The 56509-nt window shown below is 66.4% G+C and carries 51 protein-coding genes and 1 pseudogene (1 of these 52 running past the window's edge); 34 read left to right on the forward strand and 18 right to left on the reverse strand.

The window, feature by feature from the left end; translation table 11 throughout:
- A pseudogene (locus tag ACT53T_RS11540) lies at positions 1-411 on the forward strand (hypothetical protein); the annotation flags it as partial.
- A 3-nt stretch (positions 412-414) separates the two neighbouring features.
- The gene (gene rsmD / locus ACT53T_RS11545; RefSeq protein ID WP_400766186.1) at positions 415-996 is read left to right on the forward strand and encodes a 16S rRNA (guanine(966)-N(2))-methyltransferase RsmD; all 582 of its coding nucleotides are present in this window, start codon (positions 415-417) and stop codon (positions 994-996) included.
- Here rsmD and ACT53T_RS11550 read toward each other — a convergent pair.
- From ACT53T_RS11550 to ACT53T_RS11570, 5 genes are all read right to left on the reverse strand, one after another.
- Positions 965-1531 (reverse strand): DUF1134 domain-containing protein, encoded by a 567-nt coding sequence (locus tag ACT53T_RS11550; protein WP_400766183.1) that lies wholly within the window; start codon positions 1529-1531, stop codon positions 965-967. The genes rsmD and ACT53T_RS11550 overlap by 32 nt on opposite strands.
- Before the next feature lie 193 nt (positions 1532-1724).
- Positions 1725-2549, reverse strand: coding sequence for a 3'(2'),5'-bisphosphate nucleotidase CysQ (gene cysQ, locus ACT53T_RS11555; RefSeq protein ID WP_476161302.1), 825 nt, complete (start codon positions 2547-2549; stop codon positions 1725-1727).
- Between the two features lie 5 nt (positions 2550-2554).
- The gene (locus tag ACT53T_RS11560) at positions 2555-2842 is read right to left on the reverse strand and encodes an acylphosphatase (protein ID WP_018264250.1); all 288 of its coding nucleotides are present in this window, start codon (positions 2840-2842) and stop codon (positions 2555-2557) included.
- Complete coding sequence (gene panC, locus ACT53T_RS11565; protein ID WP_476161303.1) at positions 2839-3705, reverse strand: pantoate--beta-alanine ligase; 867 nt, start codon at positions 3703-3705, stop codon at positions 2839-2841. Before panC ends, ACT53T_RS11560 begins: the two co-directional genes overlap by 4 nt.
- Positions 3702-4151, reverse strand: coding sequence for a gamma-glutamylcyclotransferase family protein (locus tag ACT53T_RS11570; protein WP_018264248.1), 450 nt, complete (start codon positions 4149-4151; stop codon positions 3702-3704). Before ACT53T_RS11570 ends, panC begins: the two co-directional genes overlap by 4 nt.
- 733 nt (positions 4152-4884) lie before the next feature.
- On the opposite strand from ACT53T_RS11570, the gene ACT53T_RS11575 reads away from it, so the two are divergent.
- The 3 genes from ACT53T_RS11575 to ACT53T_RS11585 are packed head-to-tail and all read left to right on the forward strand — an operon-like array spanning position 4885 to position 8596.
- Positions 4885-7242 (forward strand): Orn/Lys/Arg family decarboxylase, encoded by a 2358-nt coding sequence (locus ACT53T_RS11575; RefSeq protein ID WP_476161304.1) that lies wholly within the window; start codon positions 4885-4887, stop codon positions 7240-7242.
- Positions 7239-7808: an N-acetyltransferase family protein gene (locus tag ACT53T_RS11580; RefSeq protein WP_476161305.1), complete on the forward strand. Its 570-nt coding sequence runs from the start codon at positions 7239-7241 to the stop codon at positions 7806-7808. The genes ACT53T_RS11575 and ACT53T_RS11580 overlap by 4 nt, the downstream gene beginning before the upstream one ends.
- Positions 7809-7846: 38 nt before the next feature.
- Entirely contained in the window at positions 7847-8596 is a 750-nt protein-coding gene (locus tag ACT53T_RS11585) for a phosphodiester glycosidase family protein (RefSeq protein ID WP_476161306.1), read from the forward strand.
- Here the strand turns inward: ACT53T_RS11585 and ACT53T_RS11590 are convergent, their stop codons facing one another.
- The 4 genes from ACT53T_RS11590 to ACT53T_RS11605 all read right to left on the reverse strand — a co-directional run bounded on the left by ACT53T_RS11590 (position 8597) and on the right by ACT53T_RS11605 (position 11787).
- A complete protein-coding gene (locus ACT53T_RS11590) occupies positions 8597-8908 on the reverse strand; it encodes a hypothetical protein (protein WP_018264242.1) in 312 nt (103 codons plus the stop codon).
- Positions 8909-9016: 108 nt separating this feature from the next.
- A complete protein-coding gene (locus tag ACT53T_RS11595; RefSeq protein WP_476161307.1) occupies positions 9017-9988 on the reverse strand; it encodes a histone deacetylase family protein in 972 nt (323 codons plus the stop codon).
- A gap of 69 nt (positions 9989-10057) precedes the next feature.
- A complete protein-coding gene (aroC, locus tag ACT53T_RS11600) occupies positions 10058-11146 on the reverse strand; it encodes a chorismate synthase (protein ID WP_476161308.1) in 1089 nt (362 codons plus the stop codon).
- Between the two features lie 95 nt (positions 11147-11241).
- Positions 11242-11787: a hypothetical protein gene (locus ACT53T_RS11605; protein WP_476161309.1), complete on the reverse strand. Its 546-nt coding sequence runs from the start codon at positions 11785-11787 to the stop codon at positions 11242-11244.
- Positions 11788-12146: 359 nt separating this feature from the next.
- Here ACT53T_RS11605 and ACT53T_RS11610 point away from each other — a divergent pair, with 359 nt between their 5' ends.
- A complete protein-coding gene (locus ACT53T_RS11610; protein ID WP_476161310.1) occupies positions 12147-12641 on the forward strand; it encodes a DinB family protein in 495 nt (164 codons plus the stop codon).
- A gap of 338 nt (positions 12642-12979) precedes the next feature.
- On the opposite strand, the gene ACT53T_RS11615 is transcribed toward ACT53T_RS11610, so the two are convergent.
- Together ACT53T_RS11615 and ACT53T_RS11620 are read right to left on the reverse strand one after the other, a co-directional pair.
- Positions 12980-17077 carry a Pls/PosA family non-ribosomal peptide synthetase gene (locus ACT53T_RS11615; protein ID WP_476161311.1) on the reverse strand — a complete coding sequence of 1366 codons (4098 nt, stop codon included), beginning with the start codon at positions 17075-17077 and terminating at the stop codon, positions 12980-12982.
- A gap of 454 nt (positions 17078-17531) precedes the next feature.
- A complete protein-coding gene (locus ACT53T_RS11620; RefSeq protein WP_043331955.1) occupies positions 17532-17981 on the reverse strand; it encodes a copper chaperone PCu(A)C in 450 nt (149 codons plus the stop codon).
- A 388-nt stretch (positions 17982-18369) separates the two neighbouring features.
- Between ACT53T_RS11620 and ACT53T_RS11625 the strand changes: the two genes are divergently transcribed.
- From ACT53T_RS11625 to ribB, 13 genes are all read left to right on the forward strand, one after another.
- On the forward strand, positions 18370-19602 hold the full coding sequence (locus ACT53T_RS11625; protein WP_476161312.1) for an SCO family protein: 1233 nt from the start codon (positions 18370-18372) through the stop codon (positions 19600-19602).
- A 117-nt stretch (positions 19603-19719) separates the two neighbouring features.
- Positions 19720-20112, forward strand: coding sequence for a hypothetical protein (locus tag ACT53T_RS11630; RefSeq protein ID WP_476161313.1), 393 nt, complete (start codon positions 19720-19722; stop codon positions 20110-20112).
- Positions 20113-20215: 103 nt separating this feature from the next.
- A complete protein-coding gene (locus ACT53T_RS11635) occupies positions 20216-20758 on the forward strand; it encodes a DUF1097 family protein (protein ID WP_476161314.1) in 543 nt (180 codons plus the stop codon).
- A gap of 140 nt (positions 20759-20898) precedes the next feature.
- A complete protein-coding gene (locus tag ACT53T_RS11640) occupies positions 20899-22974 on the forward strand; it encodes a sigma-54-dependent Fis family transcriptional regulator (RefSeq protein WP_476161315.1) in 2076 nt (691 codons plus the stop codon).
- Between the two features lie 4 nt (positions 22975-22978).
- On the forward strand, positions 22979-23314 hold the full coding sequence (locus ACT53T_RS11645) for a hypothetical protein (RefSeq protein WP_036296727.1): 336 nt from the start codon (positions 22979-22981) through the stop codon (positions 23312-23314).
- A 55-nt stretch (positions 23315-23369) separates the two neighbouring features.
- Positions 23370-25052 carry an Hsp60 family chaperonin gene (locus ACT53T_RS11650; protein WP_476161316.1) on the forward strand — a complete coding sequence of 561 codons (1683 nt, stop codon included), beginning with the start codon at positions 23370-23372 and terminating at the stop codon, positions 25050-25052.
- 362 nt (positions 25053-25414) lie between these two features.
- Complete coding sequence (gene mmoX / locus ACT53T_RS11655) at positions 25415-26995, forward strand: aromatic/alkene monooxygenase hydroxylase subunit alpha (RefSeq protein WP_476161317.1); 1581 nt, start codon at positions 25415-25417, stop codon at positions 26993-26995.
- Between the two features lie 132 nt (positions 26996-27127).
- Positions 27128-28315 (forward strand): aromatic/alkene monooxygenase hydroxylase subunit beta, encoded by a 1188-nt coding sequence (mmoY, locus tag ACT53T_RS11660; RefSeq protein ID WP_476161318.1) that lies wholly within the window; start codon positions 27128-27130, stop codon positions 28313-28315.
- Positions 28316-28330: 15 nt separating this feature from the next.
- Complete coding sequence (gene mmoB / locus ACT53T_RS11665; protein WP_018264223.1) at positions 28331-28747, forward strand: methane monooxygenase regulator MmoB; 417 nt, start codon at positions 28331-28333, stop codon at positions 28745-28747.
- A gap of 25 nt (positions 28748-28772) precedes the next feature.
- Positions 28773-29282, forward strand: coding sequence for an aromatic/alkene monooxygenase hydroxylase subunit gamma (gene mmoZ, locus ACT53T_RS11670; RefSeq protein ID WP_476161319.1), 510 nt, complete (start codon positions 28773-28775; stop codon positions 29280-29282).
- Positions 29283-29362: 80 nt separating this feature from the next.
- Positions 29363-29698: a soluble methane monooxygenase-binding protein MmoD gene (gene mmoD / locus ACT53T_RS11675; protein WP_036296715.1), complete on the forward strand. Its 336-nt coding sequence runs from the start codon at positions 29363-29365 to the stop codon at positions 29696-29698.
- Positions 29699-29714: 16 nt separating this feature from the next.
- A complete protein-coding gene (gene mmoC / locus ACT53T_RS11680; RefSeq protein WP_400766143.1) occupies positions 29715-30746 on the forward strand; it encodes an aromatic/alkene monooxygenase hydroxylase FAD-binding subunit MmoC in 1032 nt (343 codons plus the stop codon).
- 276 nt (positions 30747-31022) lie between these two features.
- Entirely contained in the window at positions 31023-32102 is a 1080-nt protein-coding gene (gene ribB / locus ACT53T_RS11685) for a 3,4-dihydroxy-2-butanone-4-phosphate synthase (protein WP_400766141.1), read from the forward strand.
- A gap of 64 nt (positions 32103-32166) precedes the next feature.
- Here the strand turns inward: ribB and ACT53T_RS11690 are convergent, their stop codons facing one another.
- Together ACT53T_RS11690 and ACT53T_RS11695 are read right to left on the reverse strand one after the other, a co-directional pair.
- The gene (locus tag ACT53T_RS11690; protein WP_476161320.1) at positions 32167-32532 is read right to left on the reverse strand and encodes an endonuclease domain-containing protein; all 366 of its coding nucleotides are present in this window, start codon (positions 32530-32532) and stop codon (positions 32167-32169) included.
- 72 nt (positions 32533-32604) lie between these two features.
- Positions 32605-33219: a L,D-transpeptidase gene (locus ACT53T_RS11695; protein ID WP_018264217.1), complete on the reverse strand. Its 615-nt coding sequence runs from the start codon at positions 33217-33219 to the stop codon at positions 32605-32607.
- A gap of 241 nt (positions 33220-33460) precedes the next feature.
- Between ACT53T_RS11695 and ACT53T_RS11700 the strand changes: the two genes are divergently transcribed.
- Positions 33461-34393, forward strand: coding sequence for a histone deacetylase family protein (locus tag ACT53T_RS11700; protein ID WP_476161321.1), 933 nt, complete (start codon positions 33461-33463; stop codon positions 34391-34393).
- A 64-nt stretch (positions 34394-34457) separates the two neighbouring features.
- Here the strand turns inward: ACT53T_RS11700 and ykgO are convergent, their stop codons facing one another.
- The gene (gene ykgO, locus ACT53T_RS11705; RefSeq protein WP_018264215.1) at positions 34458-34583 is read right to left on the reverse strand and encodes a type B 50S ribosomal protein L36; all 126 of its coding nucleotides are present in this window, start codon (positions 34581-34583) and stop codon (positions 34458-34460) included.
- A gap of 202 nt (positions 34584-34785) precedes the next feature.
- Here ykgO and ACT53T_RS11710 point away from each other — a divergent pair, with 202 nt between their 5' ends.
- Entirely contained in the window at positions 34786-36969 is a 2184-nt protein-coding gene (locus tag ACT53T_RS11710) for a TonB-dependent receptor (RefSeq protein WP_476161322.1), read from the forward strand.
- On the opposite strand, the gene ACT53T_RS11715 is transcribed toward ACT53T_RS11710, so the two are convergent.
- Positions 36966-38411, reverse strand: coding sequence for a lipopolysaccharide biosynthesis protein (locus ACT53T_RS11715; RefSeq protein ID WP_476161323.1), 1446 nt, complete (start codon positions 38409-38411; stop codon positions 36966-36968). The genes ACT53T_RS11710 and ACT53T_RS11715 overlap by 4 nt on opposite strands.
- A 268-nt stretch (positions 38412-38679) precedes the next feature.
- Between ACT53T_RS11715 and ACT53T_RS11720 the strand changes: the two genes are divergently transcribed.
- From ACT53T_RS11720 to ACT53T_RS11735, 4 genes are all read left to right on the forward strand, one after another.
- A complete protein-coding gene (locus ACT53T_RS11720; RefSeq protein ID WP_476161324.1) occupies positions 38680-40479 on the forward strand; it encodes a hypothetical protein in 1800 nt (599 codons plus the stop codon).
- Entirely contained in the window at positions 40476-41444 is a 969-nt protein-coding gene (locus tag ACT53T_RS11725) for a glycosyltransferase family 2 protein (protein WP_476161325.1), read from the forward strand. Before ACT53T_RS11720 ends, ACT53T_RS11725 begins: the two co-directional genes overlap by 4 nt.
- On the forward strand, positions 41441-42730 hold the full coding sequence (locus tag ACT53T_RS11730; RefSeq protein WP_476161326.1) for an O-antigen ligase family protein: 1290 nt from the start codon (positions 41441-41443) through the stop codon (positions 42728-42730). Before ACT53T_RS11725 ends, ACT53T_RS11730 begins: the two co-directional genes overlap by 4 nt.
- A gap of 94 nt (positions 42731-42824) precedes the next feature.
- Complete coding sequence (locus ACT53T_RS11735; RefSeq protein ID WP_476161327.1) at positions 42825-43751, forward strand: DUF6492 family protein; 927 nt, start codon at positions 42825-42827, stop codon at positions 43749-43751.
- Positions 43752-43826: 75 nt separating this feature from the next.
- Here the strand turns inward: ACT53T_RS11735 and ACT53T_RS11740 are convergent, their stop codons facing one another.
- Entirely contained in the window at positions 43827-45152 is a 1326-nt protein-coding gene (locus tag ACT53T_RS11740) for an MFS transporter (RefSeq protein ID WP_476161328.1), read from the reverse strand.
- A 317-nt stretch (positions 45153-45469) separates the two neighbouring features.
- Between ACT53T_RS11740 and ACT53T_RS11745 the strand changes: the two genes are divergently transcribed.
- From ACT53T_RS11745 to ACT53T_RS11775, 7 genes are all read left to right on the forward strand, one after another.
- The gene (locus ACT53T_RS11745; RefSeq protein ID WP_018264192.1) at positions 45470-46189 is read left to right on the forward strand and encodes a response regulator; all 720 of its coding nucleotides are present in this window, start codon (positions 45470-45472) and stop codon (positions 46187-46189) included.
- Positions 46186-47658, forward strand: coding sequence for an ATP-binding protein (locus tag ACT53T_RS11750; RefSeq protein ID WP_476161329.1), 1473 nt, complete (start codon positions 46186-46188; stop codon positions 47656-47658). The genes ACT53T_RS11745 and ACT53T_RS11750 overlap by 4 nt, the downstream gene beginning before the upstream one ends.
- 139 nt (positions 47659-47797) lie before the next feature.
- Positions 47798-48163 (forward strand): c-type cytochrome, encoded by a 366-nt coding sequence (locus ACT53T_RS11755; protein WP_476161330.1) that lies wholly within the window; start codon positions 47798-47800, stop codon positions 48161-48163.
- Between the two features lie 73 nt (positions 48164-48236).
- Complete coding sequence (gene queE, locus ACT53T_RS11760) at positions 48237-48869, forward strand: 7-carboxy-7-deazaguanine synthase (RefSeq protein WP_476161331.1); 633 nt, start codon at positions 48237-48239, stop codon at positions 48867-48869.
- Complete coding sequence (locus tag ACT53T_RS11765; RefSeq protein ID WP_018264188.1) at positions 48866-49243, forward strand: 6-pyruvoyl trahydropterin synthase family protein; 378 nt, start codon at positions 48866-48868, stop codon at positions 49241-49243. The genes queE and ACT53T_RS11765 overlap by 4 nt, the downstream gene beginning before the upstream one ends.
- Before the next feature lie 34 nt (positions 49244-49277).
- The gene (locus tag ACT53T_RS11770) at positions 49278-50291 is read left to right on the forward strand and encodes a hypothetical protein (RefSeq protein WP_476161332.1); all 1014 of its coding nucleotides are present in this window, start codon (positions 49278-49280) and stop codon (positions 50289-50291) included.
- A 300-nt stretch (positions 50292-50591) separates the two neighbouring features.
- On the forward strand, positions 50592-51848 hold the full coding sequence (locus ACT53T_RS11775) for an Hsp70 family protein (protein ID WP_018264186.1): 1257 nt from the start codon (positions 50592-50594) through the stop codon (positions 51846-51848).
- A 7-nt stretch (positions 51849-51855) separates the two neighbouring features.
- Here the strand turns inward: ACT53T_RS11775 and ACT53T_RS11780 are convergent, their stop codons facing one another.
- Both ACT53T_RS11780 and ACT53T_RS11785 read right to left on the reverse strand, forming a co-directional pair.
- A complete protein-coding gene (locus ACT53T_RS11780) occupies positions 51856-53208 on the reverse strand; it encodes an ATP-binding protein (protein WP_476161333.1) in 1353 nt (450 codons plus the stop codon).
- Positions 53205-53867, reverse strand: a complete 663-nt coding sequence (locus tag ACT53T_RS11785; RefSeq protein ID WP_476161334.1) for a response regulator transcription factor — start codon at positions 53865-53867, stop codon at positions 53205-53207. The genes ACT53T_RS11780 and ACT53T_RS11785 overlap by 4 nt, the downstream gene beginning before the upstream one ends.
- Positions 53868-53998: 131 nt before the next feature.
- Here ACT53T_RS11785 and ACT53T_RS11790 point away from each other — a divergent pair, with 131 nt between their 5' ends.
- Positions 53999-55123: an efflux RND transporter periplasmic adaptor subunit gene (locus ACT53T_RS11790; RefSeq protein WP_476161335.1), complete on the forward strand. Its 1125-nt coding sequence runs from the start codon at positions 53999-54001 to the stop codon at positions 55121-55123.
- Between the two features lie 12 nt (positions 55124-55135).
- Positions 55136-56509, forward strand: the beginning of a protein-coding gene (locus ACT53T_RS11795) for an efflux RND transporter permease subunit (RefSeq protein WP_476161336.1). The gene runs 1767 nt beyond the window's last position; the window shows 1374 of its 3141 coding nt (coding positions 1-1374); it begins with the start codon at positions 55136-55138; the stop codon falls past the right edge of the window.

Consider the following 56509-nt stretch of genomic DNA (forward strand, 5'->3'; position numbering starts at 1 on the left):
GGGTCGAGCTTCAGCGCAGGAGACGGGCCGCGCCGCGAGCGTGCGCCGCGTCGTGAGGGCGAAGGTCGTCCGCCGCGTCGCGAAGGAGCGGCCGCCCATGCGCCTTCTGGCGAGCGCGCCGAGCGCAAGAGTTCCGGCGCGGGCAAGAGCTTCGCGGGCAAGGGCGCGGGCAAGGGCGCCGGCAAGCGTTTCGACTCCGGCGATGCGCCGCGGGGCGAGCGCGCGCCGCGCAAGGCGGGCGAAGGTCGCCCGCCGCGTCGTGACGGGGACGCGCGTCCGCCGTCGGGCGAGCGTCGTGGTCCGCCGCGGAGCGGCGCGGGCAAAGGGCCGGGTAGAGGCGGACCGGGCGGCAAAGGGCCGGCGGGCAAAGGGCCGCGCAAGCCCGGCGGCGCGCCGCGCAAGCCGCGCTAGCCCATGCGCATCGTCGCCGGCAGCTTTCGCGGCCGCGTGCTGAAGACGCCGCAATCGCAGGCGATCCGTCCGACTTCGGATCGCCTGCGCGAATCCGTCTTCGACATTCTCGCCCATGCCTATGACGATCCGGTTCCAGGCGCGCGCGTCGTCGATCTTTTCGCGGGCACGGGCGCGCTCGGCCTCGAGGCCCTGTCGCGCGGCGCAGCGAAAATCCTCTTCATCGACGATGGAGCCGAGGCGCGCGCGCTGCTGCGCGCCAATGTCGAGGCGTTGGGCGCGGGCGGCGTGACGCGCGTCTTTCGGCGGGACGCGACCAAGCTCGGCCTCGCGCCGCCGGGCGAATTGTTCACGCTCGCGTTTCTCGATCCGCCCTATGGGCGCGACCTCGCCACGCGCGCCCTGCGCTCGCTCGTCGAAGGCGGCTGGCTCGCGGAGCGCGCGCTGATCGTCATCGAGGAGGCGGCGGACGCCCCTCTCTCGCTGCCCGAGGAAATCGTCGAGGAAGAGCGCCGCCGCTACGGCGACACGCAGATCGTCATCGCGCGATGCGTCAGAACGGATTCCACGTCGCTTCCGGCGTGAATTTCAAATAACCGAGATTGAGGCCGAGGCGCGCGCCGAGCCCGGCGCGGATCGGCGCGACGACGACGCCATCGGCCGAGAGCTCGGTGAAGCCCAGTCCGCCGACCAGATAGGCCGAGCCGGCGACGCCGCCGAAGCGCGTGTAGATGGCGTCCACCGAGGGCAGATTATAGATCAGCATCATGGTGCGGTCGCCATCGGCGCCGGCGTCGAAGCCGAGCGAAGGCCCCTGCCAAAAGACGCGGCGCTGGCCGGCGTTGCGCGTGTACATCGTCCCCTCGCCATAGCGCAGGCCGCCGACGAAGGCGCCCGAGCCCTCCTGGCCGAGCACATAGGCGTTGGGCCGTCCCCAGCGCCGCGCCAATTGCTCGACGCCCTGGGCGAGGTCGCGCGCTATGGCGCCGAAGAAGCGATGGCCACTCTGCACCACCTCGTCGCCGGACATGGGCTCGGGTCTCGGCTCCGCCCGCACGCCATAGGCGGCATGCGCCGGCGCCAGCGGAGACAGCGCGGCGCCAGCGGCGAGGGCCAGCATTTCTCTGCGCGTCGCGCGCGTCGCTTCTCTGCGCGTTGTGCGCGTCTCTCGGCGAGTTGAATCTGCGGCGCGCATGACGAGGCTTCCCTATTGGGCTTTTGCGAATCGGTCTGCTGAAGTTTGGATGCGATCGTGTCGCGCCTGTGGCGCCGCGACGGATCTTCTTCGTGAAAGGAAGAATCTCGCCGCGTTCTTAATAAAGTCTTGCGGCGGCGGGATCGCCGAAAGCGATGAACGGTCCGTTGCGATAGGCTTCGCCCGCCTTGCCGTAGAGAAGCGGGCGGCCCGTGGGGTCGACGACGCCGCCGCCGGCCGCACGCAGCACCGCGTCGCCGGCCGCCGTGTCCCATTCCATCGTCGGGCCGAAGCGCGGATAGAGATCGGCCGCGCCCTCCGCCAGCAGGCAGAATTTGATCGAGGAGCCGACATCGCGCGTCGCGGCGATGCGATGCGTCTTCAGAAAGGCCGTGGTCGCCGCGTCGAGATGCGAGCGGCTGACCAGCGCCGTCGGCCCTTCCGCCGGCAAAGCGCGCACGCGCAACGGCCGCCAGGCCGCGGGCGGCGGCGCCGGCCGGCCGGGGATGGCCTCGGCGGCGAAGGCGCGCGCGCCGGCGAACCATAATTGCCCCAGCGCCGGGGCGAAGACCGCGCCGGCGCGCGGCGCGCCCGCGACGATGAGGCCGATATTGACGGTGAACTCGCCGCTGCGCGCCAGAAACTCCCGCGTGCCGTCGAGCGGATCGACGAGCAGGAAAGTCTCCGCGCGGGCGAAAGCGGCGCCCGCAGCGGCGGCTTCCTCCGCGACGATGGGAAGGCCGGGCAGCAGCTCGGCAAGACGCGGCGTCAGAAAGGCCTCGATCCTCTCATCCGCCTCGCAGACCGGGCTCGCGTCCTTCTTCGCCCGCGCGTCGATCGTCGGCGCGGCGAGCACATCCATGGCGATGACGCCCGCGCGCGTCGCCAGATCGGCGAAAGCGGCCGCCAGCGCGTCGAAATCCTCGTCGTTCTCGAGCCGCACGCTTTTTAGAACTCCAGATCGCCGCGCCGCTCGACGAGAGCAGCCTCGTTCGTCTCTTCCGCGCGCAGATCGTCGACGCGCCCCGCGGGTGGTCCGCGCCGCGCCGCATCCACCAGCGCTTGCAGCGCGCCCTGCGGCCCGGCGGCGACGATCTCCACCGCGCCATCGTCGCAATTGCGCGCCCAGCCGGCGAGCGCGAGCCGCCCCGCCTCCCGCGCGACAAAGGCGCGAAAGCCGACGCCCTGCACGCGCCCGCGCACGATGATGCGGAAAACGCGGCGCGTCTCGCTCATTGCGCCGCCTCCACGGCGACATTGTCGATGAGCCGCGTCGCGCCGAGCTTCGCCGCGACCAGCAGGCGAATCGGCCCCTCGTGACGCCGGGCGACGCGCGTCAGAGTCTGCGCGTGCCGCGCCTCGAGATAATCGATGAGGAAGCCCTCGGCGGCGATCTGCTCGCGCGCCTCCGCCATCACATGGCCGATCGGCTCGCCCGCGGCGATGCGCTGCGCCGCCTCGCTCAGCGCGCGATAGAGCGCCGGCGCGACGCGCCGCTCCTCGGCCGAGAGATAGATGTTGCGCGAGGACATTGCGAGGCCGTCCGCCTCCCGCAAAGTGGGCGCGCCGACGATCTCCGCGCGCAGATCGAGATCGCGCGCCAAGCGCTTTATCACCAGCAATTGCTGATAATCCTTCTCGCCGAAGACGGCGACGTCGCAATCGGCCTGATTGAGCAGCTTGGCGACGACGAGGGCGACGCCGGCGAAATGCGTCGGCCGGAAATGATCCTCGAGATCGGCCACCGCCGGCCCGCCCACCGCGACCGTGGTGGAAAAGCCCGGCGGATACATCTCCTCCACCGCCGGCGCATAGCAGAGATCGGCCGCAACGCTCGCGAGCTTCTCGACATCGGCGGCGAGCGTGCGCGGATAGCGGTCGAAATCCTCGCCTGCGCCGAATTGCGTCGGATTGACGAAGACCGAGACCATCACGCGATCGGCGCGCCGGCGCGCCTCCTCCACCAGAGCGAGATGGCCCTGGTGCAGCGCGCCCATTGTGGGGACGAAGCCGACGCGCTCGCCGCGCGCGCGCCATTGCGCGACGCGCTCGCGCAGCTCGGCCAGCGTATGGACGGTCGGAACGGGAACAGCGCTCATCTTCGGCTCATCCTCTGCTGCGCATTGGGCGCATGGCTCTCCAGAAAGGCGATATAGGCGCCGGGCAGGCCGAGCGCGCGCGCCGAGGCGACGATATTCTCGACATAGCCGGGCGCCGCCGGCCCCTCGCGCGTCGCGGTTCCGATATAGACGAGCGCCCGCGCCGAGCCCACCGGCGCGCGCAGCACCGGCTGCACGACCTTGCGGTAGAGGCGGCGGCCGATCTCCTCGTAGCGGTCGAGCGCCGGCACATCCGCCACGGCGAGGTCATAGAGCAGGCCATGGACCTGCGCCCGCGCGTCCGGCACGACCGTGGCGTAGCCGGTCTCCAGAATGGCGAAACGATAGCGCGCCAGCCGTCCGAGGCCGAGCGGCCGCGAATGCGGACAGCGGACCGCCATTGCGGCGACGTCCATATTGGCGCCATAGGCGAAATAGAGAGGCATGAGGTCCTTCCGAGCGGCGGGCGGACCTTAGCGCATGGCGCCGCCGCGAGCGAGGCGCCGCAGGCTCCCCCCACGCAAAGAAAAAGAGCCCGGCCTGCGCCGGGCTCCCAACCGAGAGCGGCCCCTGGGAATTAACCGCCCTCGAGGCTATTCTCAGCGTTGGATGCAGCTTTAGAAATGCGTCGAATCGACGCGACGGCGAGAAAGGAAGAGGGAATGGAGGAGTTCGAGGGCGGCTTTCTGCGCAATACGGCGATCGGCCTCGTCCTGGCTCTGGCGGCGGCGATCGTCTACGTCTGGTTCCGCTAGGCGCGCGGGGCTCCGAATTCGGGTCGATGAGCTTCGGCCCCCGAGGCGATAGCGGCGGCGTGGCTCAGATCGACGGCGAAACGCCCGACGACGGCCATGTTCCGCGCGCCGCGGATGCGCGACGCGCCAGGGCGCGCGCGGATCGTCGATATTCGAGAAATGGTCGAGAAACGTCCTCAGACGCGACGTCTCTTCGATAACGGCGAAGGCGAGGCTCGTCACGGCGGCTCCAGAATCGCTCCGCCGACAGGAAATCCCGCCCCGCGCAATTCCTTGACCGCCGTTGACCCGAATTCTCAGTCTCGGCCGCGAGCGGCGGGTGCGGGAGTTTCACAAGGGCGCGCGCTGTCACGATTGTGTCATGGAACAAGGCTGTGAGTGCGGGGCCCCTCCTCTTCCTCGTCAGCGCCACAGGCCGATTCGAATGGACTTCTCCCGCCGCTTCACATTCCTCTTCTCCGCGCCCAATTTCGAGGCCGACGACCTCGAGGGGCTGCGCGTCAATCAGATCATCGCCGCGATCGAGAGCATGGGCTTTCAAGTCGTGCGCGCGCGCCGCGTGGAGGACGCCGAGATCGTGGTGCAGACAGACGCCGCCATCGGCTGCCTCGTCGTCGATTGGGGCAAGAAGGGCCTCGAGGGCAAGACCGCCTCGCTCATCGATCTCATGCGCAAGCGCGGCCTCGAAATGCCGATCGTGCTGCTCATTCGCCGCAAGCGCTTCGAGGATATTCCGGTCGAGGTGCTGGACTTCATCGACGGCTATGTCTTCCTCGCCGAGGAGACGCCGGAATTCATCGCCAAAAATCTCGTCTCGCGCCTCAAGCAATATGCGGAGACGCTGAAGACGCCTTTCTTCGGCGCGCTGGTCGATTATGCGGAGGAAGGCAATCAGCTGTGGACCTGCCCCGGCCATAATGGCGGCATTTTCTACAGCCGCAGCCCGATCGGCCGCATCTTCATGGAGCATTTGGGCGAGGCCGTGTTCCGCGACGATCTCGACAATTCCGTCGTCGAGCTCGGCGATCTGTTGACGCATGAAGGGCCGGCGCTTGCCGCGCAAAAGGCGGCGGCCGAAATCTTCGGCGCGGAGAAGACCTACTTCGTGCTCAACGGCACATCCTCCTCCAATAAGGTCGTGCTCACCAATCTGGTCGCCGAAGGCGATCTCGTGCTGTTCGACCGCAATAATCACAAGGCCGCGCATCATGGCGCGCTGCTGCTCGGCGGCGGCGTGCCGATCTTTCTGCCGACGACGCGCAACGCCCATGGCCTCATCGGCCCGATCGAGCACGAAGCCTTCGACGAAGAAAAATTGCGCGAGCGCATTCGCGCCAATCCGCTGGTGAAGGACAAGGACGCCTGGCGCAAGGAGCGGCCGTTCCGCGCCGCCGTCATCGAGCAATGCACTTATGACGGCACGATTCACAACGCCGAATGGATCGCCCAAAAGATCGGACATCTCTGCGACTATATTCTCTTCGACGAAGCCTGGGCCGGCTTCATGAAATTCCATCCGCTCTATGAGCGGCGCTATGCGATGGGGCTGAAGAATCTCACCGAGGCGTCGCCCGGCATCGTCGCGACGCAATCGACGCATAAGCAGCTCGCCAGCTTCTCGCAGGCCTCGCAAATTCATGTGCGCGATCGCCACATCAAAGGCCAGCGGCGGCGCGTGGAGCATCGCCGCTTCAACGAAGGCTTCATGCAGCACGCCTCCACCTCGCCCTTCTATCCGCTGTTCGCCTCGCTGGATGTCGGCGCGCAGATGATGAAAGGCCGCTCCGGCGAGCTCTTGTGGGACGACACGATCCGGCTCGGCATAGAGCTGCGCAAGAAGCTGCGCGCCGTGCGGCGCGAGTTCGAGGCCAAGGAGCAGGATCCGGCGCGGCGCTGGTTCTTCGATCCTTTCGCGCCCGATTGGGTCTCCATACCCGACGCGGCGCGCGAATCCGGCGCGCATCGCGTTCCCTGGGAGAGCGTCTCCACCGATCAGCTCGCGCGCAATCCCGACTTCTGGGCGCTGGCGCCGGATGCGCGCTGGCATGGATTCTCCAATATGGCGCCGGGCTTCGCCATCACCGATCCGGCCAAGCTCACTCTGCTGACGCCCGGCTTCGATCGCGAGAGCGGCGCCTACGCCGATCATGGAATCCCGGCGCCGATCGTCGCGCAATATTTGCGTGAGAACCGGATCGTGCCGGAGAAGAACGACCTCAATTCTCTGCTCTTCCTGCTGACGCCCGGCGTCGAGTCCAGCAAGGCGGGAACGCTGGTCTCCTCGCTCGTCGCCTTCAAGCGCCTGCATGACGACAATGCGCTGCTGCAGGACGTCATTCCTGAATTCGTCGCGCGCCGCGCCGCGCGCTATAGGGGCGTGCGGCTGCGCGATCTCTGCGCCGACATGCATCGCTTCTTCAAGGAGGCGAACGCCAGCGCTCTGCAGCAGGCGCAGTTCCGGCAGGAGCATCTCCCCGAAATGGCGATGACGCCGCGCGAGGCTTACCTCCGCCTCGTGCGCAATGATGTGGATTTCCTGCCGATCGACGAGATCGAAGGTCGCATAGCGACGACGCTCTTCGTCATCTATCCGCCGGGCATTGCGACGATCGTTCCGGGCGAGCGGCTCGACGCGAAGGCGCGGCCCATGCTGGAATATTTGCGCATGTTCGAACGCAGCGCCAATCTCTTCCCCGGCTTCGATTATGAGATACAGGGCCTCTACAAGCAGTGGAACGGCGAGGCGAAGATGCGGCTCTACACTTATGTGGTGCAGGAATGACCATGATCGAAGCCGGCGCCGAACGCGCGACGATCCTCGTGCGCCCCTCGCGCGACGAGGACGTCGACGCCATGCTGGCGATCTATCTCCAGCATGTGCGCAAGGGGCTCGATCCCGCCGATGCGCCGCTCTACGAGCCGCCGCAGAAAGAAGATTTGAAGCGGCGACGCAAGAATATGGGCAATCATCGGCTGCCGCATCTCGTCGCCGAGCATGAGCGCGCCGTGCTCGGCTACGCCTATGTCGTGCCGTTTCGCAAGCGTCCGGCCTATCGCTATGTGGTCAAGCATTCGATCTATGTCGATCCGCGCCATCTGCATCGCGGCGTCGGCCGGCTGCTGCTGCAAGCGCTCGTGGACGCCTGCGCGGCGGCGGGCTTTCGGCAGATGATCGGCTATGTCGACGCCGCCAATGAAGCGTCGCTGAAGCTGCATGAGGCGATCGGCTTTCGGCAGGCCGGCTATCTCTCCGGCGTCGGATATAAATTCGGCAGCTGGACGGATTCGGTGATCTTGCAGCGCTCGCTCGGCCCCGGCGCAGCGACGCCGCCCGATGCGCGCGGCTGACGCTGCGGACGGCGCCGCGGGCATGCTATGATCGGCGCATGATTCCGCTTCGTCGCCTCCTCTGCCTCGCTCTCCTCCTCTTCGCCTCGCCCGCCGCCGCGGCGGCGCGCAATCCTTGCCAGGACATGGAGGATGCTGGCGCGAGCTACACTGTCTGCGTCTTCGACACACGCAGCGATTCCATTCGCCTCTTCCTCGCCGATGCGAAAGACGAGGTCTATGGCTCCTTCTCGGCGCTCGACGCAGCGCTCGCGCAAAGAAACGAGAAGCTTCTCTTCGCGATGAACGCCGGAATGTATGACGAGCGCCGCCGTCCTGTCGGACTCTATGTCGAAGGCGGCCATATGGAGAAGAGCGCCAACACCAATTCCGGCGCCGGCAATTTCCATATGAAGCCCAATGGAATCTTCTGGGTGGAGGGCGCGCGCGCCGGCGTCGCCGAGACGCAGCGCTTTCTGAGAGAGCGGCTGCATCCCGCCTATGCGACGCAATCCGGGCCGATGCTCGTCATCGGCGGACGCATCAATCCGCGCATTCACGACACCGGCACGTCGATGAAGATTCGCAATGGCGTCGGCGTGCGCGACGGCCATGTCGTCGCCTTCGCCATCGCCAATCAGCCGGTGACATTCCATGCTTTCGCTCAGCTTTTTCGTGAGCGTTTGAAATGTCCAGACGCGCTCTTCCTCGACGGCTCGATCTCCGCGCTCTATGCGCCGACGCTCGCGCGCCATGATCGCTTCCGCCCCATGGGGCCGATTGTCGGCGTCGTCGAGCGCGCGCGATGATTACGCCGCTTCGTTGACCGTGAAGGCGCCGACGAAATCCGGGTCCGCGAGAATCTCGCCCGTCTCCCACAGAAGATAATCGCCGGGGCCGGCGACGCGGAAGCGGCCGAGGTCCGGCGGCAGGCGAACCTTGCGGCCGGCGTCCTTGCCCTCGAGCTCTATGTGGACGCCGGTTCCGTCGATCGCGGCGATCGTGCCGAACATTTGGCGCAGCACCTTGCCGTGCGGCGTCACGCGGGTGAGACCGATGAGCGCGCGCTTGCCGATCATATGCGCGCGCGCCTCGCTCCATTCGCTCCTGCCGAAGTCCATTGTCCTCTCCCATCGCAATTGTTGCACGGCGTCTCTATGCGCAGAGATGCCATGATCTCGCTTCTTTCGGATGTGCGCCCACGCACGCGCCGGGCGAGGACGGAATTCTCACGCCCCCATCAGCGCGCCGATGTGAGCGGCGACGCAGGCGGCGAGATCGTCCGGCCGATAGCCGCCCTCGAGCATCGAGACGATGCGCCCGCTACAGCGGCGCGCGGCGATCTCTGCGAGGCGCAGCGTAAGCTCGGCGAAGTCCTGTCTTTGCAGGCGCAAGCCGCCGAGAGGATCGTGCAAATGCCCGTCGAAACCGGCGCAAATGAGGAGGATGTCCGGCGCAAAATCGTCGAGGCGCGGGAGAATCGCCTGCGTCCAAGCTTGCGCGAATTGCTCGCCGCCGGAGCCTTTGGCGAGCGGCGCGTTGACGATGTTGTCATAGGCGCCGCGCTCGCTCGCGGCGCCGGTGAAGGGATAATACGGCGACTGATGCGAGGAGCAATAGAGGACGTTTTTCTGCGCCCAGAAAATCTCCTGCAATCCATTGCCGTGATGCACGTCGAAATCGACGATGGCGACGCGCTCGGCCCCATGGGCGGCGATGGCGTGGCGCGCGGCGATGGCGGCGTTGTTGAAAAAGCAGAAGCCCATGGCGCTCTCGCGCGTCGCATGATGGCCGGGCGGCCGCATGGCGACGAAAGCGTTGCGGGCGGCGCCGCGCATCACCGCATCGACGGCGAAGGTCGCGGCGCCGGCGGCGCGCAGCGCCGCCTCGAGCGAGCCCGCGCTCATGACGATATCAGAGCCGAGCGCCACGAGCCCGCTTTGCGGCGCGGCTTTCTCGAAACGCTCCCGCAGAGAGGGCGCATGAACGGCGAGGATCGCCTCGCGGGCGGCGGCCGGGGCTTCCGCGCGGCGCAGCGCGGCGAAGGCGTCGCCCTCGAGAACCGCGGCGATGGCGCGAAGACGCTCGGGCTGGTCGGGACGGCCTGCGCCGACCTCATGCGCGAGGCCGGAAGGATGGGTGACGAGGAGGGTCGTGGGCTGGAGGCCGCTCGCCGCGACGACCTCGGGCGACAGCGTCAAGCCCGCCGCTAGAGCGAGCGCCTGCCGACGTGTGAAAGAGGATGACGCCGGCGCTCGTCCGACCATCGGCTACCCGCCCACCTGCCCCCTGTGCCGCAGGAAATGGTCGGCCAGCACAATGGCCATCATCGCCTCGCCCACCGGCACGGCGCGAATGCCGACGCAGGGGTCGTGGCGGCCCTTGGTGACGATCTCGGTCTCCTGGCCGTTGCGGTCGATGGTGCGGCGCGGCGTCAGTATCGAGGAGGTGGGCTTGACCGCGAAACGCGCGACGATCGGCTGGCCGGTCGATATGCCGCCCAGCACGCCGCCGGCCTGGTTGGAGAGAAACTCGGGCGCGCCGTCCGGCCCGGCGCGCATCTCGTCGGCGTTGGCCTCGCCGGAGAGCTCGGCTGCGGCGAAGCCGACGCCGATCTCCACCCCCTTCACGGCGTTGATCGACATGAAGGCGCTCGCGAGATCGGAATCGAGCTTGCCATAGATGGGCGCGCCCCAGCCGGCGGGAACGCCCTCCGCCACCACTTCGATCACCGCGCCGATGGAGGAGCCCGATTTGCGCACGCCGTCGAGATAATCGGCCCAGAGCTTCGCGGTCTCCGCATCCGGGCAGAACAGCTGGTTCTTCTCCACCTCCGCCCAGTCGAAACGGGCGCGGTCGATTTTATGCGGACCGATCTGCACCAGAGCGCCGCGTATGGCGACGCCGGCGAGCACTTTGCGCGCGACCGCGCCGGCGGCGACGCGCGCCGCCGTCTCGCGCGCCGAGGAGCGCCCGCCGCCGCGATAGTCGCGAATTCCATATTTCGCGTCATAGGCGTAATCGGCGTGACCGGGGCGGTATTTCTCGGCGATATCGCCATAATCCTTGGAGCGCTGGTCGGTGTTCTCGATCAGCAGCGCGATCGGCGTTCCGGTCGTCACTTGGCGGCCGGCGGAATCGGCGAAGACGCCGGAGAGAATCTTCACCGCATCCGGCTCCTGCCGCTGCGTGGTGAAGCGCGACTGGCCGGGGCGGCGCTTGTCGAGAAAGAGCTGAATCTCGGCCTCGGTCAGCTCCAGCCCCGGCGGGCAGCCGTCGACGACGACGCCGAGCGCCGGCCCATGGCTCTCGCCGAAAGTGGTGATGCGGAAGAGATGGCCGAAGCTGTTGTGGGACATGGAGGGAGCCGGTCACATATGCGTTCCGCCCGTTGTAGGCGCCGTTGGTTGCCGGGTCAAACGGCGGGCGCCACGTCGGGCTCGTCCCTGTCCCATCAGGGCAATGTCGCGAATCCGCTGAACTTGCGGCTGGCTCCCCCAAGCAGATCGAGGACCGTATTGCCTGCCGGAGGCGGAGCCGTGAAAAGCGTCTTGGTGAGACCGTCGAGCCGCGCATAGGCCTCGAAAGCCGGGAAGGCGTCGATTGTCGCGTCGAGGCTCACCGTCACACGCGGCGGCGAAAAAGAAGCCACCGAAATTCGGAATGCCCCTTCATAGTCGATGTCCGCGGCGGCGGAGACCAGAGGGTCGCCCGCCTGCCCGGCAACGCTGATTTCCCATTCGTTGGTCGGCGCCGCCCCGACGCCGGCGTAGACCGGCGCCATCCCCCCGAATGGCACGAGCACGCGGGCCGCTCGAAACGGCCGAACCGGCGTCGTTAGTCGCGACCATCCGCAACGCGACATGTCCGCTTTCGCGAAATCCTTCTGCACGCCAGAGCCAATGTCGACTTCCGTCGTGCCGGATGTCTCATGCTCGGCCCGTAGGAGCCGCGCCGACTCAGATTTCGTATCGAAGTAGATCTCCGCGAGCGACCGCATGCGCACGCTCGCTGTCGGAGAATTGCTGAATGTCCGCTGGTCGGTCAGATAGCCGGCATTCCACGCTTTGAACAAATTCATCGGATTGAGACGGGCGGGCCCCGGTAACGGCACGGCTGTTTTGCCCGCATGCGCGCCGACGGCGATCGTCTCGGTGTAACCGGGAACGTCACGCGGAATAAACGCGTTGATCCATATCAATAATCTCAATTTCATGCCCTCAATTTATCGGTAATGCAATGAACCAGACTACAACCGCGATGAATTTCCGTCGAGCGGCGTCTCGCCTTTTTACGCATCGAGGATAAGGTGGAAACGTTTCCGGTTCACCGGTCGCTCGGCTTCAAGGACCCGACCGAATGATCACTCCCGCCTTCGCGCAGAAAATGGCGCGCTACAACGCCTGGCAGAACGAGAGCCTCTTTGCGGCGGCCGATACGCTCTCGGATGCGGCGCGGCGCGCCGATCGCGGGGCGTTCTTCAAATCGATCCACGGCACGCTCAATCATCTGCTCTGGGCGGACGCCATGTGGATGAGCCGCCTCGCCGGCGATCCGAACCCGAATGTAGCGATCGCCGACTCCGCCTCCTTCCGCGCCGATTGGGAGGTCATGAAATCGGAGCGCGCGTCGATGGACGCGCGGCTGATCGCCTTTGCGGACGCCTTCGACGAGGCGGCGCTCGAGGGCGATTTCTCCTGGTATTCGGGCGCCAAGCAGATGGATATCGTCAAGCCGCGCAAGCTCGTCATCGTCCATCTCTTCAACCATCAGACCCATCATCGCGGGCAGGCCCATGCGATGCTGACCGCCGCCGGCGCGCGGCCGCAGGATACGGATCTGATCTTCATGTGAGGAAATGATACGGCTTCCGGCTGATTGCTTCGGCGCGGCAAATACAATCCCCTCGTCCTGAGGCGCTTTTTGCGGCACGCAAAAAGCCTCGAAGGACGTTCCAGCGACACGCAGCGGCTAGACCCTTCGAGACGCCCGCACCCAAGTCGGGCAAGCCCGACTTGGGCATTATCATGCCGATCTCGGGTAAACCCGAGATCGATGCGGGCTCCTCAGGGCGAGGGACGGATGTTTCATCCGAATGTATCGATCGGAAGTCGTATGAATGCGAGCCTGAAGGCTCGCGGTCCAGAGAGCGCCTCGGACCGCGAGCCTTCAGGCTCGCTCCATAACCAGCGTCACGCCGCCTTGCTGGTCTCGCGTCGCGCCTCCGCCAAAGCGGGCGGCGTCGCGGGCGGCGCGGCCGGCTCGGCCGGCGCGCCGATCCACTCGGAATGCGCCGGGATCTTCTCGCCCTTCATCACCACGGTGAGCGGGCCGAGCCGGGCGAAATCGCCGACATGCGTGTCGTAGAGCACGGTGGAGCCGGCGCCGACAGTCACGCCGCGGCCGATCTCGACGCGGCCGACCTTCATCACCCGGTCCTCATAAAGATGCGTCTGCAGCGCCGCCACCTGATTGAGCGCCGCATAATCGCCGACGCTCACGCAATCGAATTCGGTGATGTCGGTCATGTCCATGAACACGCCCTTGCCGAATTTCGAGCCGAACAGGCGGAGCGTCCAGGGCAGGAAGGGCGTGCCGCGCAAATGCTCGAGCAGGATTTTGCCGGCGAGGCCCCAATAGAGCACGGCGCAAGCCTCGGTGCGCATGGCCCAGAAGGACCACATGGGCTTCACCTGCGGCTCATAGCGCCCCATGGTCAGCCATTTCACCGCCACCACGACCAGCGTCATGCCGACCGAGATCAGCGTCGACGACAGCACGAAGAGCCAGAACACCGCCCAATAATCGCCGTCGATGAGCTTTTGGCCAAAGCTCTCCACCGCCCAAGTGCCGAAAGTGATGAACAGCATGGTCGGCAGCGAGACGTTGATCGCCTCATAGGCCGCGCGCGCGGCTTTTTTCCAGAAGGGCGGCTGATAGGTCCAGGCGGCGCCGCCGCCGTCGAAGGTCTGGCGAACGGGCAGCTTCATCGGCGGCGAGCCGAACCAGGTGTCGCCCTCGGAGAGCTCGCTATTGGCCGGCGGCTTGGATTTGATGCCGATCAGCGCGCCACTGGGGATTTCCGAGCCCGGCGGCACAACGGCGTCATTGCCGACGAAGACGCGCGCGCCGGTCTTCACCTTTTTCAGATACATCCAGCCGCGGCGCATATCCTCGTCGCCGAGCACCACCTCGTCGGCGATGAAGCATTTCTCGCCGATCTCGACGAGATCATAGCGGCCGGACAGATTGGTCGAAATCTCCGAATCCTTGCCGATCTTCGCGCCCATCAGCCGGTACCATGTGCGCATGTAGAGAGTGGCGAACAGCGAGGAGAGCGTCTCCAGCGTCACCTCGGTGGCGAGCGCCACCGCCCATTTGCGCAGATAGAAGCCGGACCACACCGAATAGGTCCCCTCCGAGACGCGCGGCAGCACGATCCAGCGGAAGGCCACGATGAAGGCCACGGTGACGAGCACCAGCACGAAAGCCGTCGGCCAGGCGAACAAGGGAATGGCGGCGAGATAATAGACGTGGTCGACATCCGTTATGCCGAGCCAATTGTCGAAACGGTCGAACACCCAAAAGGCCGGGAAGATCGGCAGCAGGCCGAGCGGCGGCAGCGCCAGCGCCAGAACCGTGAACATGAAGCCCATGGCGAGCCGCTGCGGCGCGGAGGCCGTCGATTGCGGATCGAGCGCGCGGGGATCGACATCGCCCTTGTAGCGCGCCGGCGAGCCGTCCCAAATCTCATAGGCGCCGATCTGCGAGCCCGCAGGAACCGAGGTCAGATCCTCGAGCGCCGCGCCCTCGCCGAGGACGACATTCTCCTCGATCACGCAGGAGGTGCCGACATAGGCGTCCGCGCCGATCTCGATCGTCCCGATGATGAGCTCATTGCCGACGACGCGGGCGTTGGCGAGCTTCAGCTTGGAGCCGAGGCTCGCGCCGTCGCCGATGCTGACGAGATCGATCGCGCCGACGTCCAGCTCGCCGATGATGGCGTCCTCGCCGATCTTCGCGCCGAGGGCGGAAAGATAGAGGCGCATCAAGGGCGAGCACTGGAACCATTTGGCGTGGGTGAGGCCCATCAGGCGCTGCGCCAGCCACCAGCGGTAGTAATAGACGCCCCACAGCGGGTAGCGCCCCGGCCTGGTGCGGCCGATGACCAGCCATTTGCCGAGGATCGACACCGCCACAGTGGCGATGTTGACGCACATATAGACGCCGAGCAGCGCCGCCGCCTCGTCGATGAGGTTGGCGTCCGGCGAGGTGAGCAGCTGATAGGACACGAAGACGCCGAGCCACTGCGAGGTGACGAAGGCGAGGATGAAGGGCAGCGCCGCCGCCTGGGCGAGGCCGCAGAGGAAGCGTCGCAGCAGCGGCGGCGGCGCGAAGGAGAGATCGCGCGGCGGCCCGGCCATCGCCGCCTTGCCATCGAGATGTGTGGCGAGCGCGCGCAGATTGCGCTCCGAATAGAGGTCCTGCAGCGTGATCGAGGAAAGATGCGCCGTCTCGCGCACCACCGAGACGAAACGCGCGGCCAGCAGCGAATGGCCGCCGAGATCGGTGAAGAAATCCGCGTCGAAGGGAATGGCGCCCGGCGGCAGCACGCGCTTGGCGGCGTCGAGCAGCGCGGCCTCCGTCTTGGTGCGCGGCTCCTCCTGCGCCTCCGTGTCGATGAGAGGGGCGGTGAGCGGCGCCCGCTTCAGCGCCTTGCGGTCCACCTTGCCGGAGGAGAGGCGGGGCAGCGAGGTCACGACCTCGAACCGGCCCGGAACCATATAGGAGGGCAGAAACTCGCGCAGCTTGGCGCGCAGATCGCGTGGGTCCGGCGACACGGCCGTCGCGCCGACGAGAAAGGCGACGAGCTCGTCCAGCCCATTCTCATTGCGCAGAACGACGGCCGCCTGACGTATATGGTCGAGGCGCGAGAGCGCGGATTCGATCTCGCCCAGCTCGACGCGGAAACCCCTGATCTTCACCTGATCGTCGATGCGGCCGCGAAAATGCAGATCGCCGTTCTCGTCCAGAATCACCGCGTCGCCGGAGCGATAGAGGATCGGATCGGAGCCGTCCGAGGGGAAAGGATTGGCGATGAACTTCTCGGCGGTCAGCTCGTCGCGGCGCAGATAGCCTCTCGCCACGCCAGGGCCGCCGATGAGCAGCTCGCCCTCCGCGCCCGGCGGCAGCAGCGTCAGATTTTCGTCGACGACATAGCAGCTGTAATTGGGGATCGGCTTGCCGATCGTCACCGTCTCATTGGGCCAGACCTCCGAAACGGTGGCGACGACGGTCGCCTCGGTGGGGCCGTAGCTGTTGAAGATGGTGCGGCCGATGCGGGTCCAGCGCTCCGCCACCGAGGGCGGGCAGGCCTCGCCGCCGAGCACGATGGTCTTCAGCGTCGCGACATCGCGCGGCATGGCGGCGAGCAGCGTCGGCACAGTGTCGAGCACGGTGACGCCGGCTTCCTCCAGAATATCGGGCAGCGCCTCCGTCTCGCCGATGATCTGCGGCGTGGCGACGAAGAGCGACGCGCCGGCGAGATAGGGAATCCAGATCTCCTCCATGGAGAGGTCGAAGGCGACGGAAGCGCCCTGGAACACCACATCAGAGGCGGAAATCCGGTAGATCTCATTGGCCGAGCGCAGATAATGGCAGATGTTGCGCGCGGTGACGACAATGCCCTTGGGCGTTCCCGTCGAGCCGGAGGTGTAGATGAGATAGGCCGGATGGTCGCCCGTGGCGCCCAGCGCGCGCGGATCGGGGCAGACGCCGCCGAAAATCGCGATCTCGGCGTCGATCAGCGTCTCGACCGAGACCACGGGGGCGGCCTTGCCGGCAAAGCCGGCGGAGGTCAGCAGCGCCTTGGCGCCGGCGTCGGCGAGGCAGACGGCGATACGGTCGACCGGCGCGTCGGCGTCGAAGGGCAGCCAGGCGGCGCCCGTCTTGGCGATGGCGATCTGCGCGATCAGCAGCTCCGGCCCACGCGCGCCCCACAGGCCGACCACATCGCCCGGGCCTATGTCGCGGGCGGCGAGGCCGCAGGCGATGGCCGCGGCTTCCGCATCGACCTCGCGATAGGTGAAGCGCCGCTCCAAGGTCGCCATGGCCAGGGCGTTGGGGCTGGCGGCGACGCGGGCGGCGAAAATCTCGCAGAGCAGCTCGTCGCGCAGCAGATGCGGCATGGCCGGACCGCGCAGCACGGCGCCGGTCCGGGCCGTCTCGTCGGCGAGCGGCGCGCCGTCGAGAGGCGCGCTTTTGGCGAAACTGGGGTTCAACTCATTCATCGCGTGACATATCCGCGGGAAATCCGCGCTCATCTAGCATGAGAGCGAAGGACGATCCTATCCCGCATCCAGGCTGAATGCAGGATGAACCCACTATGGGAGGGAATTTGTTGCCGAAAAGACCGGCTGGAAGAACGAGGGGCATTTCTGCGTCATATTCGTGACGAAGTGGTTACAATGAGCGATCGCCTCGACGATCAGCCATTTACGTCTCGGTGAGCGAAGGGCGGAGCCCCTCCTCCACGCGCCGGGGCGGCGAGGATTTCGATTTTCATAAATTTTCATGCAGACGGCTCTCGAGCAGACCGGCGGCCTCGTTCGGCGCGGGACCGGGGCGCGCCGAAGCGGGCGCTTCAACGCCGCCCGCGCCGGGGCGCCGCCCCGCGATCCTCACCATGAGTGGAAATAGAGGCGCCCGGCGATTCGACCATCCCGACCCGCCGCCGCGGCAAAATCAAGGGACGCCGGGCCGCTCGACATGGAAGAGCACGGGCTGCTCGCCGGCGCGCTCGAATCGCAGCGTGCCGCGCACGGTCTCGCCTTCCGCGAGCGGTCCGCGCAGATCGACCAGCATGAGGTGATAGCCCTTCTCACGAAAATCGACGACCGATTCGGCCGGCAGGGCGACGCCCTCGGCGAGCGGGCGCATGCGGCCGACGCCATCGGCGATCTTGGTCACATGCATCTCGACGCGAGCGGCGGCGTCCGCCTCCACGCCCAGCAGCCGGTCCTCCGTCTTGCCCTCGTTGCGCAAGGCCAGATAGCAGGCGCCGATCTTCACGCCTTTGGGCGGCGTCGCGCACCAGGCGCGCTCCACCTCTATCGCGGCGGCGGCCGGCGCCGCGAGCGTGGCCGTCGCGAAAAGGGCCAGCGGAAGCACGAGCGCGCCCGAGGCGCAAAACATCCGAAGCCTCCGCAATCCCTTGCAGGTCGAAAGATCGCGACGCCGCAATGAGCCTATGATCATGTCTCGAGCCGATCGTTGAACATGCCCCTCCGCGCCCGGTCCGCAACTTCTGCGCCAGCGCTGCGAGAGACGCCAGAGCCGATACACATAGCGCGAATCCCGCGCGCGCGGCGAATCTCCGATGTGACGGCTGCACAATCGTATCGATTTCGCGCGCATCGCGACGATCACGATCGAACGCATGTCCGTTCACTTTCTGCACGCGACGTCCGGTCGCATGCGCATCATTCGCCTTCGCGTTGACCTATATGCGCTATTGCTGTTTTCGATAAGACCGCGCGGCGCGAGCAGCCGCGACATGACGCCGCGAGATGGAGCGCCCTGCGTGACGAAGAACGCGCCGATGAAGCCGCGATCCGCTTCCCCTATCGACGCCGCGACGCCCAATGCCGCGCCGCGCCGGCTCGCTCGGCTGGCGATCGATGCGACGAATGGCCTCGCGGCTTTCTGCCGTCTCGTGCTCGGAGGCGCGCCCGCCGAGCGCGGCGAGATCGTCGAGCGCGTGACGGTCGAGAATGGCGTCGTCCGCGTCGCGCATTACTTTCGCGGCCGGCTCGTCGACCAGCGCCGCATCAAGGCGGAGGAGCTGGTCATAGAGCGGCGCCTCGATCGCGCACGGCGCTGCACGCATGTCGAGATCACAGCGGCGGGACGCCGGCTCGAGATCGGACGTCATTCGACGCCGGCGGAAAAGGAGAGCGCCGTCGAGAGCCTCGCCGCCGAGCTGCGCGACATGGCGGTGGAGCCGCGCATCCTCACCACATTCGCAAAGGCGCTGCGTCATGCGCCCGGCGTGCGTCTCGCGGCGCGCTTTCGCCGCTTCATTCGCCGACGCGGCCTGCGCCGCTCGAGCGGCGCCTCGGTCTCCATCCCGCCCGAGAGCTCCGCTCGCCCCAGCCGCCCGGCGAGCGTCCGCGCCGCGCCGGGCGGCGAAAGGCGCCTTCCCGCCGCCCTGCGCTCGCGCCGTTGGTGGATCGCGACGGCCGCCGTCGTCGTTCTCGCGAGCGCCGCGGCGCCGCGCGTCGCCCCGCACCGCAACGAGGCCGCCGCGCGCGCCTATGCGCCCTCCTTCCGCCTCACTGCGACGAATGGCGACATCGTCGATGAAAAGACGATGCGCGGACGTCCCTACGCCATCTTCTTCGGCTTCACGCATTGTCCAGAAGTATGCCCGACCACAATGCTGGAGGCGGCGCGCGCGGCCAATGAGGCGGACCCTTCCGGCGCCGGCTTCGACATTCTCTTCGCGACGCTCGATCCCGCGCGCGACACGCGCGAGAACCTCGCCGATTTCGTCTCCTCCTTTCCTCGGCGCATCACCGCTCTGCGCGGCGAGGCGGAGGCGACGGACCGCGCGGCGCAGGCGTTTCGCGTCTATCACCGCAAGACTCCGCTGGAGGGCGGCGATTACACGATCGATCACACGACGCTCGTCTATCTCGTCGATCGCGACGGCCTCATGTCCGGCGTCGCCTCCTTCGCCGACCGCAGCGACGAAGCCGCGAAGACGCTGAAGGATTTCATTCGCCGCCAGAGCGCTCCGCATCCTCCGGCGTGAACGAAAGCTTGCGCGCAGGCTCGCGACAACATGCCGCATGGGCGAGAGGGCGCGTCGCTTGACGCTCTCCTGCGCCGCTCGTACCTTCTCGTTCCGAACGCCTCAGAGCACAATGCCTTGAAAATCCCAGGCCGGACACATCTCAGCGTCGAGCGAGCGGCCCTCGGCATGGTCGCGGCGCTGCTGTTCCTGCTGCAGACCGTCGGCGTCGGCTTCGCGGCGGGAGCGACCGCCAATAGCGCGCAATTCTCCGGCGTCGTCTGCGCCTCCTTCAAGGCCGAGGCGGCCAAGAGCGATTCCGCTCCGATCGAAAATCATCACATCGGCCCGTGCTGCATTCTCCATTGCAGCTCGGCGATAGATGACGAGCGCGAGATCGTTCTCGTCATCATTCTTCCGCTCGAAATCTCCTCCGATACGCCGGCGCCGAACTATGTCGTCGACGCCGTCGCCGCCGCGCCCGAGCTGCGGCCTCTGTCGCCACGCGCGCCTCCAGCGCCTCTCGCCTGAAATCCCCGACTCTCTTTTTGCGAAGATCGACGGCAGCGCCGTCGAGGGATTCACGCGAACTGCGCCGATCATAGGATCGCGCGCGCAGCTGGAGGCTATTGTCATGAGCATCGCATATTTCAGGGCCGTGAGCGTCGGCGCTCTCGGCGGTCTCGCCGCTTTTCTGACGCTCGGTCCCGCCGCTCCCTATGGCGCGCAGCTCTTCGCCGTTCTCATCGGCTGGGCGGGCTATATTCATCTGGGCGGCAAGCTCGACGGGCTCAAAAAATCGGTACCGCATGATCTGCTCGGCGTCGCTCTTGCCGCAGTGGCGCTTCTCGCCGCCGCCCATTTTCCCTATGGCGAGGTCGTCAGCCCGGCGGCGTCGACGGGAATCGCCGTGGCGATCACGCTCGTCGCTCTCGTGCTCTCCGCCAAAGCGCCGGCGCTCGCCGAATGGCCCGTCTCGCTGGCCGCCTATGCGACGCTGCTGGCGACTTCCCACGCCGATGATCTCGCGGCGCTCTCGCCGAGCAATCCCGCTCTGCTGGCGGCGCTGTCGCTGATCGCCGGCGCGATCCTCGGCTATTTGGCGGACCAGCTCGCCGAAGCGCTGCTGAAGCTGCCCCTGCCCGGCCAGAAAGCGCCCTCCGCCGCGCGCGGCTGACACGCCGCAGACGCGCGACGTCGAATGCTCGCCCGCGCGCAGCGCGAGCGAGCGCCCTCGCATGAGCGAACCGTCGGACCCGACGCGCCATGCCCCGACACGTCAAAAATTCGGGAGGATCGCTTTTGAGCGATACGGCGATGAGATCCCCCATGCTCGGCCATGCGGCCGCCGCTGTCATGAACATGCGCAGCGCCGAGGAGACCGGCTTCTATGGAGTCGACCGTCCCGGCGTCGCCTGGGATTGGATGAAGCAGACGGGCCAGGCGCCCGCCGGCGCCGATTGGGTGCGCCCGCAGGTCGCCGAGGCCTGGGCGCGCTGCGTGGACGACCACGCTCTGCCGCCGGGCGCGGACTTCGCCCCGCGCCAGCGCCGCGACGATCGCAGCGCGACGGAGCTCGACGCGTGGCGTGACGCCGCCGGCGGCGTCGCCGGCCGGCTTTCGGCGCTCGTCTACGAGCTGCGCGCGCTGCTCGACGAGACCAATGTCGCGCTGCTGCTCGCCGATCCCGCCGGCGCGCTCGTGCAGCTGCTCGACTCGGGCTCGCGCATAACGGCCGGCGCCGCGCAAATGGCGCGCATCGGCGCCGATTGGAGCGAGGCCAGCCTCGGCAATAATGGCGTCGGCACGGCGAGCCTCTTGCGCGCGCCGATCGCCTTCGACGGCAAGGAGCATTTCAACGGCGCGCTGCATCGCTTCGCCACCGCCGGCTGCCCCATCATCGCGCCCGACGGAAGCCTCTGCGCGATCCTCGGAATGGTCTCCGACCGTCGCGACGCCGCCAAGCTCGCTCTCGGCTTTCTCGAGCTCGCCCGCCTTCTGCTGGAGACGAGCCTCTTCGACCACATCGCCGCCGACGGCTATCTGCTGCGTCTGCGCGCCGCCGGCGACTCCGAGCCGCGCTTGCCGAGCGAAGGCCGCATCTTCATCGGCGCCGACGGAATTATTCGCGGCGTCGATCGCGCCGGCGTCGAGACGCTTCGCTCCGAGCATTCTGCGCTCGTCGGCCAGCGCGCGGCGATTGCGCTCGGCGTCGATCTTCCGTCGCTCGTCGCGGCGCATGAGAGCGCGCGTCTCCTTCCACTCGTCGATCCGCGCAATCGATATTCCATCTTCGCCGAAGCGCATCGCTGTCCCAAGCGTGAGAGCGACGCCGCATCGCCGCGCCGCGCGCCAGACCGCGCCGACGCCGCGCCGCGCGCGCCAGAGGCCCGCGCCGATTGGAGCGACAATGTGCTGGAGGCGGCGCTGCGCAAAGCCTCCGGCTTGCAGGAGCGCAATATTCCGATCCTCATCACCGGCGAGTCCGGCGTCGGCAAGGATCATCTCGTGCGCCGCCTTCACGCGAGCGGTCCGCGCAAGGAGCGTCCGCTCGTCGCCATAAATTGCGCCGCCATTCCACGCGAGCTGATCGAGAGCGAATTGTTCGGCTATGAGGGCGGCAGCTTCACCGGCGCGCGCGCCAAGGGCAAGGCCGGCAAATTCGTCGAGGCGGACAAGGGCATATTGTTCCTCGACGAGATCGGCGACATGGCCGCCGATCTGCAAGCGACGCTGCTGCGCGTGCTCGATTCGAGCGAGGTGGTGCCGATCGGCTCCAGCAAGCCGATCCGCGTCGATGTGCGCGTCGTCGCCGCCACCAATCGCAGCCTGCAGGAGATGGTGCAGAAGGGGACGTTCCGCCGCGATCTCTATTATCGGCTGAACGGCGTGCAGCTGTGGCTGCCGCCGCTACGCGAGCGGCCCGATCGGCTCGGGCTATTGGCGCAGCTGTTCCACCTCGAGCGGGAGGCGCTGGCGGCGCCCGAGGAGCTGCGCTTCTCCGACGAGGTGTGGCGCATTTTCTTCAAGCATCCATGGCCCGGCAACATACGCGAGGCGCGCAATGTGCTGCGCTCCAGCATCGCCGTCGCCAAAGGGCCGCTCATAGAGATCGACGATCTTCCGATCGACTTCCTCCAGGAGCTCGACTTCGACAATCGCATCGGCGCCGATGCGACGCCGCCCGCCTCGATCATCGACGAAACGGTGGAAACCGAAACCGGCTTCGACCTCTCCGATTGGGAAGCGCGCGCCGTGCGGCACGCGCTCGCCTCCGCAAAGGGCAATATCGCCAAAGCCGCGCGCAGCCTCGGCATCACCAGAGCGACGCTCTATCACAAGATGGCGCGTTACGGCCTGCGCAGCGACAGGCGAATCGTCTGCAAGAGGTGACGCGATGGGCCCGGAAGATCGCGCATTTTTGGAAGAGACCGCGCGCGCGCTCGACGCGTCCATGCGCGAGCTCGAGCAGGAGGCCGAGCGCCTGACGGAAATCGTCGGCGAGGAGCGCGCGCAGGAGCTGCACGCTTTTCTGCGCCGCGAATTCGAGCCTGTCGACATAGAGGAAATACGGCGCACGCTCGATTTCGACGATCGCCGCCTGATCTCCGTGTGGATACGCCTCGAGCGCAATCGCGCGCGCCGCGTGGCGGCGGGACGCAGCGCCATGGCGCTCAACGCCGGGCGCGAGGACATAGACATAACGGCTTTCGACAAGCCGAAGAAAAAATAAGAGGAAACGCGCGCGGCGCCGCGGCGGCGCATCGCGCCAGTGGAGGATCAGAGTCGTGGCCAGAAATATTCGCTTCGGCGACCCCGTTCGCAAGCGCCTGCTCGATGGAGTCGACGTTCTCGCCGACGCTGTCGGCGTGACGCTCGGCCCCTGCGGCCGCAATGTCGTCATCGAGCATCGCGCCGCCGGCCTGCCGCCGGTCGCGACCAAGGACGGCGCCACTGTGGCGCAAGCGGTGGAAGCCGCCGGACGCACGGAGAGCGTCGGCATAAATCTCGTGCGTCAAATGGCGACGGCGGTGGCCAAAGAGGCCGGCGATGGAACGACGACCTCTGTCGTGCTGACGCGCCGCGTCGCCGCCGAAACGCGCAAGGCGCTCGCCGCCGGCATGAATCCGCGCGACATCGCCATCGGAATGGAGCGCGCGGCGCGCGCAGTCGAGGCCGATCTTCTGCGCCGCGCGCGGCGCTGCGACGACCCGCGCTCGCTCGCCCATGTCGCGACGCTCGCCGCGGGCGGCGATGAAGGCATAGGCGCGATCGTTGCGGAAGCGCTGGAGATCGCCGGCGAAGGCGGCGTCGTCGATGTCGAGCTCGGCCATGGCCTCGCCGACGATATCGAATCCGTCGAAGGCATGCGTTGGGAACAGGGCTATCGCTCGCCCTATTTCATGACCGACAGCGCGCGCAAAGTCGCCGAGCTCGAGAATCCTTACATTCTCGTCTATGATCGCGTCATCAACGAATTCTCCGAGCTGGTGCCGGCGCTGGAGCTGGTGCGGCGCCGCGGCGGCAGCCTGCTCGTCGTCGCCGAAAACATAATGGAGGAAGCGCTTCCCGGACTCTTGCTCAATCATATTCGCAAGAATCTCTGCTCCATCGCCGTGAAGGGGCCGGGCTATGGCGACAGCCGCTACGAGTATCTTCTCGATCTCGCCGCGATCACCGGCGGCCGCGCGATCATGGAGGCCTTCGGCGAAGACATCTCCAATGTCACGATAGAGCATCTCGGCCGCGCGCGACGCGTCGTCGTGCGCGAGGACGACACGCTCGTCATCGGCGGCGAAGGCGATCCGAAGATCATCGCCGATCGTCTCGCCTCGGCGAAGCGTCAAGCCGATTGGATCGTCGAAGGCGACGCCTCCAAAGGCTCGCCGAGCGGCAAGCGTCACGAGCTGGAAAATCTGCGGACGCGCATAAAAGCTCTGTCCGGCAGGATGGCGACGATACGCGCCGGCGGCTTGTCCGACATTGTCATCAAGGAGCGCATGCAGAGAATCGAGAATGCGCTCAATTCCGCGCGCGCCGCGCAGAGCGATGGCGTCGTCGCCGGCGGCGGCGTCGGACTCTATCGCGCGCGCGCCGCTCTCGCCGAGCTGCGCGGCGAAAATCTCGATCAGAGCCATGGCGTCGCCATCGTGCGCGCGGCGCTCGACGAGCCGATCCGGCGCATAGCGGCAAACGCCGGCGTCGACGCTGATGAATTCTTGTTCGAGCTGCGGCGCTCCAATGATGATTTCTGGGGAATGGACATGCGCAGCGGCGCCTGCGGCGATCTCTTCGCCGCAGGCGTCATCGATCCCGTGCGCGTCACGCGTCTCGCATTGCGCAACGCCGTTGCGACAGCGTCCTCGCTGATGACGGTGGAATGCGCTGTGACTCATGTTCCCGTGAGCGATCCGACATTCGGATTCGATGCGCAACGCGCGGCCGAAACGCGCGAAGATCCGCGCGCCTGAATGCGCGCATGATCGCCGCGATCTCCTCGACGATCGCGGCGATCCAAACAGTCGATGAAATTCGTGCGTATGCTAATTTGACAGCTGTATCGCGCATCGCCTTCGAATATCGCCGCGCTCACGTCACATCCCTTTCACGATCATTGCGAATCCCTTGCAAACTCTATGATTCCGCAAAATCACCATCAGTGGCACGGCGCTTGCCATAACAGTAGATGTCGTCGCTTTCGTAATAGATGAATTGCCGACGACATCGAATGTTTCCATTTCGAAAGTTTGGAAAGCGGCGCACACGTTCGGATTTGTCGACCGCAGACAAAGGCGCAAATCCGAGAAACAAAAAGTCTGTGAGGAGGAAAAGCATGGCGATCAGTCTCGCGACAAAAGCGGCGACCGATGCTCTGAAGGTCAATCGCGCTCCGGTCGGCGTCGAGCCGCAGGAGGTCCATAAGTGGCTGCAGAGCTTCAACTGGGACTTCAAGGAAAACCGCACCAAATACGCCACCAAATATCACATGGCGAACCAGACCAAGGAGCAGTTCAAGGTCATCGCCAAGGAATACGCCCGCATGGAGGCGGCCAAGGACGAGCGCCAGTTCGGCACTCTGCTCGATGGCCTGACGCGTCTCGGCGCCGGCAACAAGGTGCATCCCCGCTGGGGCGAGACCATGAAAGTGATCTCGAACTTCCTCGAGGTCGGCGAGTATAACGCCATCGCCGCCTCGGCCATGCTGTGGGACAGCGCCACCGCCGCCGAGCAGAAGAACGGCTATCTCGCTCAGGTGCTCGACGAAATTCGTCACACGCATCAATGCGCCTTCATCAATCACTATTACTCCAAGCATTATCACGATCCCGCCGGCCACAATGACGCCCGTCGCACCCGCGCGATCGGCCCGCTGTGGAAGGGCATGAAGCGCGTCTTCGCCGACGGCTTCATCTCCGGCGACGCCGTGGAATGCTCGATCAATCTGCAGCTGGTCGGCGAAGCCTGCTTCACCAATCCGCTGATCGTCGCCGTCACCGAATGGGCCTCGGCCAATGGCGACGAGATCACGCCGACGGTGTTTCTGTCGGTGGAGACGGACGAGCTGCGCCATATGGCGAACGGCTATCAGACGGTGGTGTCCATCGCCAATGATCCGGCGGCGGCGAAATATCTCAACACCGATCTCAACAACGCCTTCTGGACGCAGCAGAAATACTTCACGCCGGCGCTCGGCTATCTCTTCGAATACGGCTCCAAGTTCAAGGTCGAGCCGTGGGTGAAGACCTGGAACCGCTGGGTCTACGAGGATTGGGGTGGAATCTGGATCGGTCGCCTCGGCAAGTATGGCGTGGAGAGCCCCCGCTCGCTGCGCGACGCCAAGACGGACGCCTATTGGGCCCATCACGATCTCGCCCTCGCCGCTTATGCGCTGTGGCCGCTCGGCTTCGCGCGTCTGGCTCTGCCGGACGAGGAGGATCAGGAGTGGTTCGAGGCGAACTATCCGGGCTGGGCCGATCACTACGGCAAGATCTACAACGAGTGGAAGAAGCTCGGCTATGAGGATCCCAAGAGCGGGTTCATCCCCTACGCCTGGCTGCTTGCCAACGGTCATGACGTCTACATCGACCGCGTCTCGCAGGTGCCGTTCATCCCGTCTCTCGCCAAGGGCTCCGGCTCGCTGCGCGTGCACGAGCTCAACGGCAAGAAGCATTCGCTCACGGATGATTGGGGCGAGCGCATGTGGCTGTCGGAGCCAGAGCGCTACGAATGCCACAATATCTTCGAGCAGTATGAGGGACGCGAATTGTCCGATGTGATCGCCGAGGGCCATGGCGTTCGCTCCGACGGCAAGACGCTGATCGCCCAGCCCCATGTGCGCGGCGACAATCTCTGGACGCTCGAGGACATCAAGCGCGCGGGCTGCGTCTTCCCCGATCCGCTCGCCAAATTCTGATCTGCGCTCGGCGCCTCGCGTCGAATTGCAACGGGTTCCCGGCGCGCCTCGCGCGCGCCGGGTCTCGGCGGGCGACGCGCGTCCGTCGACAAGCACGAAGCACGAAAAACCCTCAAGTGGAGGACGTCTGAAATGTCACAGCCTCAGAGCTCTCAAGTCACGAAGCGAGGTCTCACCGACCCGGAGCGCGCAGCGATCATCGCCGCCGCGATCCCGGACCACGCGCTCGACACGCAGCGCAAGTATCATTACTTCATTCAGCCGCGCTGGAAGCGTCTGTCGGAATATGAGCAGCTGTCGGTCTATGCGCAGCCCAATCCCGACTGGATCGCCGGCGGCCTCGATTGGGGCGATTGGACGCAGAAATTCCACGGCGGCCGTCCGTCCTGGGGCAATGAGAGCACCGAGCTGCGCACGACCGACTGGTATCGCCATCGCGATCCGGCTCGTCGCTGGCACGCGCCTTATGTGAAGGACAAGTCGGAAGAGGCGCGCTACACGCAGCGCTTCCTCGCCGCTTATTCGTCCGAAGGCTCGATCCGCACCATCGACGCCTATTGGCGGGACGAGATCCTCAACAAATATTACGGCGCCCTGCTCTACAACGAATACGGGCTGTTCAACTCGCATTCGTCGGTCGGCCGCGACTCGCTCTCGGATACGATCCGCCAGTCGGCCATTTTCGCGGCTCTCGACAAGGTGGACAATGCGCAGTCGATCCAGACGGAGCGCCTGTTCATCGCCAAGCTCGTTCCCGGCTTCGATGCGTCGACCGACGTTCCGAAGAATATCTGGACGACCGATCCGATCTACGCCGGCGCGCGCGGCGCGGTGGAAGAGATCTGGCAGGGCATTCAGGATTGGAACGAGATCCTCTGGGCGGGTCACGCCGTCTATGACGCGACCTTCGGCCAGTTCGCCCGTCGCGAGTTCTTCCAGCGTCTGGCCACCGTCTATGGCGACACGCTGACGCCCTTCTTCACCGCGCAGTCGCAGACCTATTTCCAGATCACGCGCGGGGCGATCGACGATCTGTTCGTCTACAGCCTCGCCAATGATCCCGAATTCGGCGCGCATAATCGCACCTTCCTCAACGCCTGGACCGAGCATTATCTCGCGCGTTCGGTCACGGCGCTGAAGGATTTCGTCGGCATCTACGCCAAGGTCGAGAAGGTCGCCGGCGCGACCGATCGCGCCGGCGTCTCGGAGGCGCTGCAGCGCGTCTTCGGCGACTGGAAGATCGATTACGCCGACAAGATCGGCTTCAAAATCGACGTGGACCAGAAGGTCGACGCCGTTCTCGCCGGCTACAAGAATTGAGAAGGAAACGCTCCTATGTCCAGCGCGCATAACGCTTACAACGCCGGAATCATGCAGAAGACCGGCAAGGCCTTCGCGGACGAGTTCTTCGCCGAGGAGAATCAGGTCGTCCACGAGTCCAACGCCGTGGTTCTGGTTCTCATGAAGAGCGACGAGATCGACGCGATCATCGAGGATATCGTGCTCCAGGCCGGCAAGGCCAAGAATCCGTCGATCGTCGTCGAGGACAAGGCGGGCTTCTGGTGGATCAAGGCCGATGGCGCGATCGAGATCGACGCCGCCGAAGCCTCCGATCTGCTGGGCAAGCCGTTCTCGGTCTACGACCTTCTCGTGAATGTGTCGTCGACCGTCGGCCGCGCCTACACGCTCGGCACGAAATTCACCATCACCTCGGAGCTCATGGGCCTCGATCGCGCCCTGACCGACATTTGATCGGCCGACGATAAGGATTGCCACAATGGCGAAGAGAGAACCCATCCACGAGAACGTCACTCGCACCGAGTGGGAAGGCAAGATCGCGAAGCTGAATAGTGTGGAGCAGGCGACGAAGTTCATTCAGGACTTCCGCGTCGCCTATTCCTCGCCGTTCCGCAAGAGCTACGATCTCGACGTCGATTATCAATATATCGAGCGCAAGATCGAGGAGCGTCTCTCGGTGCTCAAGACCGAGAAGCTCTCCGTCGCCGACCTCATCACCAAGGCGACGACCGGCGAGGACGCCGCTGCGGTGGAAGCGACCTGGATCGCCAAGATCAAGGCCGCCGAGAGCAAATATGCGGCGGAGCGCATCCATGTCGAGTTCCGTCAGCTCTACAAGCCGCCGGTTCTGCCGGTGAATGTGTTCCTGCGCACCGATGCGGCGCTGGGCACCATTCTCATGGAGCTGCGCAACACCGATTATTACGCGACCCCGCTCGAGGGTCTGCGCAAGGAGCGCGGCGTCAAGGTCCTGCATCTGCAGGCCTGACGGCTTCCTTCGAAAGAAAAAGAACGAGCGTTCGGGCGGTCCTTCCGCCCGAACGTCATCGCGACAAGGGAGGGAAGGCCATGGCGCATGGCGCGGAACGAGAAGCGGAAGAGCAGCGGATTCTGATTCACGCAGATTCACGCTACGCCGCCTATACGATGGACCTCGATTACATGTGGCGCTGGGAGATTTTGCGCGACGGGGAGTTCGTGCAGGAAGGCTGCTCGCTGTCGCTGGATTCGGCGCGCGAGGCGGTCTCTCATGTGCTCCGCTTCTTCCAGCGGCAGGACGAGGCGGCGGCGCAGCCGGGCGGCAATAGCGCGGAGATCAAGCGTCTGCTGCAGACGCTCGGCACGCCGATCCCGATCGACGATCGCAACGAGACGACGAAAAACGAGCTGGCGCAGCCAGAGTAGCAAGGGCGGAAGACGTATGTATCAGATCGTCATCGAGACAGAGGACGGAGAAACCTGCTCCTTCGAATGCGGACCGAGCGAGGACGTCATTTCGGCAGGGCTTCGTCAAAGCGTGATTCTTCTTTCTTCCTGCCGCGCGGGCGGCTGCGCCACCTGCAAGGCCGATTGCACGGATGGCGATTACGAGCTCATCGACGTCAAGGTGCAGGCGCTGCCGCCGGACGAGGAGGAGGACGGCAAGGTTCTTCTCTGCCGCACCTTCCCGCGCAGCGATCTGCATCTGATCGTGCCTTACACTTATGATCGCATCTCCTTCGAGGCGATCCAGACCAATTGGCTGGCCGAGATCGTCGAATGCGATCGCGTGTCGTCCAATGTCGTGCGGCTCGTGCTGCAGCCTTTGACCGCCGATGGCGTGGCGCCGATCGCGCTGAACTTCGCCCCGGGGCAATTCGTCGACATAGAAATTCCGGGCACGCACACGCGCCGCTCCTATTCCATGGCTTCGGTCGCGGAAGATGGTCGGCTCGAATTCTTCATTCGCCTGCTGCCGGACGGCGCCTTCTCGAAATTCCTGCAGACGCAGGCCAAGGTCGGCCTGCGCGTCGCGCTGCGCGGACCGGCGGGCTCCTTCATGCTGCACAAGAGCGAGCGGCCGCGCTTCTTCGTGGCCGGCGGCACGGGACTGTCGCCGGTGCTGTCGATGATCCGGCAGCTGAAGAAGGAGAGCGACCAGCAACCGTCGACCTTGTTCTTCGGCGTCACCAACTATGAGGAGCTCTTCTATGTCGAGGAGCTCAAAGCGCTGCAGAACGCCATGCCGAGCCTCGATGTGAAGGTCGCGGTCGTCAATGCGAGCGAGGCGAATGGCGTCGCCAAGGGAACGGTCATCGATCTCATGCGCGCCGAGCTCGAGAAGCTGCGCGGCAAGCCGGATATCTATCTGTGCGGCCCGCCCGGCATGATCGAGGCGGCCTTCGACGCCGCGGCGACGGCGGGCGTGCCCAAGGAGCAGGTCTATCTCGAGAAATTCCTGGCGAGCGGCTGAGCCGCGCGCCGAACGATCTTCGCTCGGCCGCGCTCGCCGGGCGGGGCTCCCGACTTTTCTGCCCGGGGCGACTCGGGCAGTTTTTTGTTCGCGCTCGCTAGAGCGCTATCCGATCCAATTGGATCGGATAGCGCTCTAGCTTCTCTCGTCGGGCGCGAATTCTGATCGATCGAACGAAATCGTTCGATCGGAAAGCGCGCTAAAGTTTGAATCCGCTGGGGCGCGGGAGTAGAACAGCCGCGCCGGCCCAATGCGCCGGGAACAGCGGAGCCCGTCTTGTCCCATTCCGTCACCGAGGCCATAGAGGCCATCGGGCGCGGCGAGATCGTCGTCGTCACCGATGACGACGACCGCGAGAACGAGGGCGACCTCATCATCGCCGCCTCGCTCTGCACGCCCGAGAAAATGGCCTTCATCATCCGCCATTGCTGCGGCATCGTCTGCGCGCCGCTGACGCTGGAAGAGGCGCGGCGGCTGCATCTCGCGCCCATGGTCGCCGCAAATGACGCGCCGCTCGGCACCGCCTTCACCGTCAGCGTGGACGCGCGCGAGGGGCTCACCACCGGCATTTCCGCCGAGCAGCGCTGCAACACGGTGCGTGCGCTCGCCAATGGCAATCGCGGCCCGCATGATTTCGTGCGGCCGGGCCATGTCTTCCCGCTCATCGCCAAGGAAGGCGGCGTGCTGATGCGCTCCGGCCATACGGAGGCGGCCGTCGATCTCTGCCGGCTCGCCGGCCTGCCGCCGGTCGGCGTCATTTGCGAGCTCGCCAATGACGACGGCACGGTGATGGCCGGCAAGCAGATCGTCGATTTCGCGGCGGCCCATGGGCTGAAGATGATTTCCACCGCCGATCTCATCGCCCATCGGCAGGCGCGCGAGAAGCTGGTGGAGCGCGTCGCCAGCTTTCCGGTCAAGACCTTCGCCGGCGAGGCCACCTGCCACGCCTATGTCAGCGCCTTCGATCCGGTGCAGCATTTCGCCTTCGTCGTCGGGCAGATCGGCGACGGCAAGGGCGTGCCGGCTCGGCTGCATCGCGCCGACATCATCGCCGACGTTTTCGGCGGCGCGGACGCCATACGCCGCACCATGGAGCGTTTCGCGGCGGAAGGTCGCGGCGTGCTGGTCTATCTGCGCGACGGCGCAGCCGGCGTTCCGGTCAATCCGGTCGTCTCGGACAGCAGCTCGGAGGAGGCGCGCACCGCGCAATGGCTGGACGTGGGTCTCGGCGCGCAGATTTTGAAGGATCTGGGCGTCACCTCGATCCGCCTGCGCACTTCCAAGCCCAAGCCGCGCACCTATGTGGGCCTCTCGGGCTTCGGCATAGAGATACTGGCGGTGGAGCCGCTGGATTAGCGCAGCGCGACTCCCTCTCCCCGCGAGCGGGGAGAGGGCGGGGGTGAGGGGCCTGGGCCAGAGGCTACAATGTCTCTCGCTGCTCCAATGAAGCGAGAATCGTCTCTTTTACGCCATCGAGATTGTGAAACACGTCGTCATTGGCGATGCGAAGGACCCTGAAGCCCGCCTCGCCCAAAATCCGATCTCGATGCGCGTCGCGAGCGACTTCCTGGTCAGTGGAATGCGTCGCGCCATCGACCTCGACGACGAGCGCTTCCTCCCGACAAGCGAAATCAGCGAAATAAGGACCGATCGGCAATTGGCGGACGAATTTATAGCCGGCGAGGCGACGCGCCCTCAGCGCCCCCCACAAACGCTCTTCCGCCGGCGTCCGCGCCGCCCGTAATTCGCGGCTTCGCGCTGTTTCGTAAAGACGAAGGCCGCGCATCGTAAGGCTCCGCGAAACGCCCCGGCCCCTCACCCCGACCCTCTCCCCGCTCGCGGGGAGAGGGAGTCGCCCTCAGATCACCACGACATTCGCGCCGACCTTGACGCGGCTGTAGAGGTCGATGGCGTCTATGTCGCGCATGCGGATGCAGCCGGAGGAGACGCTCTGGCCGATCTTCTCCGGCTCATTGGTGCCGTGAATGCGGTAGAGCGTGTCTTTCCCATTCTCGAAGAGATAGAGAGCGCGGGCGCCGAGCGGATTGTCCGGGCCGCCGGGCAGGCCGCCGGCGTCGGCCGTCGGCTGCAGATGCGGCCAGCGCTCCAGCATGTCCTTGGGCGGAATCCAGCGCGGCCATTCCTGCATGCCGCCGATCACGGCGCGGCCGGTCCAGCCATAGGCCTCCTGCCCGGTGGCGACGCCATAGCGGATCGCCTTGCCGTTCGGCTCCACGAGGTAGAGGAATTTATTCTTCGTATCCACGACGATGGAGCCCGGCGCCTCGCTCGTCTTGAAGTCCACGAGATATCGCTCATAGGCCGCGCCGACATCCGCCGTCGGCACCAGAGCCATGAATTGTGCGTCGCGTCCGCTGAGCTGCGGATCCGGCAAGCGCGGCCCGAACGCGGCGTTGCAGCCGGCGAGCGAGACAGCGAGAACGACCGCGATGAAACCCTGCCTCGAATCCATGAACGCGCCCTTTCTCAACGCCCGAAGCATCTATTTAGGAATTTGCTTACCATAAACTTACTGAACGGAAACATCGGTTCGCAATAATTCCCGACCTGTTGCCGCAACGCAACGGCGGCGGAGGGTCAGTTGCGCTTTTTTGAGAATTTTTCCGGCGCCCTCCCGGCGCGGCGGCGTGCTACAAGGGCCTCGACTTCTTCGGCGGGGCGACTTCTTTAGCGAGAGTCGAGAGCGGCTGGCCATGACGAGGACCCTGTTCTTCACACATGAGAGCGGCCTCGCGCATAATATGGGCGCGGGCCACCCCGAGCAGCCCGAGCGGCTGCGCGCCATAGAGCGCGAGCTCGAGGCCGAGCGGTTCCAGCATCTCATTCGCGTCTCCGCGCCCGCCGCAGAGCGGGAGGCGCTGCTGCGCGTCCATCCCGAGAACCATTTGCGCGCGATCGAGAAAACCGCGCCGCGCGAGGGGCTCGTCGCGCTCGATCCCGACACGCTGATGTGTCCCGAATCGCTGGAGGCGGCGTTTCATGCGGCCGGCGGCGCGACCGCGGCCGTCGACGAGGTGATGAGAGGGGCGGCGGACACCGCCTTCGTCTGCGTGCGCCCGCCCGGCCATCACGCCGGGCCGACGACGCCCATGGGCTTCTGCATTTTCAACAATGTCGCCATCGCTGCGCGCCATGCGATCGCCGCCCATGCCGCGGAGCGCGTCGCCATCGTCGATTTCGACGTTCATCACGGCAATGGGACGCAGGAGGTCTTCTGGGCGGATCGGCAGGTTCTGTTCTGCTCCACCCATCAGGCGCCTTATTATCCCGGCACGGGGGCGACGAGCGAGACCGGCGAGTTCGACCAGATCGTCAACGCTCCGCTCTTCGCGGGCGCGACGGGCGATGATTTCGTCGAGGCGCTGACGACGCGCATCCTGCCGCGGCTGAAAAATTTCGCGCCCGATCTGGTGCTGATCTCGGCCGGATTCGACGGCCACAGGGACGATCCCTTGGGCGGCCTGCGCTTCACCGAGCGCGACTATAGCGAGGCGACCAAGCGCATCATCGACGCCTCGCTGCGCAGCGCCGACGGGCGCGTCGTCGCGCTGCTCGAGGGCGGCTACGACCTCACCGCGCTCGGCCGCTCGGCCGCGGCGCATATTCTGGCGCTGATGGGCGCCTGAGAAACGAAAAACGCGCCGCTCGAGGGCGACGCGTCGGTAAATTCAGCGCGAAGCGGGCGGTTCGTCAGCCCTGGCGGGCCTTGAAGCGCTTCTGCACCTTGTTGATGACATAGACGCGGCCTTTGCGGCGCACGAGCTGGTTGGCGCGGTGACGCGCACGCAGAGACTTCAGCGAATTGCGGACTTTCATCGGTCGATCCCCGGACAAAATTACATGTAGCCGGGATCACCGCCCAGCGCCTCGTGGGCGCAGCCTATGCCCGATTTCCGCTCCGCGATCAAGCCCTCCACACCCATTCGTCGCGCGCGGCGGCGCAGCAGATTGACAATGGCCGAGCCTCCGGCGCATTATTCACGTTATGTTATAACATATGCTCTCGGGGACGAGATCCATGGAAAACTCTTCTATCCGCCGCACTCTATCGGGCGGAATTCTCTTGGCGGCGCTCGGCTCCGTCCCGGCGGGCGCGCAGGAGGCGCTTCCCGAGATCGACATCGCCGCGTCGAGCCCAATTCGGCGCGCCCCGGCGACGGCGCAGCCCGCCGCGCCCGAGACGCGCGGCGCTCTGCCTATAGTCGCGGACCAATTCGCCACTGTGACGGTCGTCGATTCGGACGAGATTCGCCGCTCCGGCGGCGCGACGCTCGGCGATCTCCTCTTCGACAAGCCTGGAATCACCGGCTCCAGCTTCGCGCCCGGCGCCGCCAGCCGGCCGATCGTCCGCGGCCTCGACGCGCATCGCGTCCGCATTCAGGAGAACGGCCTCGGCTCCAGCGGCGTCTCCGAGCTCGGAGAGGATCATGGCGTGCCGCTCGACCCGCTCGGCGCTGATCGTGTCGAGGTGGTGCGCGGCCCCGCCACCTTGCGCTGGGGCTCGCAGGCGATCGGCGGCGTCGTCAACGCCACCAACAACCGCATTCCCGAGGCCCTGCCCTGCCGCGGCGACGAGACTCTCCCCGGCCCCTGCACACGGCTGGAGACGCGCAGCGCGGTCTCGACCGTCGACGCCGGGCTGGAGCAGGCGGCGCTTATCGACGTCGGCCAGGGCAATTTCGCGCTGCACGCCGACGCCCATGGCCGCCGCACGAGCAATTACGCAATTCCCTCCTACCCTTATCTCGCGCCGACCGATCCGGCGCCGCTGGTCTTCGGACGCCAGCCCAATTCCTTCATGCGCTCCGGCGGCTGGTCGGCCGGCGGCTCCTACATCTTCGATCGCGGCTTTTTCGGCGCCTCGGTCACGCAATTCGAGAGCGTCTATCGCATCCCCGGCATGGATTCGACGGAGAGCCGCACGCGCATCCAGTTGCGGCAGACGAAAGTGGCGGTGAAAGGCGAATATCGCCCGCCCGCCTCCTTCATCGAGGCCATTCGCCTCTGGGCCGGCGCGAGCGATTACAATCATCACGAAATCGGTCTCGAGGGCGGCGCCGAGGGCATACAGCAGACCTTCACCAATCAGGAGCAGGAGGCGCGGATCGAGGCGCAGCTCGCGCCCTTCGATCTGCGCTTCGCCAAGCTCACCACCGCATTCGGCGTGCAGGGCGCGCATCAGCGGCTCACCGCGCCCGGCGCCGGCGGCAATCTGTTCGATCCCACCGACTCGCACAGCATCGCCTTCTATCTCTTCAATGAATTCAAGCTCACCGACTCGCTGCGCCTGCAGGTCGCCGGCCGCATAGAGAGTGTCGAGGCGACCGGGCAGACGCCCGATCTCTTTCTCGATCCGACCATCTCCTTCCAATATGATCGCCATTTCACGCCCAAGAGCGTCGCCGTCGGCCTATTGCAGGACACGCCTTTCGACACTGTGGCGAGCGTGACGGCGCAGCATGTCGAGCGCGCGCCGCGTGGGCCGGAATTGTTCTCGCATGGCGTCCATGACGCGACGGGAACTTTCGACATCGGCAATCCGCTGCTCGGAATAGAAGCCGCGAACACGGTGGAGGTCGGCCTGCGCCGCGCCAAAGGGCCATTCCGCTTCGAGGCGACGTTTTTCTACACGCATTTCGACGGCTTCATCTATCGCCGCCTCTCCGGCGAGACTTGCGCGGATGATTTCGACAGCTGCTCGCCGGCCGGCGTCGGCGGCCCGCTCAATCAGGCGCTCTATTCGCAGCGCGACGCCAATTTCCGCGGCGGCGAGTTCCAGAGCCAATGGGACGCGCTGCAGATCGCCGGCGGAATCCTCGGCGTCGAGAATAAATTCGACGTGGTGCGCGCGACCTTCGCCGATGGGACCAATGTGCCGCGCATTCCGCCCGTGCGCGTCGGCGGCGGACTGTTCTGGCGCGACTCCAATTGGCTGGCGCGCGTCAGCTATCTGCACGCTTTCGCGCAGAACAATATCGCGCAAATCGCCGAGACGCCGACCAAGGGCTATAATCTGCTGAAAGCCGAGATCAGCTATAAGGTCACGCTGCCCAAGGGCGAGTTCCCCGCCCGCGAGATGAGCGTCGGAATCGTCGGCGACAATCTGCTCAACGCCGACATTCGCAACAGCGTATCCTACAAGAAGGACGAGGTTCCGATGCCGGGCGCCAATGTGCGGCTGTTCGCGAATTTCGTGTTCTAGCCGATGGGGCTCTGACAGGCGCGCGCGCCGAGGCGCCGCGCCGCGCCGCCGATGAGCGCGCGCGCTTCCGCGAGATCGAAGGCGAAAGCGACGGGCGCATAGGCGGCGACGCCGGCGCCCACCAATAGGACGAGCGCGAGCGCCGGCGGCAGCGCCGCGACTTCGGCTGAAAGCGCGTGAACCGCAGCCGCCATCGCCGCCGTCGCCGCGCCGACGCGCGCGAGCCGGCCGAACGGCAGCGGCATGGCGAAAGCGACACGGCTCAGCGCATAGGCCTGCGCGCAGCCGAACATCTCGGCCGCGAGGCGGCCCCACACTGCGCCGGCGAGGCCGAAGCGATAGATCAGCAGCGCCGAGACGATGAGATTGAAGGCGAGGATCGAGCCCGTGTTGATGAGATAGAAGCTGTTGCGGTTGGAGAGCAGAAAGCTCGTGTGCAGATATTGCTGCGTCAGAATCTGAAACACCACCGCCATGGCCAGAATGGGCATGGCCCAGCTCCCCGTCTCGCGAAACTGCGGCCCGAGCACGAGATCGGCGATCTGCGGCGAGACGAGCGCGAAGCCGACGCAGGCCGGCAGAGCGACGGCGAGCAGCAGCTCCAATGATTTCTCGAGATGGCGACGCGCCTCCGCCTCGCCGCGCTCGGCCAAGAGCCGCACCGCCATGGGCACGAAGGCGGTGGACACGCTGATCGCCGGAATGATGAGCGCCTGCCGCACGAGATCGACGCTCGCGCCATAGCGGCCGGCGTCGGCGACGCCGGAGAGCTCGGCGAGCAGAAAGCGGTCGGCGACGCTCGCCAGCGCCATCAAAGACATCGAGAAGGTGAAAGGCAGTCCGGCCTTGCCGATCTCGACGAGGCGCGCGCGATCGAGCCGCGGCCGGGCGTCGCCCCAGGATGCGCGCCAGAACAGCGCCGTCGCCACGACCAGCGCAATGGAAGAAGAGACCAGCAGCGCCGCGCCGCTGGCGCTCGCGAAGGCGACGACGACGCCGAGCGCCGAGACCAGCAGCGTGCGATAGACCGTGCCGCGCAGATAATCGACCGCCTTCTGCGCAGCGCGCAGCGATTCCTGGCTCGTCTCATAGAGGGTGACGGCGAAGGCCAGCATAACGGCGGCCGCCGAGACCGGCGCGGCGAGGCCCGTCATCCGCGCCACGAAGAAGAACAAGGGAGCGCAAGGCGCGAGCAGCGCCATTGCGGCGAGGATCGCGCCGCGAATGTCGGCGCCGTCGCCCTTCGCCTGCTCGCGCAATATTGCGAGCTTCAGCGCGCTGGAGAGAAGCGTGGCGAGAAGCGTGGCGAAGGCGAAGCCCAGCAGATAATCGCCATAGGCCGCGGCGGCGAAGACGCGCGTGAACACGATCGTGTTGAGCAGGCCGAAGATTGCCGAGAACACATTGGCCGCGAAATAGACGACGGTCTGCCTGGCGAGCATGGGCGCTGCTGTCCTTGTCCTTTGGCGGGGGCCGTTGCGCCATTCTGGGACGCACATTCTGCCGATACGCGAAATTCTCGAAGATTCGTGCCAGCGGGCGGCGGGATGAGCGCTGGCATGGTTTCTTCTTCTCTACGGCCGGCAGGCGCCTTTTGCGCCGATTTGAACCGAATCGAAAGCCTGAGCTCGAGAAGAGATCGCGGCTCCAGGCACAAAATCTTAAAACGAGCATGGTGTGATTATGCGTGAGCGTGAGCGAGTCGAGGACATGAATTCCACGCCTGTGGCGATCGGCGAAAGCTTCGGATGGCTGCATCATGCGGATGGCGACCGCGGCGTCGTCATGTGCGCTTCCATCGGCTATGAAGGTCTTTGCGCGCATCAGTCCTGGCGCGTGCTCGCCGATCGTCTGGCGGCGGCCGGCCTTCCCACTCTACGTTTCGATTATCCGGGCGAGGGCGATTCCCTCGGCGATCCCGCCGATCCGGCGATCGTCGACGCCTGGCGCGAGCAGATCCGCGCCGCCGTGCGCTGGATGCGCGAGGCGATCGGCGTGCGCGAGGTGGCGCTGGTCGGCCTGCGTCTCGGCGCGGCGCTCGCGGCGGAGATCGGCGGCGTCGAGCGCCTCGTGCAGATCGCGCCGGTGGTCAAGGGCTCCTCCTATCTGCGCGAGCTCAAGATGATGGCGCGCGTGCTGGCGGCGAGCGGCGCCACGCCGGAGGCGAGCGTGGCCGCGGCGACGGCCGGCGACGACATTCGCCTCGAGGGCTTCACCATCACTGCGCCCATGGCCGCCGCCATGAAGCGCATCGACCTCACCCGGCTCGAGACGGCGCCGGCCGAGCGCGTTCTGGTGCTGCACGATCCGGCGGCGAAGCCGGCGCCCGACTATCTGCAACGTCTGCAATCGCTCGGCGCCGCTGTCGAGACGCGCGAGCTTCTCGATTATCGCGCGCTGACGCCGGCGCCCATGCCGCCGCCGCCGCCGCTCGCGGATCTCGACGCCGTCGTCGCCTTCGCCAGCGCGGGCGCCGGCCCGGCGCTGATCGCGCAGCCGCCGCAAGGCGCGCTCGCCACAGAGCATTTCATCGAGCGCGGCGTCGTCTTCGGCGAGCGCCGACAGCTCGCCGGCGTGCTGTGCCTGCCGCGCGGCAAGCCCAAGATGACCGTGCTGTTGCTCGACACCGGCGCCAATCATCACATCGGCTGCGGCCGCTCCACTGTCGATTTCGCGCGCGCGCTGACGCGCCTCGGCGTCGCCTCGCTGCGCATGGACACGCTCGGCATAGGCGATTCCGCCGTGCTCGCGGAAGGGCCGCGCGGGGCGCTCTATCGCATGGAGCGCGCCGAAGATGTTTCGGCGGCGCTGGATTTTCTCGAGATGCGCGGCCTCGAGAATGTGACGATCTATGGCGTGTGCAGCGGCGCGGCCCTGGCGCTCTACGCGGCGCTGGCCGATGAGCGCGTGCAGGCGCTCGCGCTCGCCAATCTCCAGATCTTCGGCCGCATCGACGGCGAGGATCGCGACAAGCTGCTCGAGATGGGCTTTGCGGCGACGCATACTTATGTCGCCAAGGCGATGAGCGCCCGCGCCTGGGCGCGCGTCGTCACGGGCGAAGTCTCGCTCGGCACGCTCGCCGACATCGCATCGGCTCTCCTGCGTCGCAAGGCGTCGGCCTTTGCCGGAGCGCTGGCGCAACGGCTCGGCCTCGCGCATGGCAAGGCGCGCGAGGCGCGGACCAACTTCTCCAAGCTGGCGGCGCGCGGCGTCCGCATTCTCATGCTGCATGGCGACCATGACGTCGGCAGAGAAGAGATGAACGTCTGCTTCGGCCCGGACGCGCGCTTCCTGCGCAATCTCCCCAATGTCGAGATCGACGTCATCGACGGCGCCGATCACGCGCTCTCCTCGGCGCTCTCGCGAGAGGCGGTGCTGGAGAAGATGCGTTTTTTTCTCCAGGCGGCCGACCACGACGCCGAAGCCGGCCGCGACGACCGCAGAGCGACGGCGGGCGCTCCGACCACGGCGACGCTCGGCGCCCTCACCCTGATGATGAATCTGGAATGACACAAAGCACTCGGCTACCCCTCGACCCCATCGCCGACGCCGATCGCTTCGAGGCGGTCGTCTGCATTCCGACCTTCCGCCGTCCCGAGATGCTCAGGACGACGCTCGAGTCGATCGTGGCGCAGGCGACGCAGGTCGCCTTCGCCGTCGTCGTCGTGGACAATGACGCGCCGGCGCCCGTCGGCCTCGAGGTGGCGCAATCCTTCTTCCGCGACGGGCGTCTCGCCGGCGTCGCCGCGGTGGAGCCGCGCCAAGGCAATGTCCATGCGATCAACGCGGCCTTTCGCCTCGCGCGGGAGCGCTTTCCCGCGGCGAAATATTTCCTGATGATCGACGACGACGAGCGCGCCGAGCCGCAATGGCTGGAGGAGATGGTCGCCAGCGCGCGCCAGGGCGCCGATATCGTCGGTGGCCCGGTGACGCCGATCTTCCCGGCGGAGGCCAAGCCCGCCTTCCGCGATCATCCGGTGTTCTGGCCCGCCTTCGGCGAGACCGGCCCGGTGCCGATCATCTATGGCACTGGCAATTGCCTGCTGCGGCGCGAGGTGTTCGACGGACTCGCAGAGCCCTCGCTCGATCCGAGATTCAATTTTCTCGGCGGCGGCGACACGGAGTTCTTCACCCGCTGCCGTCGCGCCGGCTTCAAATTCTTCTGGCGCCAGGAGGCGCAAATCTATGAGCAGGTGACGCCCGGGCGGCTCGCGCTCGGCTGGGTGCTGCGCCGCAGCCTCGCCACGGGCGCGATCAATTACAGCATCGACCGCCTCGCGGCGCGCAGCCTGCGCCAGCGTCTGCTGCTCATCGCCAAGAATTTGGCGCTCGGCCCGGTCTCGCTGCAACGCGCGCTGCGCATGTTGCGAGAGTCCAAGCATCCGCTCGCCGCCACCCATCCCATCGGCATAGCGATCGGCCGGCTGCTGGCCTCGGTCGGCGCGATGCCGCAGCCCTATCGCTATTCCTCATGACGGATATGAGCGCCTCCTCGGCCGGGGGGCTGGACGAGATCGACGGCCGCGGGATCCTCTTCTGCGCCATTCTGCTCGTCGGCTGGATCACCTTCTCGCCTTTCGCAGATCTCGCGTCGCCGGAGACGCTCGAGCTCGCGGAAGGCCGCGACATTCAGCTCTACGCCGCCTTCGGCCTGATGGCGGCGACGGCCTTCTTCTATATTTGGCGGACCGATCGGCCGGCGCTCGCCGCGCTCGCCACGCCCACCAATATCGCGCTCGCCGGCTGGATCGGCGTGACGCTCGTCACCTCGCACGAAATCTCCAACTCGCTGAAGCGCGTGGTGATGCTCGGCTGCGTCGGAACCTGCTGCCTCTCGCTCTTCCTCTTGCCGCGCGGCCGCGACGATCTCGCCAAGCTATTGAGCATCGTCGCGCTCATCATCGTCGGCCTCTCCTATTTCGGCCTAGTCTTCCTGCCGCATTACACGATCCATCAGGCGACCGACATCGGCGAGCCGCAGCTCGCCGGCGATTGGCGCGGCGTGTTCGGCCATAAGAATGTCGCCAGCGCCGTCTTCTCCATGCTGACATTCATCGGCATTTTCGTGCTGCGCGCCGGCCGCACGGTCGAGGGCTGGGCGATCTTCGTCCTCTCGCTCCTCTTCGTGCTCTGCTCGGGCGGCAAGAGCTCGACCGCCATCTGCATCACGACGATCCTCCTCTCTCTGCTCGCCGAGCGCACGCGCAATGTCGTGCTGTGGTCGATCATCGTCTTCTCGCCGCTGGCGCTGCTGAATTTCTTCGGCATAGGCTCCATCCTCGTCCCGCAGTTCGGCGCCATCGCCGCGTCGCTGCCGCTGGACGCCTCCTTCACCGGCCGAACCGATATTTGGACATTCGCCATTCCCAAGGCCGCCGAGACGCCGATCTTCGGACATGGGCTCGGCGGATTCTGGGCCACTGCGGCGCTGCGCTTCGGCGGCGAGGACACGACGATCTGGGCCGGCAACGCCGCCCATGCCCATAATGGCTATCTCGACACAGTGCTCGCCATGGGCCTGCCGGGTCTGGCCTTCGCCTTCGCGGCGCTGATCGTGCAGCCGGCGCGCGACGTCCGCCGCGTCTGCGCGCGCGGCGACGAGCCGGCGGTGTCATTGCTTTTCCTGCAGATTTGGATGTTCAGCCTCTATCTCAACTCGCTCGAGAGCTTCTTCTTCGATCGTGCCAATCCGGGCTGGATCGGCATGCTCTTCGCCCTCTTCGGCATTCGCTTTCTCGCCGAATTCAAGATTCGCGGCTGACCGGCCCGGGCTTTGCGACCTCCCATGTGAAACCGGGAGCCTGTCCCAATTTGGCACGGCGGCGGCCTGCTCCAATGTCATTAGGGGAACGCCTATGGAACGACCGATCGCGCTCATCACGCCCACCCATCGCGCCGACCGCGAGCGCTTCGCTCTGCTCTGCGAGAGCGTCGACCGCCGCCTCACCGGCTATGAGCGGCACTATGTCATCGTCAATGACGACGATATGGAGCTGTTCGCGGAATTCGCCGGCCCGCGCCGCGTCATCCTGCCCTGCTCGCGCTTTCTGCCGCGCTGGCTGCGCCTGGTGCCGCCCTTTCTGATGCGCAACGGACGGCGCGTGTGGTGGTCCTTCCGCTCGCGGCCGGTGCATGGCTGGCACATTCAGCAAATGCTGAAGATCGCCGCCGTGCTGCAATTGCCGGAGCAGCGCTTCTGCATCGTCGATTCCGACAATGTCATCATCCGCCGCTTCGACATCGGCGCCTATGCCGGCGGCGCGCGCTCGCCGCTCTATATCGCGCATGGCGCAATCGCCGCCGACGCGCCGCTGCACGCCAAATGGATCGCCAATGGCGACCGCTTGCTCGGCCTGCCGCCGAGCAGCTTTCCGGCGGACGATCACATCGGCAATCTCATCGTCTGGGACAAGGACGCCGTGCGCGCCATGACGCGGGCGATAGAGGACGCCACCGGGGTCGACTGGTTCCTGGCGCTGTGCCGGACGCGCGCCTTCTCCGAATATCTGCTCTATGGGCAGTTCGTGCGCCATTCGCCGCGGCTGATGGCGGCGCATGAGATCGTGCCGCAGAGCCTCGCCGTCGCCTATTGGGACGAGGCGCCGCTCGATCGCGCCGGCCTCGCCTCGCTGCTCGCCGGCGCCTCGACATCGAAGATCGCGCTCTGCGTCGAATCCTTCTCGCGCACGCCGGTGCAGGCCATTCGCGAGGCGGCGGGCCTCGCCCTGCCGGCGGGCGCCTCGCCCTTCGCGCCGCGGCTCGCCGGCGGCGCCGCCGCCTGATATGCTTTTGGGCGATCGATGCGCGATGCGAGCCTGAAGGCTCGCGGTCCAAAACGCTCTCAGGACCGCGAGCCTTCAGGCTCGCTCGACATCGGCGTCGATACGCGAGGCGGCGCGCGTTTCCGGCATGCGCGCATAGACGATCAGCGAGCAGAAGATCGCCGCGCTGACATAATAATAGAACCAGCTCTCGCGCCCCGCGCTCTTGAACCAGAGCGCGACATATTCGGCCGTGCCGCCGAAGAAGGATACGGCGACGGCGTAAGGCACGGCGACGCCGGTCACGCGCACCGACGCCGGGAACAGCTCCGCCTTCACCAGCGCATTGATCGACGTATAGGCGCCGACGATGAGCCAGCCCGTCAGCACCAGCGCGAAGGCCGTCCAGGGACCGCGCGCGGTCTGGATCGCCGTCATCAGCGGCGCGGTGAAGAGCGTCCCGAGCACGCCGAAGCCGATGAGCAGCGGACGCCGTCCCACGCGATCGGACAGAGCGCCATAGGCCGGCTGCAGCGCCATGGCGAAGACGAGCGAGCCGGCGCTGATCCATGTCGTCTGCGCATCGCTCAGCCCGGCGGAAAGCTTCAGGAATTTCTGAATGTAGGTAGTGTAGACATAGAAGGCGAGCGTGCCGCCCATGGTCAGCCCCACCACCGTCGCCGCCTCGCGCGGATAGGATAGGAGCGCGCGCAAGGAGCTGCGCCGCCGCGGCGACGCCTCGGAAGCGAAGGCCTGCGTCTCCTCGAGATCGCGCCGCATGACGAGCGCGAACAGCGCCAGCGCGGCGCCTATGGCGAAGGGGACGCGCCAGCCATAGGCGCGCAATTCCTCCGGCGTGAAGACGAGATTTTGCAGCACGAGCAGCACCAAAAGCGCCGTCAGCTGACCGCCGATGAGCGTGACATATTGAAAGCTGGAATAGAATCCGCGCCGGCGCGAGGACGCCATCTCGCAGAGATAGGCGGCGGAGGAGCCATATTCGCCGCCGAGGCTGAGGCCTTGCAGCAGGCGCGCGAAGAGGAGCAGCGCCGGCGCCGCCTCGCCTATCGTGGCATAGCCGGGCGCGGCGGCGACGATGAGCGAGCCGAGGCACATCAAGAGAACGGACAGCGTCAGCGCGCGCCGACGCCCGAAACGATCGCCGATCTCGCCGAACAGCGCGCCGCCGATCGGCCGCATGAAGAAGCCGAGCGCGAAGACGCCGGCGCTGGACAGCATTTGCGCGACCGGATCCTCGCCCGGAAAGAAGGTATTGGCGAAATAGAGCGAGAACGCCGAATAGACGTAGAAATCATACCATTCGACGAGATTGCCCAGCGAGCCGACGATGATCGCCTTCAGCCGGCGGGCGGCCTCGGCGAGGCTCTCCTCCTCGAGCGTTTCCTCGCGCGCGTCCGCCAATCCGCCCTCGCCTCTCGCGCCAAGTTTCTCGTGATATGTCTCTCGCGACATGTCTCGGGCGACTATGGGCCGGCGCCGGCGCGGACGCAAATCCGCGCATCGAACCGCCGCGAACGCCCCCGCGTTTCCGCCGTTTGTCCGCCGCGCCGCGCGCCGCCTCGCGAGCGCGGACGGCTCGTCCAAAAAATGGCGGAAAAACGCCTTGGTCGCGCCCGCCCTAATTCCGACCCGGAAACGATCGAGACATATTGGCGGGATAGACCTCGAACCGACGCGACGGCCAGGCCGCCGCCCACGATTCCCTCAGGTGCGCTCGAGTGACGAAGACAGACGCGATCCTCCTGGTCGAGGACGACTCCGAAATCGGCGAATTGATCTCTCGCTATCTGCAGACCCATCAGATCGACGTCTCCGTCGTCGCCGATGGCGCGACAATGGACGCGGCGCTCGCCAAGCGCGAGTTCGACCTCGTGATCCTCGATCTCAATCTGCCGGGCGAGAACGGCCTCTCCATCTGCCGCCGGCTGCGCGCCGACCGCAATCTGCCCATCGTCATCGTCACCGCGCAGGGCGAGGACGTCGACCGCATTCTCGGGCTCGAGATGGGCGCCGACGATTATCTGGTGAAGCCCTTCAATCCGCGCGAATTGCTCGCCCGCATCCGCTCGGTGCTGCGCCGCGCCCGCGCCGCCTTCGCCAGCCGCGACGAGACGAGCTCGCGCTATTATCTGTTCGAAGGCTGGCGCGTGGACATAATGGCGCATCAGGTGACGACGCCCGCCGGCACCAAGGTGGCGCTCACCAGCGCGGAGTTCGATCTTCTCTACGCGCTGTGCGAGCGGCCCAATCGCGTGCTGACGCGCGACCAGCTCATCGATCTCACCCATGGCCCGACCGCCGGCCCCTTCCAGCGCAGCATAGACGTGCTCATCAGCCGGCTGCGCCAGAAGATGGAGGGCGACCCCAAGAACCCGCGCTATATTCAGACCATCCGCTCGGAGGGCTATTTGTTCACGCCGCAGGTGGTGCGCGCGTGAGGCGTTTCTGGCGCGCGCTGCGGCCCGATCATCTCGCCGGGCAGATCGCCATTCTGGTGCTCGCCTCGATCGTGCTGTTCCACCTCTGCGTGACGATCGCCGTACATGTCTTCCACTATGAGCGCGGCGGCGCTCGCGAGGAACGGCCGCCGCGCGCGCGCGCCGCTTCCACCGAGACGGCCTCCGCTCTCGCCTGGGCCTTCGATCTCGCCTCCCTCGCCGATCGCGAGAGGCTCGTCGTCGTTTTCGACGACCTCACCCATGGAATTCGGCCGAGCGTCTCCGCCGAGCGTCCGCCCGCGGCGCAAGCCGGCCGCAGCGAGCCTTCGCCGATCTCGGTGCGCGGGCGGCTATGGCCCGATGCGGAGGTCTTCGGCATAGCGCCCGATGGCCGTCGTCTCGCCATTGCGCTGCGCAAGGGCGGCTATCTGACGCTCACTCCGATCTCGCGCGAACCGCGACGGGACGCGTTCGGCGAGGACGGCCCGCGCGGCCCGCCGCCGGATGATTTTTTCGGCGCGCCGGGAGGCCCCGCGCCCCCGCAGCCACAGGGCTGCCCGGCGCCTACGCCCGATCTGCCGCATCTGTTGGGCATCTGGCTCGCCTCTGCATTCTTCTTCCTCATCTGCGCCGCCATTTTGACGCTGTGGACGTCGAGCGCGGTCGTCGCGCCGCTCGTCGAGCTCGCCCACAGGGCGGAGAAATTCCCGAGCGAGTCCTGCGAGAGCGCGCTGCTGGTGGAAAAAGGCCCGCAGGAGGTGCGCGACCTCACGCGCTCGCTCAATCGCATGCAGGCGCGCATCTATTCAATGATCGCGGCGCGCTCGCGCGTGCTGGCGGCGATCAGCCATGATCTGCGCACCATCATCACGCGCATGCGGCTGCGGGCCGAATTCATCGACGACGAGGCCTTGCGCGCCAAAATGCTGCACGACGTCGAGCTCATGGATTCGATGCTCTACAAGAATCTGCTTTTCCTGCGCGAGGAGCGCTACCGCCACACGCAGGAGATCGTCGATCTCGACAGCGTGCTGCAGACGGTGGCCGATCAATTCGCCGATCTCGGCCATGACGTCGCCTATGAGGGCGACGGGCGGCGCATGGTGATCGGCTCGCTCGTCGATCTGCAGCGCGTCTTCGCCAATCTGGTCGAGAACGCCGTCACCCATGGGCGCCGCGTGGTCATATCGGTGGCGCGCGGAGCCGAGGAGAGCGTCCAGATCGACGTCGCCGACGACGGCCCCGGCATTCCCGACGCGGAAAAGGCCGAGGTCGTCGAGCCTTTCGTGCGCGGCCGGCCGGGACGCAATCTCAACGAGCACGCCGGCTTCGGCCTCGGCCTCTCCATCGTGCGCGCCCTCCTCGAGGAGGCCGGCGGCTCGCTGCGCCTGCTGGACCGCGAGCCGCATGGCCTCATCGCGAGAGTGACGCTGCGGCCGGCCGAAAAAGCCGAGGCGGAGGCGGCCTGATCGGCGCCCGCGCCTGCGCTGTCTGGTCGCGGCCCCTCGGCGCGACCCGCGATTCTCGGCGGCGCGGATTCGTGGTCTCATGTCTCTTCTGCGAGTCGGGCGACGCGCCCGCTCTCGCGACGAGCCGGAGGAGCCCCGCATGAAACTCTCGCGCCACCTCTTTCCGTCGCTGGCCCTGCTCACGGCCTTTTGCGCGCCGGCCGCCGCCGGCGACGCCGGCCAAGGGAAGCGCATCGCCGAGCGCTGGTGCTCCGCCTGCCATGTGGTGACGAGCGCCCAGAAGACCGCCAACGCCGACGCCCCCTCCTTCGCCGACGTCGCCCAGCGCCGCACGGACGCCAAGGCCCTGGCCAATTTCCTCGTCGATCCGCATCCCAAAATGCCGGACATGCATCTCTCGCGGCGCGAGATCGACGATATCGTCTCCTATATCCGCAGCCTCGACCCGCGCCCACGCGCCCCCGAGCCGGGCATAGACCGCTATGAGCGGCCGAAAAACGGGTAAACGCGCGTCCCCGCTGGACCCCCGCCGCGCGAGGCCCTAATCAGTCCCGATCGCTCCACGGGACCAAAAAACCATGGCCTATGCGGTCAAGGAAGCCTTCAAGACGCTGCAGGGGGAGGGCCGCCATTCCGGGCGGGCCGCCGTCTTCTGCCGTTTCGCCGGCTGCAATCTGTGGAGCGGCCGCGAGGCCGACCGGAGCGCCGCCGACTGCCGCTTCTGCGACACGGATTTCGTCGGCGTCGACGGCGAGAATGGCGGCAAATTCTCGGGCGCCGAGGCTCTCGCCGCCCATCTGGCGCGGCTCTGGGGGGAAGGCCGCGAGCGGCGTTTCGTCGTCTTGACCGGCGGCGAGCCTCTGTTGCAAATCGACGCCGCGCTTCTCGACGCGCTCCACGCCGAGGGTTTCGAGATCGCGGTCGAGACCAATGGGACGCTTCCCGTCCCGCCTGCGGTCGACTGGATCTGCGTGAGCCCCAAGGCGGGCGCGCCGCTGGTCCAGACCAGGGGCGACGAGCTCAAGCTCGTCTATCCGCAAAAAGGCGCCGAGCCGGAACTGTTCGAGGGGCTCGCCTTCGACCATTTCCTGCTCCAGCCCATGGACGGGCCGGAGAGTTTGCGCAATACGAAGGCGGCGATCGACTATTGCCTCGCGCATCCGCGCTGGCGGTTCTCGCATCAGACGCATAAGGCCATCGGGGTGAAATGACGGTTCTGTTCGAAGTCTATCGGGAGTTCTGCTTCGAGGCGGCGCACGCCCTCTACGACCCGGATCACCCGACCGGCGGCAAATACCGCAATCTGCACGGGCATTCCTTCCGCGTGCGGGTGACTTTGCGCGGCCCGCGCCAGGACGGCGAGGAATGGGTCATGGACCTCGGCAAGCTGGGCGCGCGGCTGCAGCAGCTGCGCGAGCGGCTGGACCATTCCTTCCTCAACGAGCTGGAAGGCCTCGGCAAGCCGACGCTCGAGAATTTGTGCGTCTATATATGGAACGACCTCGAGCCCTCCCTGCCGGCGATCCACGAGGTCGGCATTTTCCGCGACACCTGCAATGAAGGCTGCGTGCTGAAGAAGCAGTGAGGGCGTAGGCGGAAACATTTCCGAGAGGCGGTCTATGGATCAAGAGTTGGACCGCCAGAAGATTTTCTCCGTGGTCGAGGGCCTCTTCTCCTGCTTCGATCCCTCTCGGCGTTACGACATGGCGTCGACGACCGCCGCCTGCGTCACCGCTCGCGAGGCGCTGAGCGGCCTCCCCTGCCGATTGGCGCTCGGGACCGATTTGGCCTGGGCCTATCGAGCGGCGGCTTGGAACTACGGGCCGCAGGCCGAACGCCATCTCGAAATGCTCGAGAAGATTCGCGATCTCCGATTCCTCTTTCTCTACCACCCGAACGGCCGCGTACGGCAGGCGGCCCTGGATCGGATCGACGAGCCGCCGCCGGGCGCTTTCTTCATCGCCGCGCTCGCCTTGCGGCTGAATGACTGGGCCGCGCCTGTGCGTCTATCTGCGCGCGACTGCGCTGCACGAATTTTGCCAGCGACCGACCCGGACGCCCTGGCCGAGGCGGCTTTTGTTCTGCTTCCCCGCATCGCGAATTGGACCCGATGGAGCGGCGAAGAATCGCCGCTCTATGCAGCCCTCACTCGGGACGATGTCTCCGAGCGCATCGCCGACCGTTTGCTCGTCGCCCGCGAGGGCGCGACCGCCCCAGTCTTGCGGCAGGCGTTGCGCCGAACCGCGCTCGACCACAGGCTGCTCGAACTGGCGAAGAACGCCTTTCTACCCGATGTGCGCGCTACCGCCCTGGCGACGCTCTGCGAAGGCCGCGCCATTTGGCCGGTCGGCTGGGGCTTGGAATGGATCGACAAACGCTACGGCCTTTGCCGCCGCATCCGCCTGACAGAGAGCAGGGAAATCGCCCGGTCGGTTCCCCTCGGCGTTCTCATCGAGCGGGCGGCCGCCGACAAATGCTGTCGAGTGCGCCGGGTCGCGGCTTATGCCTTGCTCGCGCATCGCGACACGTTACCGAATGCGCTCGAATTGGCCGAGATTTTTGCAGCCGACAGCAGCGCCCGAGTCCGCGCGCCGGCGCAATTCATGTTGGAGAAAGCTCGCGAGGCCCGTTGACGACGCCGACGTACGGCCGCCGGGTCGACAATTCTGAAGCGACCGCACGCGCTTACGGCCATGACGCCGGAAACAGATCGGCTCGCCGACCCGAATTCCCAGTCGCCGGAGATACGCCGCCCATTTGCAAATCCGCGCGAAAAATTGCAGTTTCGCGCCAGATTTGGACGGCCGCCCTCCCCGCGGCCGCGCCCCAAAGCCGACAACCCCCATACGCTCCGTCATCCGGCCGACGCTCGTCGGCGCGGCGGCGCGTTTTTCGCTCTGCGCTCGCGCGGCGAACAGCAAGGAGACAATCGCGTGAGCCTCGCTTGCGGGATCGATTTCGGAACCTCCAACTCCTCCGTCGGCTATATGGCCGAGGGCGAGCCGAGGCTCGTTCCGCTCGAGGGCGACAGCGTCTCGCTGCCGAGCGCGATTTTCTACCCCGCCTATGGCGGCAAGCTCGGCTTCGGCCGCGCCGCCATCTCGCTCTATATCGACCGCGAGAATGGCCGGCTGTTTCGCGCCATCAAGAGCATTCTCGGCGGCTCGCTCATTCACGAGACCACCGCCGCCGGCGGCAAGCGCGTCGCCTTCACGGCGATATTGGGCAGCTTTCTGCGCCATTTGAAGGACAAGACCGAGCTGAGCGCCGGAGCGCCGATCGACAACGCCGTGCTCGGCCGCCCGGTCTTCTTCGTCGACGACAATGAGGCCGCCGATCGCACCGCGCAGGAGCAGCTCGCCGCCGCCGCCCGCGCGCAGGGCTTCAAAGAGGTGCTCTTCCAATATGAGCCCATCGCCGCCGCGCTCGATTACGAGCGGCGCATCGAGCGGGAGGAGATCGCGCTGATCGCCGACATCGGCGGCGGCACCTCCGATTTCTCCATTGTGAAGGTCTCGCCGAAGAACCGGCGCAAGATCGACCGCAAAGACGATATTCTCGCCAATTCCGGCGTCCATGTCGGCGGCACCGATCTCGACTATCGGCTGAGCCTCAAGCAGGTCATGCCCTTGTTCGGCTATCAGACACGGCAGAGGAAACGCCCCGAGCTCGATCTGCCCAATGGCTATTTCCACGATCTCGCGCAATGGCATCGCATCGCCTTCCTCTACAACAACAAGAGCCTCGAGGAATTGAAGCAGCTGCGCGCCATCGCCGGCGAGCCGGAGAAGGTCGAGCGTTTCATCAAGGCGATCGACGATCGCGCCGGCCATCGCGTCGCCGGCGATGTGGAAGAGGCGAAGATCACGCTCTCCGAATCCGCGACGGCGATGATCGATCTCGCCTATCTGGACGAGGCGCTGCTGATCGAGACGTCGCGCGCGCTGTTCGAGGAGACGATCGCCAATGAATGCCGCAAGCTCTCCGATTGCGTCGCGCGCTGCCTGAAGGCGGCGGGCGTGAAGGCGGCGCAAGTCGATACGGTGTTCTTCACCGGCGGCAGCACTTTCATTCCGGCGATCGAGCGCGCCTGCCTCGTGCATACGCCGCAGGCGAAGATCGTGCGCGGCGATAAGTTCGCCAGCGTCGGCGTCGGGCTGACGATCGATTCGGGATTGAAATTCGGCTGAGCCGCGCTCAGCCCGCCGCGGGAAATTCGGCGGCGCCGGACAAATCCACCTCCACGCGCAGCCCGCCGAGCGCCGAGCGCGAGAAGCGCATGTCGGCGCCATAGGCGTCGAGAACATCCTGCACGATGGCGAGGCCGAGGCCGGCGCCGCCGGTCTCGTCGAGACGGCCGCCGCGGCGACGGATCAGCGCCTCGCTGCCCTCCGGCAGGCCCGGCCCGTCATCCTCGACGATAAAAACGCCGCCGCCGAAAGAGACGCAGATGCGCGCGCGCGCGTGGCGGGCGGCGTTCTCCATCAGATTGCCGAGTATCTCCATCAGATCGACGCGATCGACGGCGATGCGCGCTCGCGGCGCGATGCGCATGTCGAAACGCGCCTCCGTCCCCGCCGAGACGAGCGTGCGCGCCAAAGCGTCCACCACTTCGGCGACCGGCGTCGGCGCGCCGCCGCGCGCGACGCCGCGGCTGCGCGCCCGCGCCAGCTCGCGCGCGACATGGCGATGCATGGCGTCGCCGATGCGATCGAGCGAGCGCGCGATCTCTGTCTCTCCCTTCTCCCGCAAGAGGCGGGCGTCGGCGGCGAGGGCGGTGAGCGGCGTCTTCAAGCCATGGGCGAGATCGGAGGCGCGATTGCGCGCGCGCTCGATCTCCTTGTCGCGCTCGTCGAGCAATCCGTTCACCTCGTCGATGAGCGGCAGCACCTCCGGCGGCGCCGGCGAATCGAGCCGGCGACGACGGCCCTTGGCGATCTCGCCCACCGCCACGCCGAGGCCGGCGAGCGGCGCGAGGCCGAGCCCGACCTGAATCCAGGTGGCGAAAGCGAGGCCGATGGCGATGAGAAAGAGCGCGGCGAAAAGCTCGGCCGCAAAGGCGTCTCGCGCGCGGGCGACGCCGGCGAGATCGAGCGCCACCAGCACGCGCAGGCGCGACGGCGCCGCTCCGCCGAGCGCGACGCAGCGCTCGCCGCCGAGCAGCGCATTGCCCCAAGGCCCGCGCAGGCGATGATAGACGATGCGCTCGCCGCTCTCGCAGCGGCCGGAGAATTCCAGCGCCTCGTCGCCGAGCGAGGCGGAACGCTCGACATCGCTTCCGTCGTCGCTCGCCACCTGCCAATAGAAGCCCGAGCGAAACCGCGCGAAACGCGGGTCCGGCGTCGCAGTGATGACGCGCAGCCGTCCATCGGAATCCACCGCGAGATCAGAGACGAGCTGGCGCACATAGGTCTCTATGTCGTCGTCCATCGTGCGCTCGACATGATGCTCGAACAGCAGCACGAGCACGAAGCCGACGAGCGCCAGCGCGCCGGCGATGGCGGCGGCTCCGAAGAGAAACAGCCGCAGGCGCAGCGAGCGCGTTCTCATCGGTCGAGATCGGGCATAGAATAGCCGAAGCCGCGCTTGGTCTCGATCGCCTGCGCGCCGAGCTTCTTGCGCACGCGGCCGATCAGCACTTCCACGGCGTTGGAGCTCTGCTGGTCATGGCCATAGACATGCTCGGCGAGATCCGATTGCGGAACCACCTGCCCGCGCCGATGCAGAAGATAAGCGACGAGACGATATTCGATCGCCGTGAGCTCGACCGTATTGTCGTCGACCTTGATGGTCATGCTGCGCTCGTCGAGCGAAAGCGCGCCATTGCGCGTTACCGAGGAGGCGTGGCCGGCCGAGCGGCGTATGACGGAGCGCAGCCGCGCCAGCAATTCCTCGGGCTGGAACGGCTTGGGCAGATAATCGTCGGCGCCCGCGTCTATGCCGGCGACGCGCTCGCTCCAGGAGCCGCGCGCGCTCAAGGCCAAGACCGGCATGCGGCGGCCCTGCTCGCGCCAGCGCTCCAGCACGGCGAGCCCGTCGAGCCCGGGCAGGCCGAGATCGAGAATGACGGCGGCGAAATTCTCCGTATCGCCGAGAAACCAAGCTTCTTCGCCATTGGCGACAATGTCCACGACATAGCCCGCCGCTCGCAGCGCCTTCGCTACGTCGCGGGAAATGCGCTCGTCGTCTTCCACCAGCAATATTCGCATGGGCAAGGGCTGCGGTGCTATGCTCCGCTCGAATTTGGTCGTCGCGTCAGCGTCGAGTTCGAGCTCGTCAGCTTTTCGTCAGCTTCGATAAGCGAAATTGCGCGTAGACGCAAAGACCGGTTCCAGGCGGAATGAACATACAAAAGTTTCAGCATCTTGCCGTCATCGTCGGACTGGCCGGCGCGCTTCTCGCGAGCGTGGCCCGCGCCGCCGAGGACGTCTCCATTCCGCTGCACGAGCAGGACATTCAAGCCGCGGGCATAGAGACGAAGCCGGTGGAGAAAAGCTCCGGCTCGGACGAGCTCGTCGTTCCTGGAACGGTGACGGTTCCGCCGCAGCAATTGCGCATGGTGGCCGCCCCCGCCGCCGGCCTCGTCGAGACTCTGCTGGTCTCGCCGGACGAGGAGGTGAAAGCCGGCGATCCGATCGCGACCCTCAAATCCTCCGAGCTGATCGAGGCGCAGCGCGCCTTTCTGCAGGCCGCCGCCGACGCCGCTCTGGCCAATGAGAAGCTGCGCCGCGACGAGCAGCTGTACAAGGAGCGCATCATCGCCGAGCGCCGCCTTCTGGTGACGCGCGCGGAAGCCGCGCAGGCGCGCTCTCTCCAGGACGAGCGCGGCCAATTGCTGGCGCTGGACGGAATGAGCGAGCAGGCGATCGAATCGCTGCGCAAGGAGCGCAAGATGGGCGCGGCGCTCACCGTGCGCGCGCCCATGGCCGGCGTCATTCTCGCCCGCCATGCGACGGTGGGCGATCGCGTGATGGCCTCGGCGCCGCTCGTCACCATCGCGCGGCTCGATCCGATATGGGTCAATCTGCAAATTCCCATCGGCCGCGCCGCCGGGCTCGACCGCACGGATAAGGTCGTGCTGCCGACGCTCGGCGTCGAGGGAAGGCTGATCCGCATCGGCCGCACCGCCGATCCGGCGACGCAATCCATCACCGCCGTCGCGGAATTCTCGCCCGGCAAATCCCCGATTCGACCCGGACAGGCGGTGCAGGCCATTCTGCGCATCAAAGGAACGGGTGGGACGCTCTGGCGCGTGCCGGCCGACGCCGTCGTGCATCATCGCGACAAGGACTGGGTGTTTCTACGCGCCGCCGATGGTTTCCGCGCCGTGCCGGTCAACCTCGTCTCGGAGACGCCGCAATATGCGTCGATCCAAGGACCGCTCGCCGTCGCCGATCAGGTGGCGACGCGGGGCATGCTGACGCTGCTCGCCGAGCTTGCGGCGAAAGACCCGAGCGCTAAGTGAGCGAAAGGCGACATGCTCGATAAACTCATCAAAGCGGCGCTGGGCCAGCGGCTTCTGGTCTTTCTCGCGGCGATCGCTCTCGCCGCCTGGGGCGCGCACGCCTATTCCAAGCTGCCGATCGACGCTTTTCCCGATGTCGCGCCGGTTCAGGTGCTCGTCTCCATGCGCGCGCCGGGACTGACGCCTGAGGAGCTGGAGAACCGAGTCACCGCGCCCATCGAGATCGCCGCGCGCGGCATTCCCAATCTCGTGCGCATGCGCTCGACGACGCGCTATTCCGTGGCGCTGCTCACTTTCGAGTTCAGCGAAGGCACGGATATTTTCTGGGCGCGCACGCAAGTGAACGAGCGCCTCGCCTCGGTCGCCGATCAGCTGCCGGCCGGCGCGTCGGGCGGCCTCGCGCCCATTGTGACGCCGCTCGCCGAAATGCTGATGTTCACCCTCGTCGGCGGCGGCCTCACCCCGACAGAGCAGCGCAGCCTCGTCGATTGGACCATACGTCCCGCATTGCGCGGCCTGCCCGGCGTCGCCGACGTCAATGTTCTCGGCGGCTTCGTGCGCACTTTCGAGGTCGCGCCCTCGCCCTCCGCCATGGCGGCGCGCGGCATCACGGTGAAAATGCTGAAGGACGCGCTCGCGGAGAACAACCGCAATGACGGCGCCGGTCGCGTGCGCGACGGCGAGGAGGCTCTGCTGGTGCGCGCCGAGGGACGGCTGCGCACGCTCGACGACATACGCTCGGTCGTCGTCGCCGCGCGGCCAACCGGAATCGTGCGCGTCGGCGACGTCGCGGATGTACGCAATGGCGCGCTGGCCCGCAATGGCGTCACCACGCGCAATGGCGAGGACGAGGCCGTATGGGCGCTGGTGCTGGGCCTGCGCGGCGCCGACGCCAGCACCGTCGTCTCCGGCGTCAAGGCCAAGCTCGAGGAGCTGAAGCCGCGCCTGCCGGAAGGCGTGAAGGTCGATATCTTCTACGACCGCAGCGAGCTCATCTCCAAAGCCGTGTGGACAGTGCAGAAAGTGCTGATCGAGGCCATCGTCCTCGTCGTCATTCTGCTCTTCCTCTTCCTCGGCAATCTGCGCGCGGCCGTCGTCGTCTCGCTGATCCTGCCGCTCGCCGCGCTCTCCACCTTCGCCATCATGCGGCTCTACGGGCTCTCGGCGAACATCATGTCGCTCGGCGGCCTCGCCATCGCGATCGGCATATTGGTCGATTGCGCCGTCGTCGTCGTCGAGAATGTCGAGCATCGCCTCGCCGGCATGGAAAAAGCCGATCTGCAGGACCGCTTACGCATCACCTATGAGTCGACGCGCGAGGTCGCCGGCCCGCTCGTCTCCGGCGCGGTCATCATCATCACCGTCTTTCTTCCGCTGCTCTCGCTC

This window comes from Methylosinus sp. DMC45, from assembly GCF_056313885.1.

What these genes read in the sequence shown, in the direction of transcription:
- ACT53T_RS11765 (WP_018264188.1), top strand. Translation starts at nt 48,866, where the DNA reads ATGACGGTTCTGTTCGAAGTCTATCGGGAGTTCTGCTTCGAGGCGGCG.
- ACT53T_RS11560 (WP_018264250.1), bottom strand. Translation starts at nt 2,842, where the DNA reads ATGAGCGAGACGCGCCGCGTTTTCCGCATCATCGTGCGCGGGCGCGTG.
- mmoB (WP_018264223.1), top strand. Translation starts at nt 28,331, where the DNA reads ATGTCCAGCGCGCATAACGCTTACAACGCCGGAATCATGCAGAAGACC.
- ACT53T_RS11735 (WP_476161327.1), top strand. Translation starts at nt 42,825, where the DNA reads ATGGAACGACCGATCGCGCTCATCACGCCCACCCATCGCGCCGACCGC.
- ACT53T_RS11725 (WP_476161325.1), top strand. Translation starts at nt 40,476, where the DNA reads ATGACACAAAGCACTCGGCTACCCCTCGACCCCATCGCCGACGCCGAT.
- panC (WP_476161303.1), bottom strand. Translation starts at nt 3,705, where the DNA reads ATGAGCGCTGTTCCCGTTCCGACCGTCCATACGCTGGCCGAGCTGCGC.
- ACT53T_RS11715 (WP_476161323.1), bottom strand. Translation starts at nt 38,411, where the DNA reads ATGCTCGCCAGGCAGACCGTCGTCTATTTCGCGGCCAATGTGTTCTCG.
- ACT53T_RS11570 (WP_018264248.1), bottom strand. Translation starts at nt 4,151, where the DNA reads ATGCCTCTCTATTTCGCCTATGGCGCCAATATGGACGTCGCCGCAATG.
- mmoZ (WP_476161319.1), top strand. Translation starts at nt 28,773, where the DNA reads ATGGCGAAGAGAGAACCCATCCACGAGAACGTCACTCGCACCGAGTGG.
- ACT53T_RS11720 (WP_476161324.1), top strand. Translation starts at nt 38,680, where the DNA reads ATGAATTCCACGCCTGTGGCGATCGGCGAAAGCTTCGGATGGCTGCAT.
- ACT53T_RS11710 (WP_476161322.1), top strand. Translation starts at nt 34,786, where the DNA reads ATGGAAAACTCTTCTATCCGCCGCACTCTATCGGGCGGAATTCTCTTG.
- ACT53T_RS11700 (WP_476161321.1), top strand. Translation starts at nt 33,461, where the DNA reads ATGACGAGGACCCTGTTCTTCACACATGAGAGCGGCCTCGCGCATAAT.
- ACT53T_RS11730 (WP_476161326.1), top strand. Translation starts at nt 41,441, where the DNA reads ATGACGGATATGAGCGCCTCCTCGGCCGGGGGGCTGGACGAGATCGAC.
- ACT53T_RS11695 (WP_018264217.1), bottom strand. Translation starts at nt 33,219, where the DNA reads ATGGATTCGAGGCAGGGTTTCATCGCGGTCGTTCTCGCTGTCTCGCTC.
- mmoY (WP_476161318.1), top strand. Translation starts at nt 27,128, where the DNA reads ATGTCACAGCCTCAGAGCTCTCAAGTCACGAAGCGAGGTCTCACCGAC.
- ACT53T_RS11610 (WP_476161310.1), top strand. Translation starts at nt 12,147, where the DNA reads ATGATCACTCCCGCCTTCGCGCAGAAAATGGCGCGCTACAACGCCTGG.
- ACT53T_RS11605 (WP_476161309.1), bottom strand. Translation starts at nt 11,787, where the DNA reads ATGCGGTCGCTCGCGGAGATCTACTTCGATACGAAATCTGAGTCGGCG.
- ACT53T_RS11755 (WP_476161330.1), top strand. Translation starts at nt 47,798, where the DNA reads ATGAAACTCTCGCGCCACCTCTTTCCGTCGCTGGCCCTGCTCACGGCC.
- ACT53T_RS11615 (WP_476161311.1), bottom strand. Translation starts at nt 17,077, where the DNA reads ATGAATGAGTTGAACCCCAGTTTCGCCAAAAGCGCGCCTCTCGACGGC.
- mmoX (WP_476161317.1), top strand. Translation starts at nt 25,415, where the DNA reads ATGGCGATCAGTCTCGCGACAAAAGCGGCGACCGATGCTCTGAAGGTC.
- ACT53T_RS11580 (WP_476161305.1), top strand. Translation starts at nt 7,239, where the DNA reads ATGACCATGATCGAAGCCGGCGCCGAACGCGCGACGATCCTCGTGCGC.
- ACT53T_RS11550 (WP_400766183.1), bottom strand. Translation starts at nt 1,531, where the DNA reads ATGCTGGCCCTCGCCGCTGGCGCCGCGCTGTCTCCGCTGGCGCCGGCG.
- ACT53T_RS11780 (WP_476161333.1), bottom strand. Translation starts at nt 53,208, where the DNA reads ATGAGAACGCGCTCGCTGCGCCTGCGGCTGTTTCTCTTCGGAGCCGCC.
- ACT53T_RS11690 (WP_476161320.1), bottom strand. Translation starts at nt 32,532, where the DNA reads ATGCGCGGCCTTCGTCTTTACGAAACAGCGCGAAGCCGCGAATTACGG.
- ACT53T_RS11645 (WP_036296727.1), top strand. Translation starts at nt 22,979, where the DNA reads ATGGGCCCGGAAGATCGCGCATTTTTGGAAGAGACCGCGCGCGCGCTC.
- ACT53T_RS11635 (WP_476161314.1), top strand. Translation starts at nt 20,216, where the DNA reads ATGAGCATCGCATATTTCAGGGCCGTGAGCGTCGGCGCTCTCGGCGGT.
- aroC (WP_476161308.1), bottom strand. Translation starts at nt 11,146, where the DNA reads ATGTCCCACAACAGCTTCGGCCATCTCTTCCGCATCACCACTTTCGGC.
- queE (WP_476161331.1), top strand. Translation starts at nt 48,237, where the DNA reads ATGGCCTATGCGGTCAAGGAAGCCTTCAAGACGCTGCAGGGGGAGGGC.
- mmoD (WP_036296715.1), top strand. Translation starts at nt 29,363, where the DNA reads ATGGCGCATGGCGCGGAACGAGAAGCGGAAGAGCAGCGGATTCTGATT.
- ACT53T_RS11790 (WP_476161335.1), top strand. Translation starts at nt 53,999, where the DNA reads ATGAACATACAAAAGTTTCAGCATCTTGCCGTCATCGTCGGACTGGCC.
- ACT53T_RS11575 (WP_476161304.1), top strand. Translation starts at nt 4,885, where the DNA reads ATGGACTTCTCCCGCCGCTTCACATTCCTCTTCTCCGCGCCCAATTTC.
- ACT53T_RS11620 (WP_043331955.1), bottom strand. Translation starts at nt 17,981, where the DNA reads ATGTTTTGCGCCTCGGGCGCGCTCGTGCTTCCGCTGGCCCTTTTCGCG.
- mmoC (WP_400766143.1), top strand. Translation starts at nt 29,715, where the DNA reads ATGTATCAGATCGTCATCGAGACAGAGGACGGAGAAACCTGCTCCTTC.
- ACT53T_RS11770 (WP_476161332.1), top strand. Translation starts at nt 49,278, where the DNA reads ATGGATCAAGAGTTGGACCGCCAGAAGATTTTCTCCGTGGTCGAGGGC.
- ykgO (WP_018264215.1), bottom strand. Translation starts at nt 34,583, where the DNA reads ATGAAAGTCCGCAATTCGCTGAAGTCTCTGCGTGCGCGTCACCGCGCC.
- ACT53T_RS11640 (WP_476161315.1), top strand. Translation starts at nt 20,899, where the DNA reads ATGAGATCCCCCATGCTCGGCCATGCGGCCGCCGCTGTCATGAACATG.
- ACT53T_RS11585 (WP_476161306.1), top strand. Translation starts at nt 7,847, where the DNA reads ATGATTCCGCTTCGTCGCCTCCTCTGCCTCGCTCTCCTCCTCTTCGCC.
- ACT53T_RS11785 (WP_476161334.1), bottom strand. Translation starts at nt 53,867, where the DNA reads ATGCGAATATTGCTGGTGGAAGACGACGAGCGCATTTCCCGCGACGTA.
- rsmD (WP_400766186.1), top strand. Translation starts at nt 415, where the DNA reads ATGCGCATCGTCGCCGGCAGCTTTCGCGGCCGCGTGCTGAAGACGCCG.
- ACT53T_RS11590 (WP_018264242.1), bottom strand. Translation starts at nt 8,908, where the DNA reads ATGGACTTCGGCAGGAGCGAATGGAGCGAGGCGCGCGCGCATATGATC.